This window comes from Pseudomonas cichorii (genome assembly GCF_019719005.1).
Taxonomy (GTDB): Bacteria; Pseudomonadota; Gammaproteobacteria; order Pseudomonadales; family Pseudomonadaceae; genus Aquipseudomonas; species Aquipseudomonas cichorii_E.
In genome coordinates, this window is record NZ_JAIGPJ010000020.1 from 1 (window position 1) to 57,671 (window position 57,671).

47 protein-coding genes (1 of these 47 running past the window's edge) are annotated in these 57,671 nt (G+C 57.0%); 23 read left to right on the forward strand and 24 right to left on the reverse strand.

Translation table 11 applies throughout. The annotated features are described in order from the left end of the window. Nucleotides 1-94: 94 nt before the first annotated feature. From K5D32_RS15400 to K5D32_RS15435, 8 genes are all read right to left on the reverse strand, one after another. The gene (locus tag K5D32_RS15400) at nucleotides 95-1,291 is read right to left on the reverse strand and encodes an osmoprotectant NAGGN system M42 family peptidase (RefSeq protein ID WP_221526884.1); all 1,197 of its coding nucleotides are present in this window, start codon (nucleotides 1,289-1,291) and stop codon (nucleotides 95-97) included. A gap of 92 nt (nucleotides 1,292-1,383) precedes the next feature. After that, complete coding sequence (ngg, locus tag K5D32_RS15405; RefSeq protein ID WP_221575572.1) at nucleotides 1,384-3,132, reverse strand: N-acetylglutaminylglutamine synthetase; 1,749 nt, start codon at nucleotides 3,130-3,132, stop codon at nucleotides 1,384-1,386. Between the two features lie 3 nt (nucleotides 3,133-3,135). Next, nucleotides 3,136-4,908, reverse strand: a complete 1,773-nt coding sequence (locus tag K5D32_RS15410; protein WP_221594120.1) for an N-acetylglutaminylglutamine amidotransferase — start codon at nucleotides 4,906-4,908, stop codon at nucleotides 3,136-3,138. A gap of 127 nt (nucleotides 4,909-5,035) precedes the next feature. After that, nucleotides 5,036-6,112, reverse strand: a complete 1,077-nt coding sequence (locus K5D32_RS15415; RefSeq protein WP_221600888.1) for a lipocalin-like domain-containing protein — start codon at nucleotides 6,110-6,112, stop codon at nucleotides 5,036-5,038. After that, nucleotides 6,102-8,582: an ABC transporter permease gene (locus K5D32_RS15420; RefSeq protein WP_221600891.1), complete on the reverse strand. Its 2,481-nt coding sequence runs from the start codon at nucleotides 8,580-8,582 to the stop codon at nucleotides 6,102-6,104. The genes K5D32_RS15415 and K5D32_RS15420 overlap by 11 nt, the downstream gene beginning before the upstream one ends. Nucleotide 8,583: 1 nt before the next feature. Beyond that, nucleotides 8,584-9,252, reverse strand: coding sequence for an ABC transporter ATP-binding protein (locus K5D32_RS15425; protein WP_221600893.1), 669 nt, complete (start codon nucleotides 9,250-9,252; stop codon nucleotides 8,584-8,586). Between the two features lie 178 nt (nucleotides 9,253-9,430). Further along, entirely contained in the window at nucleotides 9,431-11,413 is a 1,983-nt protein-coding gene (gene mnmC / locus K5D32_RS15430; RefSeq protein WP_221600895.1) for a bifunctional tRNA (5-methylaminomethyl-2-thiouridine)(34)-methyltransferase MnmD/FAD-dependent 5-carboxymethylaminomethyl-2-thiouridine(34) oxidoreductase MnmC, read from the reverse strand. 107 nt (nucleotides 11,414-11,520) lie between these two features. Further along, nucleotides 11,521-12,972, reverse strand: coding sequence for an NCS1 family nucleobase:cation symporter-1 (locus tag K5D32_RS15435; RefSeq protein WP_221600897.1), 1,452 nt, complete (start codon nucleotides 12,970-12,972; stop codon nucleotides 11,521-11,523). A 374-nt stretch (nucleotides 12,973-13,346) separates the two neighbouring features. On the opposite strand from K5D32_RS15435, the gene K5D32_RS15440 reads away from it, so the two are divergent. Further along, entirely contained in the window at nucleotides 13,347-14,078 is a 732-nt protein-coding gene (locus tag K5D32_RS15440; RefSeq protein ID WP_221600899.1) for an aspartate/glutamate racemase family protein, read from the forward strand. A 7-nt stretch (nucleotides 14,079-14,085) separates the two neighbouring features. Here the strand turns inward: K5D32_RS15440 and K5D32_RS15445 are convergent, their stop codons facing one another. Both K5D32_RS15445 and K5D32_RS15450 read right to left on the reverse strand, forming a co-directional pair. After that, nucleotides 14,086-15,024 (reverse strand): DUF3829 domain-containing protein, encoded by a 939-nt coding sequence (locus K5D32_RS15445; protein ID WP_221600901.1) that lies wholly within the window; start codon nucleotides 15,022-15,024, stop codon nucleotides 14,086-14,088. Beyond that, on the reverse strand, nucleotides 15,021-16,679 hold the full coding sequence (locus tag K5D32_RS15450; protein WP_260407405.1) for a J domain-containing protein: 1,659 nt from the start codon (nucleotides 16,677-16,679) through the stop codon (nucleotides 15,021-15,023). The genes K5D32_RS15445 and K5D32_RS15450 overlap by 4 nt, the downstream gene beginning before the upstream one ends. Nucleotides 16,680-16,917: 238 nt before the next feature. On the opposite strand from K5D32_RS15450, the gene K5D32_RS15455 reads away from it, so the two are divergent. Then, nucleotides 16,918-17,124 carry a hypothetical protein gene (locus K5D32_RS15455; protein ID WP_221600903.1) on the forward strand — a complete coding sequence of 69 codons (207 nt, stop codon included), beginning with the start codon at nucleotides 16,918-16,920 and terminating at the stop codon, nucleotides 17,122-17,124. A 23-nt stretch (nucleotides 17,125-17,147) separates the two neighbouring features. Here K5D32_RS15455 and K5D32_RS15460 read toward each other — a convergent pair whose 3' ends face one another. Together K5D32_RS15460 and K5D32_RS15465 are read right to left on the reverse strand one after the other, a co-directional pair. Then, nucleotides 17,148-17,372: a PLDc N-terminal domain-containing protein gene (locus K5D32_RS15460; protein WP_221600905.1), complete on the reverse strand. Its 225-nt coding sequence runs from the start codon at nucleotides 17,370-17,372 to the stop codon at nucleotides 17,148-17,150. Nucleotides 17,373-17,390: 18 nt separating this feature from the next. Further along, nucleotides 17,391-18,614, reverse strand: coding sequence for a zinc-dependent alcohol dehydrogenase (locus K5D32_RS15465; protein ID WP_221600907.1), 1,224 nt, complete (start codon nucleotides 18,612-18,614; stop codon nucleotides 17,391-17,393). Between the two features lie 259 nt (nucleotides 18,615-18,873). Here K5D32_RS15465 and K5D32_RS15470 point away from each other — a divergent pair, with 259 nt between their 5' ends. The 5 genes from K5D32_RS15470 (at nucleotide 18,874) to K5D32_RS15490 (ending at nucleotide 23,890) form a co-directional block, all read left to right on the forward strand. After that, nucleotides 18,874-19,464: a ferritin-like domain-containing protein gene (locus tag K5D32_RS15470; RefSeq protein ID WP_221575582.1), complete on the forward strand. Its 591-nt coding sequence runs from the start codon at nucleotides 18,874-18,876 to the stop codon at nucleotides 19,462-19,464. 139 nt (nucleotides 19,465-19,603) lie between these two features. After that, nucleotides 19,604-21,100 (forward strand): polyphosphate:AMP phosphotransferase, encoded by a 1,497-nt coding sequence (gene pap / locus K5D32_RS15475; RefSeq protein ID WP_221600909.1) that lies wholly within the window; start codon nucleotides 19,604-19,606, stop codon nucleotides 21,098-21,100. Between the two features lie 237 nt (nucleotides 21,101-21,337). Then, nucleotides 21,338-22,408, forward strand: a complete 1,071-nt coding sequence (locus tag K5D32_RS15480; protein ID WP_221600911.1) for a DUF262 domain-containing protein — start codon at nucleotides 21,338-21,340, stop codon at nucleotides 22,406-22,408. 49 nt (nucleotides 22,409-22,457) lie between these two features. Further along, on the forward strand, nucleotides 22,458-23,006 hold the full coding sequence (locus K5D32_RS15485) for a hypothetical protein (protein WP_221600913.1): 549 nt from the start codon (nucleotides 22,458-22,460) through the stop codon (nucleotides 23,004-23,006). A gap of 179 nt (nucleotides 23,007-23,185) precedes the next feature. Beyond that, the gene (locus tag K5D32_RS15490) at nucleotides 23,186-23,890 is read left to right on the forward strand and encodes a DUF6602 domain-containing protein (RefSeq protein WP_221600916.1); all 705 of its coding nucleotides are present in this window, start codon (nucleotides 23,186-23,188) and stop codon (nucleotides 23,888-23,890) included. Between the two features lie 310 nt (nucleotides 23,891-24,200). Here K5D32_RS15490 and K5D32_RS15495 read toward each other — a convergent pair whose 3' ends face one another. Both K5D32_RS15495 and K5D32_RS26295 read right to left on the reverse strand, forming a co-directional pair. Next, nucleotides 24,201-24,857 (reverse strand): hypothetical protein, encoded by a 657-nt coding sequence (locus K5D32_RS15495; protein WP_221600918.1) that lies wholly within the window; start codon nucleotides 24,855-24,857, stop codon nucleotides 24,201-24,203. Between the two features lie 386 nt (nucleotides 24,858-25,243). Further along, on the reverse strand, nucleotides 25,244-25,495 hold the full coding sequence (locus K5D32_RS26295; protein WP_221604720.1) for a helix-turn-helix domain-containing protein: 252 nt from the start codon (nucleotides 25,493-25,495) through the stop codon (nucleotides 25,244-25,246). Between the two features lie 148 nt (nucleotides 25,496-25,643). Between K5D32_RS26295 and K5D32_RS25985 the strand changes: the two genes are divergently transcribed. Next, nucleotides 25,644-25,982: a hypothetical protein gene (locus K5D32_RS25985; protein WP_260407406.1), complete on the forward strand. Its 339-nt coding sequence runs from the start codon at nucleotides 25,644-25,646 to the stop codon at nucleotides 25,980-25,982. A 127-nt stretch (nucleotides 25,983-26,109) separates the two neighbouring features. Here the strand turns inward: K5D32_RS25985 and K5D32_RS15505 are convergent, their stop codons facing one another. Beyond that, on the reverse strand, nucleotides 26,110-27,315 hold the full coding sequence (locus K5D32_RS15505) for an MFS transporter (protein ID WP_221600920.1): 1,206 nt from the start codon (nucleotides 27,313-27,315) through the stop codon (nucleotides 26,110-26,112). 111 nt (nucleotides 27,316-27,426) lie between these two features. Here K5D32_RS15505 and K5D32_RS15510 point away from each other — a divergent pair, with 111 nt between their 5' ends. Beyond that, nucleotides 27,427-28,053 (forward strand): TetR/AcrR family transcriptional regulator, encoded by a 627-nt coding sequence (locus K5D32_RS15510; RefSeq protein ID WP_221594107.1) that lies wholly within the window; start codon nucleotides 27,427-27,429, stop codon nucleotides 28,051-28,053. 161 nt (nucleotides 28,054-28,214) lie between these two features. Next, on the forward strand, nucleotides 28,215-28,850 hold the full coding sequence (locus K5D32_RS15515) for a hypothetical protein (RefSeq protein ID WP_221575589.1): 636 nt from the start codon (nucleotides 28,215-28,217) through the stop codon (nucleotides 28,848-28,850). 48 nt (nucleotides 28,851-28,898) lie between these two features. On the opposite strand, the gene K5D32_RS15520 is transcribed toward K5D32_RS15515, so the two are convergent. Next, on the reverse strand, nucleotides 28,899-29,600 hold the full coding sequence (locus tag K5D32_RS15520; RefSeq protein WP_221600922.1) for an RES family NAD+ phosphorylase: 702 nt from the start codon (nucleotides 29,598-29,600) through the stop codon (nucleotides 28,899-28,901). A 427-nt stretch (nucleotides 29,601-30,027) separates the two neighbouring features. Between K5D32_RS15520 and K5D32_RS15525 the strand changes: the two genes are divergently transcribed. The 4 genes from K5D32_RS15525 (at nucleotide 30,028) to K5D32_RS15540 (ending at nucleotide 32,735) form a co-directional block, all read left to right on the forward strand. Then, nucleotides 30,028-30,573, forward strand: a complete 546-nt coding sequence (locus K5D32_RS15525; RefSeq protein ID WP_221600924.1) for a PAAR domain-containing protein — start codon at nucleotides 30,028-30,030, stop codon at nucleotides 30,571-30,573. A 10-nt stretch (nucleotides 30,574-30,583) separates the two neighbouring features. Further along, nucleotides 30,584-31,366: a hypothetical protein gene (locus tag K5D32_RS15530; protein ID WP_117185261.1), complete on the forward strand. Its 783-nt coding sequence runs from the start codon at nucleotides 30,584-30,586 to the stop codon at nucleotides 31,364-31,366. Continuing rightward, entirely contained in the window at nucleotides 31,351-31,707 is a 357-nt protein-coding gene (locus K5D32_RS15535) for a hypothetical protein (protein ID WP_221600926.1), read from the forward strand. The genes K5D32_RS15530 and K5D32_RS15535 overlap by 16 nt, the downstream gene beginning before the upstream one ends. A gap of 644 nt (nucleotides 31,708-32,351) precedes the next feature. Continuing rightward, the gene (locus K5D32_RS15540) at nucleotides 32,352-32,735 is read left to right on the forward strand and encodes a hypothetical protein (protein ID WP_221600928.1); all 384 of its coding nucleotides are present in this window, start codon (nucleotides 32,352-32,354) and stop codon (nucleotides 32,733-32,735) included. Between the two features lie 82 nt (nucleotides 32,736-32,817). On the opposite strand, the gene K5D32_RS15545 is transcribed toward K5D32_RS15540, so the two are convergent. The 4 genes from K5D32_RS15545 to K5D32_RS15560 form a co-directional block, all read right to left on the reverse strand. Further along, a complete protein-coding gene (locus K5D32_RS15545; protein WP_260407407.1) occupies nucleotides 32,818-34,893 on the reverse strand; it encodes a hypothetical protein in 2,076 nt (691 codons plus the stop codon). A gap of 75 nt (nucleotides 34,894-34,968) precedes the next feature. Further along, nucleotides 34,969-36,309 carry an HlyD family type I secretion periplasmic adaptor subunit gene (locus K5D32_RS15550; RefSeq protein ID WP_221600930.1) on the reverse strand — a complete coding sequence of 447 codons (1,341 nt, stop codon included), beginning with the start codon at nucleotides 36,307-36,309 and terminating at the stop codon, nucleotides 34,969-34,971. Between the two features lie 11 nt (nucleotides 36,310-36,320). Then, nucleotides 36,321-38,459 carry a type I secretion system permease/ATPase gene (locus K5D32_RS15555; protein WP_221600965.1) on the reverse strand — a complete coding sequence of 713 codons (2,139 nt, stop codon included), beginning with the start codon at nucleotides 38,457-38,459 and terminating at the stop codon, nucleotides 36,321-36,323. 58 nt (nucleotides 38,460-38,517) lie between these two features. Further along, nucleotides 38,518-39,873, reverse strand: a complete 1,356-nt coding sequence (locus tag K5D32_RS15560; RefSeq protein WP_221600932.1) for a TolC family outer membrane protein — start codon at nucleotides 39,871-39,873, stop codon at nucleotides 38,518-38,520. Between the two features lie 419 nt (nucleotides 39,874-40,292). Between K5D32_RS15560 and K5D32_RS26130 the strand changes: the two genes are divergently transcribed. Further along, the gene (locus tag K5D32_RS26130; protein WP_221600934.1) at nucleotides 40,293-42,887 is read left to right on the forward strand and encodes a retention module-containing protein; all 2,595 of its coding nucleotides are present in this window, start codon (nucleotides 40,293-40,295) and stop codon (nucleotides 42,885-42,887) included. Nucleotides 42,888-42,890: 3 nt separating this feature from the next. Here the strand turns inward: K5D32_RS26130 and K5D32_RS15570 are convergent, their stop codons facing one another. Further along, nucleotides 42,891-43,292, reverse strand: a complete 402-nt coding sequence (locus K5D32_RS15570) for a YbaN family protein (protein ID WP_221575597.1) — start codon at nucleotides 43,290-43,292, stop codon at nucleotides 42,891-42,893. Nucleotides 43,293-43,302: 10 nt separating this feature from the next. Next, complete coding sequence (locus K5D32_RS15575; RefSeq protein ID WP_025261033.1) at nucleotides 43,303-43,890, reverse strand: YecA family protein; 588 nt, start codon at nucleotides 43,888-43,890, stop codon at nucleotides 43,303-43,305. Between the two features lie 177 nt (nucleotides 43,891-44,067). Between K5D32_RS15575 and recQ the strand changes: the two genes are divergently transcribed. From recQ to K5D32_RS15590, 3 genes are all read left to right on the forward strand, one after another. Continuing rightward, the gene (gene recQ, locus K5D32_RS15580; protein WP_221594103.1) at nucleotides 44,068-46,197 is read left to right on the forward strand and encodes a DNA helicase RecQ; all 2,130 of its coding nucleotides are present in this window, start codon (nucleotides 44,068-44,070) and stop codon (nucleotides 46,195-46,197) included. A 91-nt stretch (nucleotides 46,198-46,288) separates the two neighbouring features. Next, complete coding sequence (locus K5D32_RS15585) at nucleotides 46,289-46,723, forward strand: MarR family transcriptional regulator (protein ID WP_221536340.1); 435 nt, start codon at nucleotides 46,289-46,291, stop codon at nucleotides 46,721-46,723. 84 nt (nucleotides 46,724-46,807) lie between these two features. After that, nucleotides 46,808-48,982, forward strand: coding sequence for a FimV/HubP family polar landmark protein (locus tag K5D32_RS15590; RefSeq protein ID WP_221600936.1), 2,175 nt, complete (start codon nucleotides 46,808-46,810; stop codon nucleotides 48,980-48,982). Between the two features lie 209 nt (nucleotides 48,983-49,191). On the opposite strand, the gene K5D32_RS15595 is transcribed toward K5D32_RS15590, so the two are convergent. Both K5D32_RS15595 and K5D32_RS15600 read right to left on the reverse strand, forming a co-directional pair. After that, a complete protein-coding gene (locus tag K5D32_RS15595; protein ID WP_025261029.1) occupies nucleotides 49,192-49,602 on the reverse strand; it encodes a PA2817 family protein in 411 nt (136 codons plus the stop codon). A gap of 75 nt (nucleotides 49,603-49,677) precedes the next feature. Continuing rightward, on the reverse strand, nucleotides 49,678-52,125 hold the full coding sequence (locus tag K5D32_RS15600; RefSeq protein WP_221575600.1) for an acyl-CoA dehydrogenase: 2,448 nt from the start codon (nucleotides 52,123-52,125) through the stop codon (nucleotides 49,678-49,680). 159 nt (nucleotides 52,126-52,284) lie between these two features. Between K5D32_RS15600 and K5D32_RS15605 the strand changes: the two genes are divergently transcribed. From K5D32_RS15605 to K5D32_RS15625, 5 genes are all read left to right on the forward strand, one after another. Then, nucleotides 52,285-52,908: a glutathione S-transferase family protein gene (locus tag K5D32_RS15605; protein ID WP_221575601.1), complete on the forward strand. Its 624-nt coding sequence runs from the start codon at nucleotides 52,285-52,287 to the stop codon at nucleotides 52,906-52,908. Between the two features lie 161 nt (nucleotides 52,909-53,069). Then, the gene (locus K5D32_RS15610) at nucleotides 53,070-54,002 is read left to right on the forward strand and encodes an ABC transporter ATP-binding protein (RefSeq protein WP_221575602.1); all 933 of its coding nucleotides are present in this window, start codon (nucleotides 53,070-53,072) and stop codon (nucleotides 54,000-54,002) included. Then, the gene (locus K5D32_RS15615; protein ID WP_221600938.1) at nucleotides 53,999-54,787 is read left to right on the forward strand and encodes an ABC transporter permease; all 789 of its coding nucleotides are present in this window, start codon (nucleotides 53,999-54,001) and stop codon (nucleotides 54,785-54,787) included. Before K5D32_RS15610 ends, K5D32_RS15615 begins: the two co-directional genes overlap by 4 nt. 197 nt (nucleotides 54,788-54,984) lie before the next feature. Further along, the gene (locus tag K5D32_RS15620; protein WP_221600939.1) at nucleotides 54,985-57,201 is read left to right on the forward strand and encodes a DNA internalization-related competence protein ComEC/Rec2; all 2,217 of its coding nucleotides are present in this window, start codon (nucleotides 54,985-54,987) and stop codon (nucleotides 57,199-57,201) included. Between the two features lie 81 nt (nucleotides 57,202-57,282). Beyond that, nucleotides 57,283-57,671: the 5' portion of a MotA/TolQ/ExbB proton channel family protein gene (locus tag K5D32_RS15625; protein ID WP_025261023.1), read on the forward strand. 286 nt of this gene lie beyond the right edge of the window; only the first 389 of its 675 coding nucleotides appear in the window; its start codon is at nucleotides 57,283-57,285; the stop codon falls past the right edge of the window.

A 57,671-nucleotide genomic window follows, 5' to 3' on the forward strand; every position in this document is an offset into this window, starting at 1 on the left:
GCAACCGGGTAGCGGTGTTCAAAAGCAAAGCGGGTTGACAGTGGGGGCGAGTCCATACATAGGAGCGAATTCATTCGCGAAAGGCACTGACACATCAAACCTCTTCGCGATTCTGCCCCAGCAGGCTATCCACGGACGGCACGCGGGTCTCGGACTCCATCTGGGTGTCATGTTCAATCTGATGACTGAACCGCTCCAGTGAAGTCTGGGCCGGTTTGGCGTCGCTGGCGAATACCGGTGGGCTGAGCATGTAGGCGCCCAGCAGTTTGCTCAGGGCCGCAAGGCTATCGATATGCGTGCGTTCATAACCATGGGTGGCATCGCAACCAAAGGCCAGCAGCGCAGTGCGGATATCATTGCCCGACGTCACCGCCGAATGGGCATCGCTGTAGTAATAGCGAAAGATATCCCGACGCACGGGCAATTCGTTTTCGACACCCAGGCGCAGCAGATGCCGGGACAAGTGATAGTCGTAAGGTCCGCCCGAATCCTGCATCGCCACGCTCACCGCATGTTCGCTGGAGTGCTGGCCGACTGCGACCGGAGCGATGTCGATGCCGACGAACTCGCTCACGTCCCAGGGCAATACGCCTGCTGCACCGGTGCCGGTTTCCTCGGTGATGGTGAACAGCGGGTGACAATCGATCAGAGGTTCGGCACCACTCTCGACAATCGACTTGAGCGCCGCCAGCAAGGCTGCTACACCGGCCTTGTCATCCAGGTGGCGGGCGCTGATATGGCCGCTTTCAGTGAACTCCGGCAGCGGGTCAAAAGCCACGAAGTCACCGATATTGATGCCCAGGGATTCGCAGTCGGCGCGGGTGGTGCAATAGGCATCCAGGCGCAGTTCGACATGCTCCCAACTGATGGGCATTTCATCCACGGCGGTATTGAACGCATGACCGGAGGCCATTAGCGGCAACACGCTGCCACGGATCACGCCGGTATCGGTGAACACACTGACCCGGCTGCCTTCGGCAAAACGGCTGGACCAGCAGCCCACAGCCGACAGTGCCAGGCGCCCGTTATCCTTGACCTCGCGAACACTGGCGCCAATGGTGTCCAGATGCGCCGAGACGGCCCGGTCTGGGCTGCTCTGCTTGCCTTTGAGCGTGGCGCGAATGGTGCCGCGTCGAGTGAGCTCAAACGGAATGCCCAATTCTTCCAGGCGTTCGGCGACATAGCGCACGATAGTGTCGGTAAAACCCGTAGGGCTCGGTATGGCCAGCATTTCCAGCAGGACTTTCTGCAGGTAGTTCAGATCCGGATCGGGAATTTTTTCAACAGGCATCAAGGGCTCCTTGAGGTAGTTACAAGCCTCAAGCTGTAAGCGGCAAGATCAGGCCGGCTTGTAGCTTGAGGCTTAAAGCTTGCAGCTACGGTTCACCCATGCACAGGCAAGCTGTGCGGAAACAATAGATCGACAAAGCGTTCGGCAGTGGGTTGAGGTTCGTGGTTGGCGAGGCCGACACGTTCGTTGGCCTCGATGAACACGTATTCCGGCTGGTCGGCGGCAGGCACCATCAGGTCCAGGCCAACCACCGGAATGTCCAGCGCCCGGGCGGCACGCACGGCGGCGTCGGTGAGGACCGGGTGCAGCGTTGCGGTGACGTCTTCAAGGCAGCCGCCAGTGTGCAGGTTGGCGGTGCGGCGCACGGCCAGGCGCTGGTCCATTGGCAGGATGCTGGAATAGTCATAGCCCGCGTCGCGGACCGTACGTTCGGTTTCTTCATCCATCGGGATCTTGCTTTCACCATCGGTGGCAGCAGAGCGACGACGGCTTTGAGCTTCGATCAACTGGCGGATGGTATGGCGACCGTTGCCAATGATTTCGGCAGGGTGGCGAATCGCAGCCGCCACCACTTCAAAACCGATGACCACGATGCGCAGGTCCAGGCCTTCGTGGAAGCTTTCCAGAATGACCCGGCTGTCGAACTGACGGGCACACTCGATAGCGCTCTGCACTTCATCGAAGGTGCGCAGATCCACGGCCACACCGTTGCCTTGCTCGCCATCCAGCGGCTTGACCACGATCCGCCCGTGTTTTTCGAGAAACGCCAGGTTGTCGTCGGCATTGCCCACACGTTGCTGGGCAGGCACATGCAGGCCAGCGGCCTTGAGGGCCTTGTGGGTCAGGCTCTTGTCCTGGCACAGGGTCATGCTGACCGCGCTGGTCAGGTCGCTGAGCGATTCGCGGCAGCGAATGCGGCGTCCGCCGTAACTCAGAGTGAACAGGCCCGCATCGGCATCATCGACCTGCACATCAATGCCGCGACGATGGGCCTCTTCGACGATGATCCGCGCATAAGGGTTGAAGTCCGCCTGAGGCCCAGGCCCCAGAAACAGCGATTCATTGATGCCGTTCTTGCGCTTGATGGCGAAGGTCGGCAGGTTGCGAAACCCCAGCTTGGCATACAGCGCCTTGGCCTGTTCGTTGTCATGCAGCACCGACAGGTCGAGATAGCTCAAGCCACGGCTCATGAAGTGCTCGATCAGGTGACGCACCAGCACTTCACCCACACCGGGGCGCGTGCATTGCGGATCAACCGCCAGGCACCACAGGCTGCTGCCGTTTTCCGGGTCATTGAACGCCTTCTGGTGATTCAGGCCCATGACGCTGCCGATCACCGCATTGCTGCGTTCATCCTCTGCCAGCCAGTAGACCGGCCCGCCTTGATGACGTGGTGTCAGCAAGGCCGGATCGATGGGCAGCATGCCCCGCGCCAGATAAAGGTTGTTGATGGCCTGCCAGTCGGCTTCGTTCTGGGCACGACGGATGCGAAAGCCCCGGAAGACCCGCTGCGCCGGACGATAATCGCTGAACCACAGGCGCAGCGTATCGGACGGATCGAGGAACAACTGCTGCGGCGACTGCGCCAGCACCTGCTGGGGCGCAGCCACGTACAGCGCGATGTCGCGTTCACCGGTTTTTTCGTTGAGCAACTCCTGGGCCAGTGCAGCGGCGTCGGGGTAGGTATGACCGATCAGCAAGCGGCCCCAGCCGCAGTGCAGAGCCAGTGGCTCGTTGTCCGGCTGGCTGCCGTCTTCGGCAAAGCGCGCTTGCAGACGTTCATAGGAGGGCGACTGTGTGCGCAACAATCGTTGGCTGTAAGCCGTCGCATTGTGTTTCATCGATCAGAGTCCTTGTTCGCTGAGCCACAGATTCAGCGCTGCCAACTGCCACAGCTTGGAGCCGCGTAACGGCGTGAGTTGGCCTTGAGGGTTGGTCAACAGGGTGTCGATCATCGACGGGTTGAACAGGCCTCGATCCTGACTGGGGTCCAGCAGCAAGTCGCGCACCCAGTTGAGGGTATCGCCCTGCAAATGCTTGAGGCCCGGCACCGGGAAGTAGCCTTTCTTGCGGTCGATCACCTCGGAAGGGATGACCAGTCGCGCTGCTTCCTTGAGGACATGTTTGCCGCCATCCGGCAGTTTGAACTGACCGGGAATGCGTGCAGACAACTCGACCAGGCGATAGTCGAGAAACGGTGTACGAGCTTCCAGGCCCCAGGCCATGGTCATGTTGTCCACCCGCTTGACCGGGTCTTCAACCAGCATCACGGTGCTGTCCAGGCGCAAGGCCTTGTCGACGGCAGCAGTAGCGCCGGGTTGGGCAAAGTGGTCGCGTACGAAATCACCGGCCGCGTCAGTAGCGGTCAGCCACTGCGATTGCACGGTTGCGGTGTATTCGTCGTAGCTGCGGTCCACGAACGCCGCACGATAGGCCGCCACGGGATCGCTGGCGCCATCGACTTGCGGGTACCAGTGATAACCGGCAAACAGCTCGTCCGCGCCCTGGCCGCTCTGCACCACCTTGCAATGCTTGGCCACTTCCCGTGACAACAGATAGAACGCGATGCAGTCATGGCTGACCATCGGCTCGCTCATGGCCCGGAAGGCCGCAGGCAATTGCTCGATGATCTCGCTTTCCTGAATGCGCAACTGATGGTGACGGGTGCCGTAATGCTTTGCGATCAGGTCCGAATACTGGAACTCGTCGCCACGTTCGCCACCGGCATCCTGGAAGCCGATGGAAAAGGTCGACAGGTCTTCGACGCCGACTTCACGCAACAGGCCCACCAGCATGCTCGAATCGACACCACCGGAAAGCAGCACGCCGACATCCACAGCCGCACGCTGACGAATAGCAACCGCTTCACGGGTGCTGTCCAGCACGCGGTCGCGCCAGTCTTCCAGCGTCAGGTGTTTCTCGTCGTCATGAGGACCATAAGGCAGGGTCCACCAAGTCTGCTGCTCGATCGTGCCGTTGGCGTAGACACGCATCCAGGTGGCGGGCGGCAGTTTCTCTACGCCGGCCAGCAACGTACGCGGTGCAGGCACCACGGCATGGAAGTTCAGGTAGTGATTGAGGGCAATCGGGTCGAGCATCGGGCTGATATCGCCACCCTTGAGCAGGGCTGGCAGCGTCGATGCAAAGCGCAGGCGCTTGTCGGTGTGCGACAGATACAGCGGCTTCACGCCCAGACGGTCACGGGCAATGAACAGCTGCTGAGTGTCGCGCTCCCAGATGGCAAACGCGAACATGCCATTGAGCTTGGGCAGCATATCCGCGCCCCAGGCATGGTAGCCCTTGAGCAACACCTCGGTGTCGCCCCCGGAATGGAACTGGTAACCCAGACCTTCCAGCTCGGCCCGCAATTCGGGGAAGTTATAGATAGCACCATTGAAGGCCATGGACAGGCCCAGGTGGCTATCGATCATGGGCTGCGCCGAACCGTCGGACAGGTCCATGATTTTCAGTCGTCGATGGCCCAGGGCAATCGGCCCCTGACTGTGAAAGCCCCATGCATCCGGGCCACGAGGCGCCAGATTGTGGGTTATGCGTTCAACAGCGGCCAGATCCGCTGGTTGTTGGTCGAAACGTAATTCACCTGCTAATCCGCACATAATTCCTTACCGGGTTTCCGTTGGGGAGGTGACTGAAAAAGTGCAGTCACCCAGAAACTGACCCGGAGGAGTTATGGGAGTTTTAGATCAATCGGTTATAAGCAAGCCGGTGGCGAAAATAAAACGCCTAATACCCTGTCATCTCCAGATACCCGACCCCGCTCTGACTCCCGCTGACCTTCACCGGCCCTTCCCAGTAGGGAATACTCACGCCCATCCATGCCTTGGGGTTCAGGGCGTCGGTGGTGATGTCCAGATTCTTGCCCGGAATCTTGATCGACCAGCGAGTAGGCAAGCGTCGCTCGGCGACTTCGGTTTCGTTCAGGGGCTTCATGTCGATGTCTTGGGCATGCAGGCTTTGGGTCTTGCCGTCGGCGTTGATCCAGGTGCCGCTCAGGTAAGGCTCGCCGCTTTTGTGGCGCATGCGATACAGCATCACTTGTTCGCCATCTGCCAGATGCAGGGATAGCCAGTCCCAGCCGGACTGGTTGGCGGTCAAGGGCTGGCTGCTCCATTCCCGGTCCAGCCAGGCGCGACCGCTGACCTGATGGGTCTTGCCATCCATTTCCAGGCTGCCACTGGCCTCGAAAAAGGGCTGGCTGTAGTAATAGGAGCCCTGGCCCAGATCGGATTTCTGGCTGTAACCCTGTTCACCTTGCAGCACCAGAGGCTTGCTGGATGTGAGTTGCAGGCGGTAGCGGAAGTCCTTGCCACTGGCCTGTAACTGCATGCTGGCCAGCGGGTTCTGGTTTTGCGAGTCGCTGCTCAGCGACCAGTCATCGATCCAGGCCGAGAAGGGCGCGAGCCTGACGCCAGCCTGCTCGACGCCGCCGCGAGCGTAGCGCTCGGCGGCATGATGTCGGGTCGCGGACGTTGCGGCGGCATGGGCCATCCAGATCGTGCTGTCGCCCCAGCCCGTTGCTTGTGCGCCGGGCCGCAGTGCGTTACGGAAAAGAGTCCATTGCACGCCGAAATCCTGACCCTGTTCATCCTTGAGAGTGGCGGTGATGTACCACCATTCGATACGAAAGCCGGGATGCGGGCCGTGATCCTCAGGGAACGAAAACACCCGACCGGGCGTGACCTGAGCAAACTCGTCGGCCTGATTGCCCATTCCCGCAAAGCCTTTTTCAGGAGGCGATTGCTGGTCGCAGGCCGTGAGCAACAGCGTGAAGGCGACCAGTCGCAGCCAGTCAGTTTTCATTGGCGAATGTCCTGAGCAAGTCGGCTGGCCGGGTCCTTTGCAGCTTCAGCAAGGGCCAGGCCGATGCCAGCAAGGTGGCCAGTAACGCCAGCCCCATCAATTGCAGGAGTTGCAGAGGGAATACCTGCAAAGGCAAGCGCCAGCCGAATGCCTGGACATTGATCACGGTATTCAGGCACCAGGTCAGCATCAGCCCGAGGGGCAGGGCGAGCAGCAATGTCAGCGTCGCCAGCAACCAGGTCTGGCCCAGATTGAGCAGCATCAACTGGCGGCGCGTAACCCCCAACGCCCAGAGCGGGGCCAACTGCCCGAGTCGACTCTGGCTCTGGGTCAGCAGGCCAATGAACAACGCCACGCCCGCGACGCCCAGCGTCAGGCTGTTGAGGGCGGCGGTGGCGGCGAAAGTGCGCTCGAACACCTGATTCGACCACTGCTTGAGCTGGCTTTGATCGATGACGCGATTGTCGTCGAGGGCAAACCGGCTTTGCAGTTCGCTTACCAGTGGCGGTATGGCTGCGTGATCGATTCGCAGGTTGAAACGAATGGGTGTCAGATTCGGCCAGTGCTCAAGCAGGTGGTTGGCATTGACCAGCAGATGACCCTTGGGATTGCCGTAGTCGGCATAGATACCGACGATGCGTGGCGACCATTTACCGACCGGGACGGGAATGCTCAGTGTGTCGCCCAGTCCGAGCTTGAGACGTCTGGCCAGTTGCTCGCTGAGCATCAGGGTGTCTTCGTGGGCGAGCTGATTCCAGGGATCTTCAGTTGTCGATTCCAGCAATATCCAGTGCTGGCGATACGTCTCATGCTCGATGATCCCGAACAGGTCCGCAGGCCAGCCTTGCAACTGGATCGGCACCTGCCAGTTGGGCAGCACGGCCGTGATAACCGGTTGCTTGCCCAGCCAGGTCTGCATCTCGCGGGCCTGATCCTGGGTGTGTGGCGTGACGTACAGTTCTGCGCTCAGGCGTTGCTCCAGCCAGTGACTGAAAGTCTGGCGAAAGCCCGACGTCATGCTGCCTGCGCCGATATTGGCTGCCATGGCCAGCAGCAGGGCCATCAACGCCAGGCTCAAGGCAGGCAATTGCTGTTTGCAGTCAGCCAGAAACCATTGGCCCAACACCGAACGGCTGCGTTTCAGCAAACCGCTCAGCAACTTATCGAGCACGACCGGTAAACCCAGCGCCGCGCTCAGCAACAAGGCAGAAATCAGCACAAAACCCCAGGTCAGGCTGTTGCCGAAAATCCAGGCTCCCAAGGCCGCGACCGCACTGCCTGCGGCAATCCAGGCCTGACGCCGCAACCAGTTGGCATGTGCCTGGTGCCAGGCTTGTGCATTGGCCAGAGCCAGCAATGGCAGACGTGCAGCCCGCAACAGACTGTTGGCCCCGGCCAGAAACGCACCGGTCAGGCTCAAGGCAATGCCGCTGATCCACCAGCCGATATTCAGGTTCAATTGCCCGCCCACCTCGGCCCCGTAAAGCCCCCGCAGGCTGGCCGCGATATCCGGTAATAGCAGACTGGCCAGCAGATAGCCGCTGACCACGCCCAGCAGCCCGCCGAGCAAAGCCATTGCTCCAAGCTCCAGAGCCAGAGCAGTGATCAGCAAGCGAGCACTGACCCCTGATGCACGCAAGTTACGCAGCAGACCTCGACGTTGCTCCAGTGCCAGGCCAATGGCGGCATGCACGATAAACAGCCCGACCACGAAGGACAGCACACCCAGCGCATTCAGGTTCAGATGAAAGCTTTCAGTCAGACGTTGCAGATTGTTTTCTTCACCGCTCTTTTTGATCACCAGTTGTTCGCCGAGAGCTGGAGGCAGAACCGGATTGTCAGCAGCAAAATCCTTGGGCAGCAGCAAACGGGTCACTTGATCGGGCAAGTGCAGCAGCGGTTGGGCAAAGCCGATATCAGTCAGCAAGACGCCTGGGGCCATATCTGCCTTGATGTGCAAAGGCGGCAGTGCCAGACCGTCATGGGTTTCCGGGCGCTGGCCTTCTTGCAGGCCCAGTGCTTGAAGCGTCTGAGGGGCAATCCAGGTCGCGCCCGGCGGGGCTAAAAAGTCGATGACTTGTTGGGTATCCAGCGTTTGCCCGGCCACTGCGGAACCACCGGGCAGCGTCACCGGTTCGATCCCGATCAGTTGCAGGCGTTGATCCTCCAGCCCTTTGAGCGTGATGCGGCCCTGCACCATGGGCGATACCGGCCAGCCAGCTCGTCGCAGCTCGATGAATAGACTCTGGGGGAAGGCTGCGCCGTTGGGCGCTGTCAGGCTGGCTTGCGGCTCGCCACCGATCATCTGACTGGCCCGCTGATAGCTTTCCCGTGCCTGGCTGTTCAAGGCCTGAACGCCGGTCAGCAGGCTGGTGGCCAGCCAGAGCCCGGTGATGAGGCTGAAAAACTGCACCGGATGGCGACGCCAATGGCTGAGCAGGGCGCGTAATGTCCAATAAAACACTCGCATATCAGTCTTCGCCTTTAACGACCAGGCGCCCCCTGTGCAAGGTGACCTTGTGTGCCAATCGCTCAGCGACACGAGAACTGTGAGTGACCATCAACAGGCTGGTGCTGCTGTCACTCAACAGATCCAGCAGCAATTGCAGCACTTCATCGCTGGTGGCTTCGTCGAGGTTGCCGGTGGGTTCATCGGCCAACAGCAGAGCAGGGCGCGAAGCAAGGGCGCGACCGATGGCCACACGTTGCTGCTGACCGCCGGACAACTGCTCGGGATAACGATTGAGCAAGTCACCCAAACCGAGGCGTTCAACCAGTTGCGCCTGCCAGATCGGGTCATGACGCCCGGCCAGACGTGCCTGAAACGCCAGGTTATCTTCGATCTTGAGGCTTTCGATCAGGTTGAATTGCTGGAACACCAGCCCGATTTCGGTTCGTCGCCAGTTGGCCAGCCGGGCTTCGCTCATGTTGTTCAACTGCTGCCCGGCGACAGTGATGGTGCCGCTGTCGATCTGATCCAGCCCGGCGACCAGATGCAGCAACGTGCTTTTGCCACTGCCCGACTCACCCATCAGCGCCAGACTGCTGCCACGCTCCAGATGCAAATCGACACCCCGTAACACTTCTACCGGGCCTTGAGCCGAGGCGTAGCTCTTGAATACGTTTTGCACATGCAACATCGGTATGCCCGGTTGGAAGAGGTCATGCCTTGAGGATAACGGCTATCGCCTGTTGATGTGGGAACGAATTCATTCGTGACGACGGCGTTTCATACGACATTTCTCTATCAGGTCTTCGCGAATGAATTCGCTCCCACAGAAAAATTGTAGGAGCGAACTTATTCGCGAAGAACACAGATCATTTCCCCTGCCTGCGAATCAACCCCCGCAACGCAAAACGGTTTGGGTGGCAGGCTTCTGCCACGCTGCGGGGCAATGGCAGCGGTTCGTTATCCAGCCAGGCGGCGATCAGTTCGGCGGACAAGGGCGCGGTAATCAGGCCCCGTGAACCATGACCGCTGTTGACGTACAGCCCGTCCAGCCACGGGCAGGCGGTGTCCGGCACTTGCCGCGCATCTTTGCCCAGCGCCGCATACGCCTGAATGAACTCTTCCCTGTCCGCCAACGGCCCGACAATCGGCAGGTAATCCGGGCTGGTGCAGCGGAAGGCCGCACGGCCTTGCAGTTCTTCTGGTGACAGGTGAGCTGCACCCAGACGGGCGGTCAGGTCGTCAGATATCTCCTGCAACAATTGCAGGTTGCTCAGGTGATCGGCGGTATTGGTATTCAGGTCGTCACTGTTGAAATCGAAGCTGGCACCCAAAGTGTGCTCACCCATCCTTGGCGGAGCGACATAACCCTCAGCGCAGACCACCGTGCGCAACACCTGACTGGTTTCAGTCTTTGGCAGACGAGTGATCTGCCCGCGAATACGCTTGAGTGGCAGGTCGGCGCTTTGCGCAAACTGCTTGATATCCGCAGCACCTGCCAGCACCACGACCGGCGCGCTGTCGATCAGTCGCTCCTGATCCCAGGCCTGCCATTGGCAATCGACGCGACGCAACTCCAGTGCTTCGTGATGCGCAATCAGTTTGATACTCGGGTGCGCTATCTGCGAATGACACAGCGCTGGCGGATGAACCCAGCCGCCTTCAGGGAAAAACAGCCCGCCCCAACGCAGGGTTACACCGCTGCGTGCCTCGGCAGAAGGCTGGTCCAGCCGATGCAGCAGCTCTTCGGGGAAAGCCTCGGCCAGTTGCTGCTGGCGCTGGGCTTCCTTGTCGTCGAAAGCCAGTTGCAGCACGCCGCAATTGTCCCAGTCGACACCCCGTTGCAGACGCTCAAGCAGCCGTCGCGTGTGGCCGAAACCACTGAGGATCAACTGCGACAAGGCCGTGCCGTGTGCCGAAAGCTTCAAATAGAGCACGCCCTGCGGATTGCCCGAGGCCTCTTGCGCCGGTTGGGCGTGACGCTCCAGCAGGCTTACTTGCCAGCCGCGTCTGGCAAGGCTCTCTGCTGTGGCACAACCGGCCAGCCCGGCACCGATCACCAGCGCCTTGCGTTCACCCTCAAATGCCGCGGGCCGGGCGAACCATGGCTTGATGGGCGAGGGCAGTGGAGCCTCTTCAGGCCAAGCAATGAACTTGCCGCGCAGCACTTCCCATTTATGGCCGATGCCCGGCACACGCTTCATCTTGAAACCTGCCGCGTTCAAGGCGCGGCGAACCCAGCCGGTACTGGTGAAAGTGCCAATGCTGGCGTCCGGCGCAGACAAACGGGCAAGCTCGCTGAACAGTTCCGGCGTCCACATTTCGGGATTCTTGGCTGGCGCAAAACCGTCGAGGAACCAGGCATCGATCTGCCCGTCCAGTTGCGGCAGCATCTCCAGAGCATCGCCGATCAATAGCGTCAGTGTGACACGCCCTTCGTCGAAGACCAGCCGCTGAAAGCCTTCATGCACGGCGACGTATTGAGCGAGCAACGGCTCGGCAAAAGCTGCCAGCTCCGGCCATAAGGCCAGGGCGCGTTGCAGGTCGGCGTGGTTGAGAGGGAATTTCTCGACACTGACGAAATGCAGCCGCGCCTCGGGGTGAGCGCATTCCTCAAACAACTGCCAGGCGCAGAGAAAATTCAGTCCGGTGCCGAAACCTGTTTCACCGATGACCAGTCGCTCGCCCGCAGGCAAAGCCGTGAAACGCGCGTGCAGGTCGTTCTGCACCAGAAACACATGGCGCGTCTCTGCAAGACCGGACTCGGTGGAGAAATACACATCGGAGAAGGCGCGGGAATGCGGGTTGCCTTGTTCGTCCCAGTCGATCTGGGCGTGGCGGGTAATGGTCATGTTCGGCTCGGCGGTGGCAGAGGCGGCATTTTACCCGTGTATGCAGACAAAAGCGGTGCAGATTAATAGCCGGACAAGCCCTGTAGGAGACCTGTCCGGCAGGTTTTTCAGTTCTGGACGACCGGGCTGCCCGCATTCTCAGGCTGCTTGCGTGGCCACAGGGTCAGGCCGTAATACAAGACGCCACCCAGGAAGCAACCGGTAAACCAGGCAAAGTTGGCAATCGGCTTGAACCACGGGATGAAGGTAAAGCACAGGCCCACCAGCGCGCTCAGGAGCAGAGCGGTCACGGCCACACGGTTCACGCCATTGGTGTACCAGTAACGACCGCTCGGGGTGTCGTTGAACAGGGCATCGACATCAATCTGTTGTTTCTTCACCAGGTAGTAGTCCACCAGCAGAATCCCGAACAGCGGGCCGATACAGGCCGCCAGGATATCCAGGGTGTAGTGAATCACTTCCGGGTTATTGAACAGGTTCCATGGGGTGATGAAGATGGACGCGACTGCCGCGATCATCCCGCCTGCACGCCAGCTGATACGGCTGGGTGCCACGTTGGCGAAGTCGAAGGCCGGCGAAACGAAGTTGGCGACAATGTTGATGCCGATGGTGGCTGTAACAAAGGTGAACGCGCCGAGCAGCACGGCAGTGGTGTTGTCGATACGGGCCACAGTGGCGATAGGGTCGTGGATCATCTCGCCGAAGATCGGCAAGGTGCCGGAAACGATCACCACCGTTACCAGCGAGAACGCCAGGAAGTTAACGGGCAGGCCCCAGAAGTTGCCGCGACGCACGTCTTCCATGCTCCGGCAGTAGCGGCTGAAGTCGCCGAAATTCAGGGTAGGGCCGGAGAAGTACGACACCACCAGCGCAATGGCCATGATCACCTGACCAAAGGCCGCCCAGCCGGACAACTCTTTTTCCGCCAGGGTGAAACTGATGTTGTCCCAGCCCGCACGCCAGACGATCCAGCCTGCCAACACGAACATCACCGCATAGACCGCAGGGCCAGCCCAGTCGATGAAGCGACGGATCGACTCCATGCCCGACCAGAACACAATCGCCTGCACCACCCAGAGCGTCAGGAAGCCGAACCAGCCCAGATAGGAAAGCCCCAGGAAACTCACGTCTTGATAAGCGGCCAGTTCCGGGAAGAAGCGCAGTACCACAATCACCAGGGCGCTGGACGCCAGATAAGTCTGAATGCCATACCAGGCCACCGCGATCAGGCCGCGGATGATGGCCGGGATATTGGCCCCGAAGACGCCGAAGGCGAGGCGACAGATGACCGGGTAGGGCACCGCAGCCTGCTGGCTGGGCTTGGCCACCAAATTGGCGATCACCTGAATGATGCAGATGCCCACCAGCAGCGCGATCAGCACCTGCCAGCTTGCCAGCCCGAGGGCGAACAGACTGGCGGCGAACACATAACCGCCGACGCTGTGCACGTCGCTCATCCAGAAGGCAAAGATGTTGTACCAGGTCCACTTCTGGGGGATCGGCCCCAGATCCTCATTGTGCAGGCGCGGGCTATAACCGGCTGGGCGTTGGTCTGTCATTGCATTCCCTCCCTCGTTTGGGCCATCGCTGTAGCTGGGTACGCGTAATGGCGTTTTTGTATACGATCCTGTACGCAAGACGTATGCCATGGCCTGAATTGTTCGGGAAAAAGCCCGCAGAGTGTTGCCGGGCATGAGTTCAAGGAGGGGACGTGAGTGTGGCGGATCAATACCCGGTGGCGTTTGCAGTGCACGATAAAAGGGCGATTTTGCTCGATTGGAGTGCATTCAGGGCATGAGCAAAGGGCATATTCAGGCAGACGGGATTGGAATCGGGCTATCTGATCGGTAATCCAACATGGCACTATTTCTGTATACAATCCTGAGTGCCGATAATATTCATGGCATTTTCAAACGGCGCTGAAGGAGGCCCTGTGCGTATTCAAGTGATCAATCCCAATACCAGCGATGCCATGACCCACAAGATCGGGCTGGCCGCACAAGCCATCGCAAGGCCGGGCACGCAAATCATCGCTTGCAGCCCCGACGATGGTCCTGTGTCCATCGAAGGGCATTTTGACGAAGCGATTGCCACGCTGGGCGTGCTGGAGGAAGTGCGCAAGGGAAGGGAGCAACAGGTCGACGCCCACATCATCGCCTGCTTCGGCGACCCCGGCCTGCTGGCCGCCCGGGAATACGCCACGGCACCGGTCATCGGCATTGCCGAAGCTGCCTTTCACATGGCGGGCCTGATTGCCACCCGCTTTGCCGTCGTCACCACCCTGAGCCGCACGCGGATCATTGCCGAGCACTTGCTACAACGTTATGGCTTCAGCGAACTCTGTACCTCGGTGCGCTGCATCGACCTGCCGGTCCTGGCCCTGGAAGAAAGCGGCCCGGAGCTGATCGAACGCATGATCGAACAAGCCCGCCGCGCCCGTGACGAAGAAGGTGCCGGTGCCATCGTGCTGGGCTGCGGCGGCATGGCCGACCTGCCTCGCCAGCTCAGCGAAGCCATCGGCCTGCCCGTGGTGGAAGGCGTCAGCGCCGCCGTGAAACTCGCCGAATCACTGGTGGACCTGGGCCTGACCACCAGTAAGCATGGCGACCTGGCCGACCCGATCGGCAAGCCGTTCAAGGGGCGTTTTTCGTATTTGAGTCGGTGAAAGGCGCTCAATACTTGCCAAAGGCCGCCAGGTTATACAGCGTCCACATCCGGTCATAGCCGTTGTCTACGACGATGAAATCGTTACTCAATTGCTCGGGTTCTGCCCGGGCGGTCCAGTGTTGTTGCAGGGTAGCCAAGGCGTCGATCCAGGTCTTGGCCGGCTCGCTGATCTCGCGCCATACAGGTTTGCCGCCCCCGACTGCGGTCAGGCGTGGCAAGGTCTTGAAGTAGTCTTCAGCATCGGTCCAGGCTGCCAGTAATGAGCTGTGCAAGGCCTGAACCTGCTCGGGAGTCAGACGCTGACTGCCGGCCTGCTCATCCAGTTGATTGATGGCCTGACGCGCCACCAGCATGAAATTGAGCGTGTGCCAGTGCTGATCGCGCCCGAGGCGTTGTTCGATGGTTTCGAGTTGGTTGCTGCGTAATTGCAGCATGGGTTGTTCGAGCGCCTGATTGAAGGCAGGCGCACGTTCGTACAGCTCGTCCATTCTTTGGGTGATCAACTCATTGAGCTGGCGTGCGATCGGTATTTCGGGGTAGCGCTCAACGTACAACTGTTCGACCTTACGGGCTTCAGGGCGCAGATTGTCATAGGCCTGGACGTAATCATGGGTTGCTATGTCCAGAGGGCTGGACCCTTCGTAAAGGCTGCTCACATAAAAGGAGCAGGGACTTGCAGAGTATTTTTCGCCAGTACCCATGCCGAAGCCGCTGAAGGTCCGGCTTGGAGAGGGATTGCGAGCGATCACGTCGTCGTAACGGGTCTGGTAAAAGTGATAACGAATGCGCAGCAACGTATCGCTGTAAGCCAGGCATTTGTTCATGTTCAGCAATCGGCTTGATTCATACTCGGGTTTTGCGCGAGAAGGCACGAGTGTCTGGTGCAGCCAGGCAATCCCCAGAAACACGCATACGGCCACAACAAAGGCGCGAGTACTGATCATGGTCGGCCTCCTTGCGTGGAAGGTGCGTACCATTGCTGACGTGTCACCTGTATCTGACAGGGCGGCGAAGTGTCATCCAGAGTTGCGCACAGGCGCAGTGGCCAGGGTTGCATGCCCTGATCTTCGCCGAGCGGGCGGTAGTTGATGATGGCGAGGCCTACCCAGAGCGAAGAGGCCAACAGTCCGAAGACTATGCCGACTCTTATTTCCCGTAGCCATGACCCGGGCGGTGATTCTGTAAACACCTGCCTGCAACGGTCTGGCCAGGACGTGCGGCTCAGCAAGGCCAGGCCCAACTGGACTGCCGTGTAGACCAGCAGTGCGCCAATGCCACCTGCCAGAAAGGCCGGTATCGCAAGCAACCACCCCGGCAGACTTTCACGTAGCGGCAATGGCGTGGGACGTCGTAGGCTCAGCCAGTGGCCGCAACGCTCTCTCAGAGCCTTGTCCGTGCGCCAGGCATTCAGGGCAACAGCTCGACACACTCGGTTCACGCACCAGGCCAACAAACCGAACAGTGCGGCCATCTCCAGCATCGTGCTCAGTGTTTCAAGCAGGCTGCTGCCCAGACGAAAGTAATCGTTGAAGGCTATTTCCCCGGTTGAACCGAGTATTGCAAGGGGCAGCGCCCATACCGCCGGGCTGCGTTGCAGCGGACGCCAGAAGTAAGGGTCCATGCCCGGCATTTCGTTTGCCAGTTGTGGATAGCGGTGCTCAACGATATGGGCCAGTTGTTCGCACATCTGCCAGTCAGCCTTGTTGAATGCAGCCGTGAGCTGCACTCGGGCATCCTCTTGCATGGGCTGAAACAACAGGCGGGCGGCTCTGGAGTCCGGACTTTCGCTTTTCTGGGTGGCGAGACGCCGTTGCTCCTCCAGAAAATCGGTGTTGCGACTGCGTAGCAGCAGTTCGCTCCAATAGGGCTCCGGGCAGGGCGTAAGGTTGCCTGTCTGTTTCCAGCCTTGCCGGGCACACACTGCGTCGAACAACGGATTGGACCAGAACGTGGCATTGAGCAGCAGCCGGGCCAGACACTCATTGAGCCACTGGCGACGGTCGAGAGTCTGTAGCCAGGCTTTTTGTTCAAGGTTACGGCACAGGTCCAGCAAGCGCTGGATGTTTCCTGTGTCCAATGCGCCATGCAACTGGCGTTCGGCATGGCTCAGCAGATAGTTCAATACGGGTTCGGTGGCAGCGTAGTGAATATCCTGACGTTGCCATGGCGTCAGCCAGTAAAAGTGCTCTACGCCAGGCTCTGCCAGTTCCTTCATGACTTCCGGGTTCGACAGGCAGAGGTGCAGCAAACGCTCTTCAAACTCCGCTTCGCAATAACTCGTGCGAGCCTGTTCCATGCGCTCGACCAGGTTATCTGCCGTGATGCCCTCAAGCAGTTGCTCGGACAGTTTCCAGCCTGGGGTCGAACCGTCGTTCAGCGGCAGGACATCAAGCGGGGTAAATGTCGGGGCCGGATCGAAGGCCTGCACTTCTTGCCATTCGGCAGACCAGTTCAGCGCCGCCTCATAGGCATCGCGCAGACGTTGAAACCCCTCAGGATCTTCGTCTGGCCGGTGTTGTTTGAGCAGGGTTGCGTACTGACGCTTGATGCTGCGGGTATCGGCATCGGGTTCCAGTCCCAGCACAGACCAGCAATTCATTCCTGCACATCCAGCGCAAACAACGGGCTGAATCCTGGCAGGCTGAGGGTTATGCCGACAGTCATGGTGCGTGGAACTCCTTGGACACAGTACGAATCGTGAAGATGACTCGCTGTATCGGCAGGTATTCCACAAACTTGCGTGTACTCAGGTGGTGCACATCAACGCATTCCGTAGGAGATCACCCGCCGCCTTGGCACCGCGCTGTCGCACAGCAAACAGAGGACGGTGTAGGACCGTGCTTGCCCTGGGCGGCATTCCGACGATCGAGTGCGAAGCGCTCGCAAATTTACGACTGCTACGCAGCCGGTCGCGGGCAAGCGCGCTCCTACAGAAAAGCGTTTTAATTCATGATGTTGCGTTTATTTTTGATGAGAGCGAATTCATTCGCGAAGGTATTTCAAACGACCTATCTCTGTCGGATGTACTGACCTCTCGCGAATGAATTCGCTCCTACTGCCTGCGTTTTTACCCCTTGCTATGCTCCGACGAAGTCGGCCCTTCAACCACGCCCCGTGGGCCGGCGATGCCCCAGATACCGGCACCGATCACCGGCAGCACCACGACCAGCGCACTCCAGCCTGCCTTGGTCGCCCGGCTTTTGCGTGAGCGCCAGACGCTGTTGATGACCCAGGCGTCGAGCAGCGCGACCATGACCGCCACGGCGATCCAGAACACGGTAGACATTTCCATTCGGCACCTCCGTACCAGTCATGTCGCAGGGAGTACGATCGTGGAGTCAGGTTCCGGCACGTCGATGGCATTGTTGCCCGGCGTCAGAATCACCTTGCGACAGTCCTCCTGCCCCTTGTCAAAAATCTTGTAACCCGCGGCGGCCTCTTCCAGGGACATGCGGTGAGTAATGATGGCTTCAGGAGACAGCCGGCCGGTTTCGATATGCTCCAGCAGTTCCGGCATGAAACGCTGGGCATGGGTCTGGCCCATCTTGAACGTCAGGCCCTTATCGAACGCATCGCCAAACATGAAACCGTGGATGAACCCCGAATAAACCCCCGGCACACTCACCACGCCGCCGCGTCGCACAGCAGCGATGCACTGGCGCAAGGCTTTGCCGCTGCTGCCTTCCAGCTTGAGGGTCGCGAGCACGGTTTCCGTGGTGCTTCCCTTGGCCTCGAAACCCACCGCATCCACCACGCCATCCACGCCACGCATGCCGGGTGTCTGACGAATGATGGTGTCGGCCGGATCATCGTCGTCATCGAAATTGATCGGGATGGCACCGTAAGTCTGCTGCGCGTACGCCAGTCGGTAAGGGTAATGATCGACGATGAAAATCCGTTCGGCACCCAGCATTTTGGCGCAGGCAGCACACAGCAGCCCGACCGGGCCTGCGCCATAAATTGCAATGCTGGAACCCTTGCCAATGCCGGTATTGAGCACCGCCTGCCAGGCCGTTGGCAGAATGTCGGAGAGAAACAGCACCTTCTCGTCCGCCAGCGTGCCCGGTACCTTGAACGGCCCGACGTTGGCTTTCGGCACCCGCACATACTCGGCCTGCCCGCCGGGAATGCCGCCATACAAATGGCTGTAGCCGAACAGCGCGGCACCCGGCGGGATGGATTTCTTGTTGAGGATCGCGCCTCGGCCGGTATTGGTCGTTTCGCAGGCAGAAAACAGATCCAGCTGACAGAAAAAACATTCCCCGCAGGCAATCACGAAAGGAATGACCACCCTGTCGCCACGCTGCACGGCGGTCACCGCCGGGCCTGTTTCTTCGACGATCCCCATGAACTCGTGGCCCAGGATATCGCCATGCTCCGTTGCCGGAATCTTGCCGTGATAGAGGTGCAGGTCGGACCCGCAGATGGCCGTGGCCGTGACTCGCAGAATGATGTCGTCGGCTTCCTGTAGTTCCGGGTCTGGCACGGTATCGACTTTTACATTGTGCGCCCCGTGGTAGGTCAGTGCTCTCATGGTTAGCCCTCGGCTGTGCCAGAAGAAGTCTGGACTTGCTTCAGATGAACAGGGGCTTGCGGGTTTGGTTCAGAACAATGGATTAACGGTTACAGGCCATGGGCAAAGGTGGGTAATAGCCACTGTTACTGTTCGTCGGCTTCTCTTTCATCGCCCTGAACGGCTCTTGTTACGGCCCGGTCGACCCCAGTGACGGGTAAGCAGTCGACGCCCTTCAAGGTACTCAACCTGAAGCAAGACTCACTCCACGAGGTTCCCGATGAACAAAGCATCAAGCAAGAGCAGAACGACGATAGAAGATCTGTTCATTCACGAGCTTTCCGATATCTACAGTGCTGAAAAACAGATCACCAAAGCCTTGCCAAAACTGGCTCGGGCTTCGACCAATCCCAAACTGGCCGAAGCGTTCAATGCGCACCTGGAAGAAACCCAGGGCCAGATCCAGCGTATCGATCAACTGGTCGAACAGGCCGAGATCAAACTCAAGCGCGTCAAGTGCATTGCCATGGAAGGGCTGATCGAAGAAAGCAGGGAGCTTCTGGACGAAATCGAGAAAGGCCCGGTGCTCGATGCCGGCCTCATCGCCGCGTGCCAGAAGGTCGAGCACTATGAAATTGCCGGCTACGGCACGCTGATCGCCATGGCCAAACACCTGGGCCTGGACGACGCAGCGAGCTTGCTGGGCGAAACCCTGGCAGAGGAAAAATCCGCCGATGAAAAACTCACAGCGATTGCCGAGGAAGGCGGTACTCAGGCCGCCACGCTGGATCTGGAGGGGCAAGAGTTAGAGGGTGATCAAGAGGAAGAGCAGGAAGAGGAAAAACAACCCCGCAAGAAAAGACAGGCCTGAGTTTTGAGGCGTGAGAAAGCCGGTATTCGTGACTGACTTCAGCGCACAGGGTTTTCTCTGCCTTTTTATTGATCCACGAGGATAGCCAGATGGCATGAGTGGTCTACATTAGCCGCAGATCATTTGAAGGATGCCGCTAATGTTTGAGTCCGCTGAAATAGGTCATGCCATCTCCGATGAAACCTACGAGGCTGAAGTCCCTGCGCTGCGCGAAGCCTTGCTGGAAGCCCAGTACGACTTACACGAGCAGGCCGGACGTCAGATCATCGTATTGATCAACGGTATTGAAGGGGCGGGCAAAGGCGAAACCGTCAAACTGCTCAACGAGTGGATGGACCCGCGCCTGATCGAAGTACGCACCTTCGACCGACAGACCGACGAAGAACTCGCCCACCCAACAGCCTGGCGCTATTGGCGACAACTGCCTGCCAAGGGCCGCATGGGCATCTTCTTCGGTAACTGGTACAGCCAGATGCTCCAAGGCCGTGTGCATGGCCTGTTCAAGGATGCGGTACTCGACCAAGCCATCAGCGGTGCCGAACGCCTGGAAAAAATGCTCTGCGACGAAGGCGCACTCATCTTCAAATTCTGGTTTCACCTGTCCCGCAAACAGATGAAATTACGCCTCAAGACCCTCAAGGACGACCCGCTGCACAGCTGGCGCATCAGCCCGCTGGACTGGCAGCAATCGAAAACCTACGGCAAGTTCGTGCGCTTCGGCGAGCGCGTACTGCGCCGTACCAGCCGCGAATACGCACCCTGGCACGTCATCGAAGGCGTGGATGCCAACTACCGCAGCCTCACCGTGGGCCGCCTGCTGCTGGAAGGCATGCAGGCCGCGCTGAACACACCCAAGGCCGAGCCCAAACCCTTGACCTTCGGCCCCTTGCCCGCCAACCACGGCGAACTGACCCTGCTGGACAGCCTCGACCTGAGCCGCAGCCTGAGCAAGGACGAATACCAGGAAGCACTGATTGCCGAACAGGCGCGCCTGTCCGTCAACCTGCGCGACAAACGCATGAAAAAACACGCCCTGGTGGCCGTCTTCGAGGGCAACGATGCCGCAGGCAAAGGCGGCGCCATCCGCCGAGTCGCCGCCGCACTCGACCCACGCCAATACAGCATCGTCCCCATCGCCGCCCCCACCCAGGACGAACGCGCCCAACCCTACCTCTGGCGCTTCTGGCGACAAATTCCCGCACGCGGCAAATTCACCATCTTCGACCGCTCCTGGTATGGCCGCGTGCTGGTCGAACGGGTCGAAGGCTTCTGCAGCGACTCCGACTGGGCCAGAGCCTACGGTGAAATCAACGACTTCGAAGAACAACTCACCGACGCCGGCATCGTCGTCGTCAAATTCTGGCTCGCCATCGACGAACAGACCCAACTGGAACGCTTCCAGGAACGCGAAAAAATCCCCTTCAAACGCTACAAAATCACCGAAGACGACTGGCGCAACCGCGAAAAATGGCCGCAGTATCGCCAGGCTGTGGGGGATATGGTGGATCGCACGAGTACCGAGATTGCGCCGTGGACGTTGGTTGAGGCGAATGATAAGCGGTGGGCGCGGGTTAAGGTTTTGCGGGTGATTAATGAGGCGTTGGAGGGGGTGTTTGGGCGGGGGAGGAAGGGGTAAGTTTATAGGGGGCTTGATGACGCCGGGGGCGTTTTGCGAGGTTAGGTTGTTTGGTTGTGCTGTTGTGGCTGGCAGAAATCGGCACAAAGCAGGCTACCGGAGTGCCGACTTTCGCCCATAGTGATCAATCGGGGGCAAGAAATTAAAGAGTATTCACTATGTGGCGACGAGGTGAGATTTAATACATAATGCTTTTACTAAAATCACCTGTATGCATTAATACTACGGACGAATGATATGTCTAGCACTCCACAGACCTATACAGTGTCTGACTTCATCGAATGGAACGCCAAAAAGCAGTTGAATTTATCACCAGACTTTCAACGTGGTTCTGTCTGGACTCCTAGTGCGAAAGTTTTCTTGATTGACACGATCTTGAATGATCTCCCTATGCCTCAAGTGTTTTTTAGAACAAAAATTGATGCTGCAACTCAAACGATGACTCGAGAGGTTGTTGACGGCCAACAGAGGCTAAGGACTATACTTGAGTTTGCTGCTGGTAAGCTCAAGCTTTCTTCTAAGTCTCCTCGATTCAAAGGTAAAGTATATGTAGATTTAGACGTCGCTGATCAAGAGAGTTTTTTGTCCTATAAAATACCATGCGTGCAACTTATTAACTCCGACAACTCCATGGTGCTGGAAATTTTTGCCAGACTCAACTCCTATAGTGTTAAAGTTACTCCAGCAGAACTTCGGCACGCAGAATATATTGAGCCTATAAAGTGGGCAATTTATGATGCATCTCGAGATTGGAAATATCTTTGGAATGAGCTAGGAGTGGTGTCTGTTAGAGATAGCGTTAGGATGAAAAATGTCTCCCTTATGGCGGAGTTTTTCATGACCTTTGACATGGGGTTCGGGGATGGTGGTGAACCCACAATAACTAAATTTTATAAAAATAAAAAAAACGAGTCGGAAGAGTATTTTATACCCATTAGAAAGAAAGTTGATGCTGTACTGGACGAAATTATTGATAATTTTGAGGGTGATTTTTCGGAGACAACTTTCTTTGATGCTCCCAATTTTCTTGTCCTGTTTGCAGTAGTGGCATATCTCAAGTACGGGCTTCCAGATACCCGGATCACGGAAGGTGTAGAGGAGCATAAAGCGGTTGGTATCAATTGGGATAGTGCCGTAGAAACATTAGCAGAGATATCCTTAGAGTTTGAAGCAGAACACAATGATGAAAGTGCAGATGGCCGGCATGCTGAATTTATCGGCGCTAGCAGAAGTACTACGCACCGAATATCTTCAAGAAAACCAAGATTTCAGTTGTTAGTGAAAGCGTTTAGCAATGATGCTGCTTAATCGACACTGCACTCGACTGGAACAAAGAGTTTCTCTAATTGAGAGAGAAATGGACGAACTCTCTGCTAAAGGAGTACTAGCAAAAAACGAGATGTTGGCACTCGAAAAGTATCTAATACAACTTCAGATTGAATGGGAACATTTTGTCAGAAGGTTGATTTTAGATAGCGCCACAGGGCAGCATCAGGGCAGCAGCGGGCCAGTATTTTCTACATTGCCCAACCCACCCAAGACTAGGGAACAAGCTCTTTATGTGCTCCTCTCCACTTTCAGAGGTGGCAATGGTGGTCGCGAACCTGAATGGAGTCACTCAAGTAAAGCTATCGATGCAGCTACACGATTACAGCTATCAAATCTTACTACTATCTCAAGCTATCTTGGCGTCACTCCATGGCCACTGGACGAGATGCGTTTTTTGAGAAATTACATTGCTCATCAGTCCAAAAACTCAGCTGTAACATTAAGGCGTCAATCAATGACAAGCTCGTCAGGTAAGATTTCGGTGGCCGAGATAGCTTTTGATTACACTCCACTAGGAGTTCAGAGATACAAGTCTTGGCCTGCGTTTATGAGAACTATCGCTCAGCAGATCGTCTGATCCCGTTAGCGTCCTAGACTATTTTGGATCGAGGGCAGCCTGTGATCTTATGAGCAAAATCAGATTTTTGAAAGGTGCGTGAAGGCGCTATACGTAGAGTGCTGCAACTATCGGCCAATTGCAGCCGCTCACGAGTTTTTAGAGAAACGCGATTCTTTTTATCCAAGAAGAGTATCTGAATGAAACCGCTGATTGAATACTGTCATGGTGCTGTTAAAACATTAAATGCTCAATACGAAATGACTAATGTACTTGGACATAATGCCACGGCTGGAACTGTTCGAGAGTGTCTCGTCATAGATTTTCTTACAGCGCATCTTCCCGAAATGACTAGCGTCGTGAGCGGAATTATTGTCGATTCGAGCGGCCGACGCTCAAAACAACAGGACATTGTGCTTATGTTGAAATCTATGCCTCGACTGCCGTTCGCTAGTGGCCACGATCTAATTTTTCAAGAGGGAGCAGTAGCAACCATAGAAGTCAAGACCGAAATAACACCAGTTGTTCTTGACGCTATCGCTCTAAATATTGAAAGCGTAAAAGCCCTCGTGCCTAGTACGCTGGAGAGCGTCGAACTGGGAGACCTAACTTGGCCTCATGCTAGAATATTAAGCATTGTTCTCACATACGGAGGATCTGCCCTAGATAGTATTGAGCAGAAACTAATAGATCTTCCTGACGAATGTCGACCAGATGTTTATTTGGATTTGACAAAAGGAATACTTATCAAGAATGAAGGCTTCTTGCTTAGTAAGGATGGCTTTAGCTCGTACCTTCGATTCAATGACCCTGCGATAGGTCTTGCACGTCTGCTTGCGCTATTATCCAAAGTAACTGGGCGTTTAGTTATGCGGGGTCTACAGTGGGATGCTTATATTTCATGATAGCCATCAACCGACTGCTAACGCTATCTGTGATAGCTGGAGCTGCCTGTCACAATCCAGCTAGCAGAGAGGAAATAGGATCTGGCTCATCTTAACTTGGCTATTGATAGAAAGTTGTGTGCCTGTGACTTAACAAACTATTAGTACTAGATAGTACTCATGATGCATACATAATGAGAGATATAATTGTAATGTAGTAGAGATCATCATTAGATGCTGGCTCCGAAAAAAAACGGAACACAGCATCGCACTTTTAATGAACAGCCATGAATGAACGGTTACGGTATAAAGTCATATATGGCTTCCTGAACTAGCTAGTGGTGTTGCGGCGTTTTTGAACACAACTTGGTGAAGTTTGGTTGTCTGGCAGTGAGATTGAACCAAGTCCTTTTCCTCCATCTATAAAGTTGATTTTTTGAAAATTATTTTCTATCTCAACACTAGATATAGCCTTTCCGGGAGCCCTGTGAAATACCTTTCCTGCTATTAATTCAAATCGTTTGCTTCCGCCGTTAGGCATCAGTACGGTATGAGAAATTTGTAGCTGACTCTCTATGCCTCCCTCCATATTTGAATTTTCCTTAAACCCGTAGTAGGGCAGGCGAACGGTGTAAAATTTATGAACAGTATCTCCAGGCTTAACAATTATGGGAACAAAGCAGTCCTCCATGAAGTCAGCCCAAGCCATATTTGAATCAGTATTTTCCTGAAGAGACGCCGAGGCATCTGTAATCGTCTCGGTGTAGTCACCAGTGTTATTATAAATAACTCCAAAGGTTATTTTTTCACCGCCAGGATCAATGGATGATAAAATAATGTTTAAATCATGTTCTTTTCCCAGGGTTTGTAAGTAAAGGCTAGTTAACGCAATTACTAAGCCAACCCACCCTACAATATTTTGTGTTCCTTTCCAAGTCCATTTGATGTAATTTAAAATGCGTATACGTGCTCTTGTAGATAGGATCATTATAATTTCCATTTATTTTTTGTGAATGAGTCTAGATTCTTTTTTGATAGGGTGTGTTTAGTGATCATGATGCTGTCTCCATCGATATTGTCGCGGTTTCGCAGGAAGATAATATTTGATAGCTGGTTTTTCGTAGCTTTCAGTTGTTTGGTGAAATAGTATTGGTTTGTGATTGTAGTGTTGGATAAATTTTGTGGGCTAAGGTTTTTAGTTTGTTAAATGAGTGGTTCGTTTCTAGGTTGTGCGGGAGTGTAGTCAAAGTTGGTTTCGGTTATTTCAGTGTCGAAGAAGAGCTTTGGTTGCGCTTGCCATATATTCAAAGCTTTTCGTAGACGGTATTCATATAATTCCCTAAAGCGAGAGCGATAATAAACTAAATAAGGATTTCACTCGTTAGACATCAACGCCTCTTCATACTCACTTATAAATCGCGGCAGCTCATACCCCAGCACCGCACACAAATCCCGCAACTGTACGATATCCAAGCGTCGCGAGCCCTTTTCTACATCGCTCATAAATGACTGTGGGCGACCCAGCGCCATGGAACATTCTGTTTGAGTGAGGCTGGCATTCTCTCGGATCGTTCTCAATAGCTTGATGAGGACCTGATGTTCTCGTCGGTAGGTTGCTCTTGCCATAACGCCACCCTCGTTGAACCGCCTCACACGATATAACTGATTTTCAGATATTTGATATGCATAGATATTCTTGCCCGGAACCCGAGCAGAGCCACGGCCTTGCTCGGCCCCAAGAAACCCGGAAGCCCTATCTGAAAGGACACAACAGATGAAAACGCGAACCCACCCCCGCAACCCCAGGCAATCATCCCGCAATACCCGACCGCGCTTCCCCAGCCGCGCAGGATCTACCCTGAAGCCCCCGTCGACTCAACTGCAAATCGTCAGCTCCATGTACGCCTACCTGATGACGAGCTGGGAGGAGTTGCCCGAGGAGAACAAGCGGGCCTTGGGTTTCGATTTTGTGGCGGGCAGTGAAGGGGAGGAGAAGGCGCTCAACCATCTGGCGCGGCTTTTTCTGGACTATGCCGATTTGTCATTTCGTCGGGCGTTGGTCGCTCGTCGCAGGCGGCTTGGGATTGATGAGACGAGCAGGGCTGTTGAGTGAGTGATGCCGCGCAGGCTCAAGTGCATGGCTGAAGTCGAGGCGCGTTTGTGGCCGGAGCTGCCCCGGGCGAGGGCAGCCATCGGCCTGTTGTGTTGAAACGTCATGTCATGCAGCGCAATGCCGCCTATCAATGACCGGCGACGATTTGGCCGGACTGCCTCTCACCGCTTGCAAAACCATGGGCTCGCGCGCTCGATGCAATGGCCAGACTGAGCAGTAACAACATCAGCAAGACCCAGGGAAATGCACTCACGCCCCATTGGCCGAGCAACACGCCACCCAGTAGCCCGCCGCCTGCGATGGCGCTGTTCCAGACAACGACGTTCATGGACAGCGCAACGTCTGCGCCTTTACCTGCGGAGTCGGCGAGGGCGGTTTGCAATAGCGTGGCAGCGCCGCCAAAGGTCAGGCCCCAGATGGAAACCCCGACGTAAATGGCCAGAGCAGAGCCTGAAAACAAGCCCAAGAACACCGAAACCGCTGCGAAGGTGGCGAGGCTGGCCAGCACGGTCTTGCGCAGATGGCGATCAACCAGCCGGCCCGTGACCCAGATACCCGCCAGCGCGGCGACCCCGAATGCCAGCAACACCAGATCAACGTCACTCGCCAACCCGGCCTCGGCAACGAAGGGCGCGACGTAGGTATAAAGAATGTTGTGAGCCAGCATCCAGGTGAAGACGACGCCCAGCACCGAGCGCACGCCAGGCGTAAAAAAGACCTGACGCAACGCCATGCGCTGTGAGGAGGATTGGCCAGGGTAGTCCGGCACCTTCATCAGCACCCAGACGATCAACAGCAGGGTCAGCCCGGACATCAAGCCAAATGCCATGCGCCAGCCCATGAGCCCACCCAGCCACGTTCCCAAAGGCACCCCCAGCGACAATGCGATGGGCGTTCCGACCATCGCGACTGCCAGTGCGCGCCCCTGCAATTGCGGGACAACCATGCGTCGCGCATAACCCGCGATAAGGCTCCAGGCCAAGCCCGCAGAGACGCCCGCGAAAAACCTCGCGATCAAGGTCAGCCAGTAATTGGAAGAGAGCGCCGTGATGGAGTTGAAAATCAGAAAGCCGACAATCGTCAGCAACAAGACGGTTCTGCGACGCCAGCTTTGCGTGGCGATGGTCAGCGGAATGGCTGCCAGCAGCGACCCCAGCGCGTAAACCGTCACCATCTGCCCTGCAAACGATGCCGAAACGCCCAGACCGCTGCCGATCTCGGGCAGCAAACCCGCAGGCAGCGTCTCGGTCACGATGCAAATGAACCCCGTCATCGCCAGTGCCAGCAATGCCCCGAACGGAAGCTTGTCGCTCTGTTTCTCATCTGTAGCCATTGGATTTCCCCTACTAATATACTGATCGGTATAAATATAGGGTGTGAGCAGCCGACTGGTCAATGACTTATGTATCGATTAGTATTTAAGTGACTCTGGAGGAGAACCGACATGGCACAAATGGGACGCCCGCGCACCTTTGACCGCGACGTAGCAATCACTCAGGCACTGCATCTGTTTTGGGAGCATGGATACGATGCGACATCCCTCAGCCAGCTCAAGGCGAACATAGGCGGCGGCATCACCGCGCCCAGCTTTTACGCTGCTTTTGGCTCAAAACAGGCGCTGTTCAATGAAGTCATGGAACGCTATCTGAATACCCATGGCAGAGTCACCGACAGCCTGTTTGATACGACCCTGCCGCCCAGAGAAGCGATTGAACTCACCCTTCGCCGCTCAGCGAAAATGCAATGCGAGCCCGATCATCCCAAAGGGTGCCTGGTGGCGTTAGGCCTGATGAGCGCCTGCTCGGAAGAGAGCAAAGCCATCTCCGAGCCTCTTGCACGGGCGAGGAACCTGAACCGTGCAGGTATGGCTGCTTGTATCGAACGTGCCATTGATGCAGGTGAATTACCTGCGACGGTGGTGCCGGAGACACTTGCGGCTGTGTTCGACAGTTTTCTCCTGGGCTTGTCGACACTGGCTCGGGATGGTGTGGCGCATGAGACGCTGGATGCAGCGGTGGGTCAGGTGATGGGGGTTTGGGATGGGTTGTGTGTTGCTGCTGAGGGGCAATGAGTTGGCAGCTTAAGGCGTAGGATTTTTCATGAGGCGTTGTGCTGGCATGAGCGTTTTCCGATGAGCCATCACGCTATCTGTCGTCAAGGTAAACAACCTGTTTGACGATTTCATGTATTTGACGATAATGTAAATCGTCAATCATGAGGCGGAGGTGCTTTATGGAATCGCAAAGATCAATCCAGGATGTCATCGATACCCTGGCGGCTACCATCGAGAAGGCTCAGGAAACCCCGGTGCGTGTGCTGAAACTCTTGACCAGTGTGTTCCAGCAGTGGTCTGAAGAGAAAAAGAGTGAGAATCTCGGGTCCCTGACGGATGCAGAGCTTCTCCAAAAGCTTGCGGCCAGTGGGTCTGTTGTCGGAGCCCTGAGTACTCGAGAGACTCGAAAGCAAGCTCGCCGCGTTGCCGCAAAGATCGAGTTCTTTGAACAACTCAAAGAATTTGGTGGCGTATTAAAAAGTCAGAATGTAGCCAGCATCTTGAGTATGACCAGGCAGACTGTTAACAACCATGTCAAGAAAGGTACTTTGATAGCCATACAGGAAGGTAACGATCACTTATATCCAGCATTCCAGTTTGTCGGGGACGAGAAGCTGCCTTATCTCGAAGAAATTCTGGTGCTGCTAAAAAATGTCAGTGCTGAGGCTCAATGCACTTTCTTCCTGAACCCAATTGCCTTTGACGATGGGAAGGCTGAGTTGCCGTACGTTATTTTGAGAGACGGAGCTACTGAGAAGCAGTTGAATGTGATCAAGCGCGAAGCTGCACTGTTCATGAATTCGACGCCTGCCTGAAAAGCAGCGCACCCAAGGGTGGGGCGCTGTGTGGGTGGTTAGCGGAGCTCAGGAGCCAAGCACTTTGTAGCCTAGGATTTCTGTCATGATCTCCTCTGCATCGATGCTGTCACCCTCAAAGCCTTCCGGAAGTTCTTTGTTGTACTCAAACTCCGAAAGCTTCGTCATCTCAATGGTCTTGACCGTGGTTATCTCTCCCGGCGCAGTCCACAACGCATAACAGCTATGGTTGTCTGGATGATGGCGTGACTCGTAAGCGATACCGTCGAAAGGGATACCAGGCAACCTTGCCACCGCCGCGACAATTTCTTGTGTGAGCGTGTAGTCAGGGCCGGTCACTTCGTCCACTGTCCTTGCCAGCCTGGACAGGCATGGCTTCAGATCCAGCAGGTTCAATTCGCGAGTCGTTTCAACTACGCACATATCCCTGGAGTCGAGATCTGCTGTGTTGATTACGATGCCGATCCCTTTCGCTTCCTTGGGCCGAAGCCTTCCGAAAGTCTCGGCCAGCGCTCCACTGGGGTGTTCAGCCCCATACCAGATCCCGATTTCTTCTTTGGGATCATTATACCTCCCAAGTTCTTTAGGATTTGTCGGACATCCATAGTACTCGGCACTTACATGCCCGGTGTCCTGAACTCTGTAGGCAGTCGAACCGTGTGGTAGCAATTTTTTGTTTAACTTACCTTGAGCGTGCAGCTTCTGAACCCGTTGTGCGGTGTGCTCAATGTCGTTGTTGTTTGTACTCACTATCAATTGCTCTATAAAAGATAAGTCTTTTCATAAGTTCACCAAAGAAAACGCTGAAAAACCAGCGGCACCGACACCCGTCGAGCGCGCAGGGATTTTAGCAGAGGCTACGTCAGTGCCAGGCGTTGCATGAAACGCCTTGAAACATCAATTCCAGTAAAGTTCGCCGCCATTAATGGCAGGAGGCCGTGATGGCAAAACGGTAAAAACTCCTAAACGCTGCTTGGGATCGGGTCGCAGATATTTTCACTGAAGCGCATTTCTGAAGTCGATGTTCGTTTACGGCCGGAGCTGCCCCCTGCGGGGCTAGGTATCGGCCTGTTGTGTTGAAACGTCATGTCATGCGCCCAATCACCACGAGATTTCTAATGGGCGATCTGTTCTGATAAGTTACGACGCGCACAAGGATTGTTGACAGGAGGTCATCATGGCTAAGCCAGCAGCGCGGAAAAGTGATCCATACAGCTGCCCCCTGCCGGGGCACGGTACCAACCCTATAGCATCAGGATCTCCTGACGTATTCTTCGACGGCCTTCCCGCAGCGCGTCAGGGTGACACCTGCACTTGCGGTAGTGCGCTTTCTTCAGGGTTGTCTGCGACCGTGTTCATTAACGGCAAGAATGCGGCGACCATCGATACCAGCGGCACCCACGGCGGTATCGTGATTGGTGGTTCGGGTACGGTCATAATTGGCGATATCCATACACCCTGCGAGTTTGTTCCTCCTACGCCGTTAACGGGTTTCGCGAGCTGGATCGGTTTCAGAATTCCTGCTGACGAAAGCTATGAGGGCTTATCGTGCACTGCTCATTTTGAGGATGGGTCATCACTGCCAGGTGTATTCAATGAAGACAATGCCGTTAAGTTTTCAAATCCGTCTGGTAAGACCTGCGTGATGCTCAAGTTTGAAGAACAAGTATCCGCAGAGGAACCCTCTCTCACTGAGAGCCTATTGAACACAATTTTAGGATGAGGACCATCCTATGACAGAGCCGTACATTGTCACCGGCAGCTATGTCGTTCAGCGTGAGCACGCCTTGCAAGATTCTCCGCTCGACAGGGCGTTGGAACTGATGGAAGGTTCTGCGCTGAGATTTTCACTGGATGCGATCTCTGATGAAAAGGTCAGATCGAGCTATACCAAGAACATCAAACGCATGTCTCAGCAAGTCCGAGATGACGTGAAAGCGGGAAAGATTACGGCGCAAGAAGGGGTGAAGTTCAGCCATGAGATGCGAAACAAAATCATGATGGAGCATCGCAAATTTACTTCAGCGCAGGGGTTGGCAATCGTTCAGAAGAAGAAAAAAGACGGGAAGGGACTCAAAACACTTTTGGATATGTATTCGGAAAACCTGTTTCAAAAGGGTTATGACAGCCTTTCAGAAGTAGAAAAGAACAAGGTTCACTACGCCATCCTGGAGTCTTCGGGTCGTGATAATGCGAAATTCACGACCGGCACCAAAAAAATGCTGATCATGGGCAAGCTTGGTGTTCTCGTGACAGCGGCCCTGGCAACCTATCAAATATTGAATGCTGACAACAAACCCAAAGAAGTCGCTCGCCAAGGCATCATCGTCGGTGCTGGTGCGGTCGGCGGTATTCTTGCGGGGATGGGCGTTAGCGCATTGTGTGGCCCAGGTGCCCCCATTTGTGCAATAGCCGTTGTCTTGGCAGGGACAATCGCCGGTGGTGTCGCAGGTGAAGCGGTGGCGAGTTCACTTGACGAAGAGTTAGAGGAGCTCACACATTGGGACATCTTCTGACTGAACCACAACTGACGAAAGTCAGAGCCGCTCTTTCCGAGCCATTCAATGATTTTCCCGTCGAATATGACTATTTGGCGAATAAGGTGAGAGGCGTCGATCCTGAGGTACTTTACACAATCCTCTATTCAGAGGTCGCGCCGGTGTGCTTTACCAATCTCGTGGCAGCTGTACCTCCAGTATGGACGGGGTTCGACCCCGACATACTCAGAGAGTCGATAGAAGAAAGGTTGGCAGCTAGAGAGCGTAACTGGTTTCGTAGGCAGTTCGATAAAGTGCTGGTTCGCTGGCTGCAATACAACTACGCCTACATCTGGAAGGAAATCGCCAGTAGGCTTTGAGCCCGAATCCACAATCGAGTAGCGACTCGCTGAACAGTATAAGAAAGCTCTGACCATTTCTGGCTGTTTTTTGCTCATATTCATTGGCAGTGTTTGGCGACTCTTGCCAGTCAGGCACACTTGGTGTGCTGGTCAAGTCCGATGCAGCATGTGGTCATGTTGAGTTCAATTACCCAGCCTGCCTGATGACGAGCCAAGAAGTATTGCCCGAGGAGGACAAGCGTGCCTTGGGGGGGCGATGTTGCTGCGGCGGGCAGTGAATTCGAGGTTGGCGGGGCTGCCGTTGGTTTAGAGACAGGGCCAGGTGCTTTTGTAAGTGGTGCAGTCGGCGGAATCATATTGGGCATTGCAGGTTACCTGGAAGCTACTTGGCTGACTGACTACCTTTAGGAGTAATAGTGTTATGAGTTTTTTAGTCGCGTAAAAAGTCTTTTTAAAAGTGCTTCTGATGAGCAAATCCTGGGGTATTCCGTTTCAGAGCTAAAGTCTGTTTTTGGAAAAATATTGTCTGAGGATACGAGGGAGATTTCTGGTTATCCCTCTCGTACGTTGCTGGTTTCAGTAGGGATACAAGCATATTGCTCCGGTTTTATTATGGATAAGGCAGATGTTGGCGAGCTGCAAGAGCTCATTGATGAACGTTTTTGAAGGTTGATGAAATAACTTTCAATGAGTTGGTTGTAACACGCTATCAGCATCAGGTCACGAGGGATGAGCTCATCTTTTCTGTTTCGTACAAAGAGTTCAATGTGGCAACGATTCGGCTCGCTACGAACAGTGTGGAATTATTACGACTGATAAAGGAAAAGAGATTTGCTGTTCCTCCGTCGTGGATTGCCTTTGAAGGTTATGAAGCGTCTTGGTGGGGCGGTGATATGCAGGGAGCTCAAGGTTTTTATAATAATTATTATTTCTTTCCGTTTTTTTTTTTTTCAATCCTGAATGCAGTAGATAAAAGCGATTATTATGTAAGGTATTCGGCAGGTGATGAATGGGTTGAAGCTTTAGAGTTGACGTTGGGGCTTTGATGTGACTCACATAAAAGACCCAGCAATCAAGCAGGCTCGCTCTTGTGCTTGCTCTTCCATTCGATCTGCTAGAGTGTAGTCTCTATGGATTCGATTTTTCCATATCAATTAACTTTCCGACACTGAGATGGTTCAGGATTGCAAGCGTCTGTTCTTCACTTTCGGGTTCAATAACATCATATGTATACCACTGCATTGGGATCTCGCCCTCTGCAATCTGGTGAGTACTCTGAGTTTCTTTCAGCGATGCGGAGTGAACCTCAATAATTGTAGGAAGCATTGCATAGCTTATGAACGCTTGCTCTGCTTCTTCTAGAGTTTCGTATAAGGTAACTGCGTATCGGTAGTCGGAAGGGCTCGTTGCAAGAAATTTGACTCTACCATCTTGAAGGAAGTGTTTCAGTAAATGTTCGTCTAGCACTGGAACATTGTCACAGGGGAATCCTGCATGAAACTGGTCGTTGATGATTACAAGTGGGTGCACTGTCACATCGTCCAAGCAGTCGTTTAAATGAGGATAGTGCTCTGTGCAAAAACGTGACAAGTAATTCTTAATGTAGTGCGTCTTTCTTTTGGCTTGATCTGCTTTTTTGTAGATGCCACCCTCCTTTTCATGCAGAGCATTGTGATAGTCCAGTGGAGTAATCGGAATTCTTCGGCTACGCAGTTCTACCACAACTATGGTTTTACCGAAGCTGAACGTAAGATCAACTTCTTCTCCTTTTCCACCATACTTCAGATCGATCGATCCGGTCCACTTCAAATGCTTGCATACAGGGCCGCTTCCAGCTTTACACTCCTCCATCACCCTGACCATGTATTTCTCAAAATGGCGACCACGGAGATTCGCCTTAGGGTCTACCAGAGGGAGCCACATGTCCACATTCCTACGGAGGTTAGCGGAGAGCAGTGCACTGAGGGATAATGCTACCTCTCCTTCAATGGCGAGCAGGGGTTTCAGCCAAAGATCATCTTGAAGACTTGCGGCTTCGTAAGTGAGGAAGCTCAGTATTGAGTTGATCAAAGACTCATCAAACGACGTGACTTCAGCCAATGTCCTAGTCAACTCTACATGTTTGAGCCAAACGCAGTGTTCCAAGAGTCCTATCAAGTCAGTGGCAGAGGGATCTTCCTTTTGATCCATCATTTGATGGGCAATTAATGTCAGGTGGAACCATACAAGTAAGATATCTCGCACTGAGTAGCTTTGTCCATGTGCATTTTCAGGGCACTTTACTTTCATAATGCTGAGTAGGTGTTCCTCAACTCCTAAAAATTGCTCAACCCATCTGCTGCTTATGTAATGGTTAAAATAATCATTGAAGTGGTCAGCTCTATGAGTGCTTAACTTTTTATGGTTGCTAAGCTTTATGAATTTCTTCGGTGCGGCAGAACCCAGTGAGAAGTTTGGGTTGTAAATTAAATTATTGGATTGAAGTGTTTTGGTGCCATTTTGATGGTCTCTGCGATAGTCGCAAATTGCTTTTAACTTTCCTAAATCATTTAGTTTGGAGACTAAAATTATTTTTTTATTGGGGATGAATGTGAAGTATGCGTCACCAAAGAGTACTTCCTGCCAGAAAACTGACCCGTTATGATAAAGTTGAGAGCAGTTAAGTTCACTCAGTATGAAGCTGGGTTTGTCAACTCCTGGTGAGGTTTCTTTAGAGGTTTTGTACGCCATTGTTAAGTTTTCTTTATTTTTTAAAGCATCGTAAATTGCCGGGCAGATGCTATCTAGTCTCATCATTACAAGTTGATTGACGTTTACTTTTACACCATCTTGAGTTAGATCTGTCTTGTAGCTAATCATTTGTTCAATGGATAGTATTTTTTCTGGGTTTAATTCGCTCATTTGTTGTGCTGAGATTTTCGCAAATCCAAAGTTTGCGGCTGCAAGGTGAGCATGAAGGATATCTTTCAAATCTAGGCTTTCATACTCTCTCAGCTTATGACGCTCACGAGTTAAGGATATTCGCTTGAAATGAAATCCCAACCAGCTGGCGGCTTCTATTGTTGAGCGATCAATTGGGTTGTTGTCCGTCAGGCCTTCAAAGATTTTCTGCCACTGTGTTATATCAAAACCAGTTTCGGATGTTGGATGGGAAAGCTGGCGCTTTCGGGCCATACTCAGCATTGTACTTTGGTGCAGTCTCATGTATGCCTCATGCATAAAAAATGAATACTGATGCATAATAAGAGATACAAGCCGCAGCCGCAGCCGCATTAGCTTTTACCTCTCCCTCAACGCCTCACTCCCCCCCTTCAACACCGGCTTCAACAAATAATCCATCACACTCTTCTCCCCGGTAATAATATCCACCGTCGCCACCATCCCCGGAATAATCAGCAGTGGCCGATCATCCCCACCCAGATGATTCCTGTCGGTCCGTACCTGTATCAAATAAAAACTATTTCCCTTGTCATCCGTAACCGTATCCGCCCCGATCACCTCCAATCTGGCAGGCAGCCCGCCATAAATCGTGTAGTCATAGGCGCTGAATTTGACCATCGCCTTTTGTCCCGGATGCAGGAAGGCAACATCTTGCGGACGCACTCTGGCTTCGATGAGCAGGTTGTCTTCCAGTGGCACGATTTCCAGCAGGTCGCTGCCGGGTTGGACGACGCCGCCGATGGTGTTGATCTTGAGGGTTTTGATGATGCCGCGTACCGGGGAGGTGACGGTGGTGCGGGTCATGCGGTCGTCGATGGCGATGCGGTTGGCGCTGATTTTTGCGAGGTCGGAGCGTTTTTCGTTGAGTTCCCGGGAGGCTTCGCTGCGGAAGGTGAGTTCCGATTCCTGGGCTCTGCTTTTGATTTCGTTGATGGCGGCTTCGGCGCGTGGGATGGCCAGGGTATTGGCGTTCATCGAGCCGCGCATCTCCACGGCGTTGCGTTTGAGGCGCAGGATTTCCACGGGCGAGACGGCACCTGAGCCCACCAGCGGTATCGACATGTCCAGCTCCTGCTGCACCAGCGCGAGGCTGTTGCGGAATTGTTCCTGGCGGGAGCGAAACTCGGCCAGTTCCTGGGTTTTTTGCCTGAGTTGTTCGTTGAGGGTGCGTTGTTCTCCGTTCAGTCGCCGTTGTCGGGATTCGTAAAATGCACGTTCATCGGCGGCCACTTGCGGGGCTTTTTCGATCACTTCTTGTGGCAGGAGCAAGGGCCGTCCTTCGGCTTCGGCGGCCAGGCGTTCGACCTGGGCTGTGAGGGTCAGGCGGTCGACTTCACTTTCGCCCCGGTTGGACAGAAAGCGCGTGTCGTCCAGGCGCAGCAGGGTATCGCCCTTGTTCACCACCTGGCCTTCGCGCACGAATATCTCGGTGACGATGCCGCCCTCCAGGTTCTGGATCACCTGGACCTTGCTGGACGGGATGGCCTTGCCTTCGCCAGTGGTGACCTCTTGCAGCACGGCATAGTGTGCCCAGATCAGCGCGGTCAGGATCAGCGCCGTGGCCACCCAGACCGTGAGGCGATGCGAGTCTGGCGAGTCTTGTTGGAAGGCGCTGTTGCGTTCGTTCATGAACCCGGCCTCGGGGCTTAAGCGGCGGCGCAATCCGTAGGTGACTGACATGATAATGCTCCTCAAATAGGGGCCGGGCCCTTGCGCAGCGCTTCGATCACGGCCGCTTTCGGGCCGTCGGCCACCAGCTTGCCGTTGTCCAGCACCAGCAGGCGATCCACCAGGCTCAGCATCGACATGCGATGGGTGACCAGCAGCAGGGTCTTGCCGGGCATCAGTGCGTGAAGGTGCTGGCGCAAAATGTCTTCGCTGGCGTTGTCCATGTGGCTGGTGGGTTCGTCCAGCAGCATGATCGGCGGATCACGCAGCAGCGCCCGCGCCAGCAACACGGCCTGGCGCTGACCGCCGGACAGTAACTGGCCGCGCTCGCCCACGGGCCGGTCGAAGCCTTGGGGATGTTTGAGGGCCAGTTCGTCGACGCCGGTAAGGCGTGCTACTTCCAGCATGCGGGCATCGCTGGTGTGGCGTGCGCCGAGGGTCAGGTTGTCGCGCAGGCTGCCCGCCAGCAGCGGCAGGTCGTGGGCGACATAGCCGATCTGTTGTCGCAGGGCGGTGATTTCCAGTTGTCGCAGGTCGAGACTGTCCAGCAGCAACTGGCCTTCGTCGGGTGTATAGAAGCCCATCAACAGCCGCGCCAAGGTACTTTTGCCTGAGCCGCTGCGACCAATGATGCCGATCCGTTCGCCCGGTTCGACGCTGAAGCTGATGCCGTTCAGTGCGGGTGCGCTTTGCTGGCCATAGGCAAAGCTGACATGGCTGGCGGTCAGCGCGCCCTTGAGGGGCGGGCATTGCAGCGGACGCTGGCGGGTGTCTCGCTCTTGAGGCAAGGCCATCAGGGTGTCGGTGCTTTTCATGGTCAGTTGCGCTTGTTGATAGCGGGTGATCAGCCCGGCGATCTGGCCCAAGGGTGCCAGCACGCGACTGCCCAGCATGTAAGTGGCTACCAGCGCGCCGACGCTCAGGCTGCCCGCGATGATGCTGTAGACCCCGGCGACGATGGTCGCCATGCCGCAGAACTGCTGGATGAACAGCGTGCTGTTGCTGGCCAGTGCGGCCAGATGCCGGGCGTGGTTGTCCAGACGGGTGAGGGCACCGTGGGTGCTTTCCCATTGGTGTTGGCGCTCGCCTTCGGCATTGCAGGCCTTGAGGGTTTCCAGGCCGCCGAGGGTTTCCACCAGCAAGGCTTGTCGTGCTGCGCCCAGGCTCAGGCTTTTTTGCACGGTGTCGCGCAACAGCACCTGAATCGTCCAGGCAAAAGCCACAGTCAGGGGGAAGGCGATAATCGGGATCAGCACCAGCCAGCCACCCAGCAAACCGATAACGCCGAGCATCAGCAAGGCGAATGGCAGGTCGATCAGGCTGGTGAGGGTGACGGCAGTCAGAAACTCCCGAAGCCCCTGAAAGTCATGAATGCTCTGGGCAAAGCCACCTACTGTGGCCGGGCGGTTTTGCAGGTGCATGCCGATGATGCGTTCAAACAGGGTCGCGGACAGGATCAGGTCGGTCTTGCTGCCGGCCTGATCCAGCAAGCGGGCGCGAATCAGCCTTAATCCCAGCTCGAACAGGGTGCCGACCAGCAGCCCGATAGCCAGCACCCATAAGGTCGCGGTTGCCTGATTGGGCACGACGCGGTCGTAGGTCTGCATGACAAACAAAGGCACCATAAGGCCCAGCAGGTTGATCAACAGGCTGGCGAGGATCGCATCGCTGTAGAGCCCGCGAGACAGTTTCAGGGTGTCGCGAAACCAGGTCTTGACCCTCGGCAGCAATGGCGCGCGCAGTTGTTCCAGCTCATGCAGCGGACGGGCGAACAAGGCCTGGCCGGTGTAGCGGCGGGCCAGTTCTTCCCGGCTGACCCATTGCTCGCCGCCCTCGTTTTCACTGGGCAGGATCAGTGCTTGTCCGTCGTCACCCCAGCGGCTCAGGACGGCGCAGCGCTGGTGGTCGAGCAACAGCAGGACTGGCAGGTTCAAGCTGTCGATGGCGTTCAGTTCGCGTCGCAGCCAGCGGGCCTGCAATCCGGCACTGGCGGCGGCCCGAGGCAATTGCGCACTGCTCAAACGCTGCTTGGCCAGTGGCAGACCGGCACTCAGGCTGGCACGGCTGGTGTTGCAGCCATGCAGGTTGCAGAGGATCAGCAGGCCATCGAGCAAGGGATCGTCGTCGTTCGGCACAGGGTCGAGGGCGGCGGACAGTTCCATTTGATTCACAGGCAGGTTTCCTGGGTGGTTGCGGGGTATCGTCATCGCGAATGAATTCTTACTTCAGCGAGGGCAAACGCGCCTGGTTTTCCACTTCGTTCAGCGCCACCGCTTCGGCTGGCAGCACCACGCGCTGTTTGCGCAGCAGTTCTCCTTCGCTGGCCAGTACGCGGTACATGGCCAGTTCTTCGGTGTAACGCACTTCGGTGTAGCGGCGGCTGGCGTTGTACAGCTCGTTTTCGCTATCCAGCAGGTCGAGCAGGGTGCGTTGGCCCAGGCCGAACTGGTCCTGATAGGCTGCGCGCACGCGGGTGGTGGAGGTCACGTAGTCTCGGGCAATCGGGGTTTGCAGGCGGGCGTTGTCCATGGCGTTCCAGGCCAGCGACATGTTTTCGTTGAGCATACGCAAGGCGTTGTTGCGGATGTCCAGGGCCTGGCCGGTCTTGTAGGCGTTGGAGCGCAGGCGCGACTTGTCCCGGTTGCCGTTGAACAGGTTGTAATTCATGACTACGGCGGCTCGCCATTCGTTGTCATGGCCTTCCTCACCTTGCAGGTTGTCATTGGCACCCACGGCCAGTTCTGCATCGAAGCGCGGGTAGAAGGGCGACTTCGCGATTTCGTACTGCTTCTCGGCAGCCTGCACATCGGCCTGGGCCGATTTCAGATAAGGATTGTTGAGCAGCATGCTCTGCTGGGCATCCGACAGGCTCAGCGGCACCTCGCCCTTGATGGACGGCGGCGTTTCCAGTTCGTCAGGCAAGCGGCCCACGGCACTGGCAAAGCTGGCTTCGGCGTCCGCCAGTTCCACCTGGGCGGTATGGAAATTGTTCTGCGCCAGTGCCCGACGAGCCAGGGACTGGTCGCGATCTGCCTTGCTGCCGACACCACGTTCGCTGCGCAGGGTGATCTGGTCATTGATGCGCAAATGCGCCTGCAGATTGTTGCGGGCCAGGGTCAGCAGTTCACGGCACTTGAGCACGTCGAGATAAACCTCGATGGCGCGCAGGGCCAGGCTCTGGGACGTGCCTTGCACGTAATAGGCGCGGGAGTTGACCACGGCCTGGGTTCGGCCCACTTCGTTGGGGGTATTGAAGCCGTCGAACAACAACTGGCGCAGGCGCAGTTCGGACTGGGTGTAATTCAGAATCCGCGAGTCATGACCATAAAGGGCGCGGGTGCTGGGGCTGTCGGTCTTCTGCCGACCGTAGGTGGCCACCACATCCACGCTTGGCAGATAGCCGCCTTTGGCGACGTTCAGTTCTTCACCGGCAGACAGCCTTTCGTTCTTGCTGGCCTGGATTTCCGGGTGATGATCAAGGGTGTTCTGGATCGCTTCGGTCAATGTGATGGCTTGCGCTTGCGCACAGGCCACCGCAAGCACGACGGCGCTGTAAAGCGGAGTCAAATCGCGCATGAATACGTCTCCCTTCGTAAAAGTGTTCTGCTGGTCAATAAAATGACTTTTTCGTGCAGTCAGCCGTGTCAGGCTTGTAACAACACAGCTAAGAACAACTTTTGAGAAAGCTCAGACGTTTATTTCATATGCCTTATGCCGAAAAAAACTTATGCCATTTCTGGAATACAGACGATGGTTGTTTTTGTCAGGCCCTTTTATTCAGCCACTTAAGTGCGATTTTTTAGCTTTTTTGGCTTTTGACGGAATTATGTCGGCATGTGAAGCGTATGAAATTGCATGTGAAAACCACAGATTGATCAGTCGACAATTTTTTGTCGTTAAAAGGTTGTCGGGGTTTTACCTGTTGCATGGGCGAGCCAATTCAAGAGCAGATCCGAGGATTCTCGGGCTCGATCATTATGAAAAAGGGAGGGAATATGGCCAGGGTGATCGGTACGGTACGACAAGCGGTGGGCGATGTTGTAGCAGTGTCGAGCAGTGGTACTCAGCGGGTGTTGAGTGAAGGTGATCGTGTGTTTGCAGGTGAGCAGCTACAGACCGGTACAACAGGCGCGATTGTCGTGCAGCTTGAGGGTGGCGGTGAGCTGACGCTTGGGCGAGAAAGCCGTCTTTCGCTTGAGCCGTCGCTGCTCGACGGCCAGCCCGCCCATGTGGAAACCCTTGACCCGCTGACCCCGAAACTCGGGCTGCTGGCGGCTGTCGAGCAGGCCACAGGGCTGGAGGCAGAGCCTGTGCAGAGCGGCGATGAAGTGGTTGGCGCAGAGGGCGGTGGGCATAGCGCCGTGATCCTCAGTGAAACGGGCGCAGAAGTGACGCCCGTTACAGGCTTTGTGACTGAAGGGCTGATCATGGTCCCGCTGTTTCCCGAGGGGCAGGCCGAATTCCTGCGTGGCGTGGCAAGCGATCCGCCCGGCGCGGTGGTGATACCGCCGATTGTGGAACCCACTATTCCCGAGCCGCCTGTTGTGGCGCCGCCTGTCGAGCCTCCTGTAGAACCACCGGTCGAGCCTCCAATCGATCCGCCAGTGGAGCCTCCCGTCGATCATTGCGTCAAGGTTTCGTGCAGCGCGCTGACACTTAATGAGGCCAACCTGTGTGGCGGTTCGCAACCCGATGCCGGGAAGCTGACTCAGCAAGGTACGTTCACGGTCAGCGCGCCTGACGGGCTGCAATCCCTGACGGTCGGCGGTATCGAGGTGGTGGTTGCCGGTGTCGTGATGGGTTTTCCCCTGTCTGCCCTTACCGCTCTGGGCAACAGCCTCAGCATTACGGGTTACGATCCGCAGAGCGGGGTGGTCAGTTATAGCTACACCTTGCTCGACTCGCTGGAACACCTTGAAGGCGAGGGGGCCAATAGTATCGGTGAGCAGATCGAGGTGATCGCCACGGACCGGGACGGTGATTCAGGTTCGGCCCATCTGGATATTTCCATCATTGATGATGTGCCGATGGCTGCCGATATCGAACTGTCGGTGCCGTGCCCGCTGCCTGGCTGCGAGGTCGCGCCGGGCCGGGTGGTCAGTGGCAGCCTGTTGACTGGCGGGACGTTTGGCGCTGATGGTGGGGTCGTCAAATCCATCACGCTGGAGGGCGTGACCTACATTCATGATCGCAGCGGCATCAGTGTCGTGGACGAAACGGGTTGTGGCGGCTCCACGCTGATCTGTTTCGATCCGGTCACCCACGAACTCACCCTGCTCAGCAGCACGGGCGGGACGTTGCTGGTGAACATGGACAGCGGCGCTTTCAGTTACACGCCGGGCGCTGTCGGAAGCTCCATGACCGAGCAGATCGGTTTTGTGCTCAGCGACAATGATGGCGATCTGTCCGGCGCTGATCTGTCGATCCATGTTCCGGCGTGGCAGGGGCCGCATGCGGTGGCGGACAACATCATCACCAACATTCTGGCCCCTTGCATCGAGGTGCCTGGCGCAGTCTTGCTGGCCAATGATCGCTCGCCTCAGGGCGACCCGCTGACCGCGACGCCGACGGTTTTCCATACCGGCTGGCGTGCGCCCGGTGCGGATTTCACGGCCTGCCTGCCCGGCACCATCGAGTTCAAGGGCTCTCGGGACAAGGTCGAGAATCAGGTTCGGGACCTGAGCCGCAGCGACTTTTACGTCAACAGCGCCGTGACCGCGACCGTGCTGCTCAATGGTTATCTGGGGGCCTGGCAGATCGATACCTATAACCACCAGGACATCCTCAATATCGAACTCAAGGCCGGTGAAACCCTGACGGTCGATACCCGCTATCTGTCCGATCAGGTGGGGCTGGCCTGGAAGATGGACAACGGCGAGTATCAACCGCTGGACGCGAGCGGCACCATCACCGCCACCGAGGACAATGTCTATCGGCTGATTCTGATCCATCAGCCTGATCCGGGTGTGATCAATAAAGGGCTTACTTATCAGGTCGGCCTGACCATCGACTACAGCGCCGTGGACACCACGCCGGCTTACCACGGCACTTACACCGCCAGCGACGCCCATGGCAGCAGCGATGTGGCACCGGTCAGCATCAGTTATCAGCAAGGACATTCACTGATCGGCACTGAGGGCGATGACGTGTTGCTGGCAGGGAGCGGAAATGACTGGCTGCATGGCGGCGCTGGCAACGATCTGCTGATTGGCGGTGCTGGCAATGACACGTTGATCGGTGGCACCGGTCAGGACACGTTCATGTGGCTGGCCGGTGATACCGGGCATGACCGTGTTGTGGATTTCACGTTCGGTGCCGACAAGCTCGACCTGTCGCAGTTATTGCAGGGCGTAGGCGATTCGCTGGATGACTACCTGCACTTCAAGGTGTCGGGCAGTGGTGCAAATCTGGTGTCGAGCATCGAGATTGGCACCAGCGGCAGCCAGACCATCGATTTGGCGGGCATCGACCTGGCCGGGCATTACGGGGTGAGCACCGGTGCGGGCGGCTGGGTGGCCAGTGGCGCGGATACGGCTTCGATCATCAACGGCATGCTGGGGGATCATTCCCTGAAGGTCGATACGGTCTGACGCTCAAGGCTTGTGCAGGGTTTTCTGACGAAGGATATAGATCGTTACCAGCACTGCGCAGGTCAGCATGAAGCCGCGAGCCCAGGGCAAGGGCACCAGATAGCAGGACAGGCTGATGCTGGCCCACATCAGGCCGATGGCGTAGACCTTGCCCTTGAGGGGAATGCCATTACCCGCCAGATAATCACGAATCCACGGCCCGAGCCGTTTGTGATTGACCAGCCAGTTGTAGAAACGTGGCGAGCTGCGTGCAAAGCAGGCAGCGGCCAGCAGCAGGAAAGGCGTGGTGGGCAGCACCGGCAGGAAAATCCCGATGACGCCCAGACTTACGCTGGCCCAGCCGACGGCCACCAGAAGATAGCGCACCAACCGGTGACGGCTGGTGCGCGGCAGGTCGTGCGCCATAGGCGCCGACTCAGTGGTGACGAGGCTTGAGGATCGCCGGTTTTTCGTCCGGAGCCTGGCACAGCAGGTACAGCGCGGTGAGGGCTTCGGGGATCTGAACGATCATGTCGTCCATCAGGTTGGCGTCCGAGGCGATGTCGGAAAACTCCGGTTGTTCGTCGAACAGGCCCGAGCCGACCATGATTGGCAACAGCATTTCGCTGACTTCTTCCTCGGCGCTCTCGAACCAGGCATTTTCACGCAGGAACACGCCTTCCATGAAGCCGATGCACCAGCCGCGCAGGTCGGAATCGTCCGGCTCATCGCCCAGATCCAGGTCGCATGGCAGCTCGAATTCTTCGTCGGAAGCCAGTTGGCGGGCGATGTGCGCCTGCAACAGGCTCAAGGTGGTTTCGATTTCGACGCGCTGGGCTTCGCTGGCGTAATGCGGCGGTTCTGAGAACAGCGCATCGATCCACTCGCGCTCCGGAACCTGCTCGGAACAGATGGAAATGGCGGTCAGATAGCCATGAGCGGCCACGTAGTCCAGTGCTTCTTCATGCAGTTCATCTGCATCGAGGAAGACTTGCAGGCGGGTGAGTTGCTCAGCGAAGGACATGGACGGACTACCTTGGAAAGAAAACAATGCTGAATTCTAGGCCCTGCGCGTCCGGGGCGCCAGCGTAGAGGTCGATCACAGTTAATTTTGACCACTCATGTCCCGGTCATCCTTTGCCGTTGATCGCTCGGGTATACTGCCGGGCTTTGCAGTGCAGCAGGACAATCTGGGGTTTTTATGCTCGAACAGGCACAACGCGTACTTAAAGACATCTTCGGCTACGACAGTTTTCGTGGCCGTCAGGGTGCCATTATTGAGCGCGTGGCCAGCGGTGGCGATGCATTGGTTCTGATGCCGACCGGTGGTGGCAAGTCCTTGTGTTTTCAGGTTCCGGGCCTGTTGCGTGATGGTTTGTGCGTGGTGGTTTCACCACTGATTGCCCTGATGGAAGATCAGGTCTCGACCCTGGATGAGCTGGGGGTTTCGGCTGCTTCGTTGAACTCGACCCTGAGCCCCGAACAGCAGCGCGATCTGGCCAACCGGATCCGCCTGGGCGAGGTCAAGATGCTCTATCTCGCGCCTGAGCGTCTGGTTCAGCCGCGCATGCTGGCGTTTCTGCAGAATCTGCAGATTGCCCTGTTCGCCATCGACGAGGCCCACTGCGTTTCCCAATGGGGCCATGACTTCCGGCCTGAATACCTGCAACTGGGGCAACTGGCCGAGCTGTTTCCCAATGTGCCGCGCATCGCCCTGACGGCAACCGCCGACAAGCGCACCCGTGAAGAAATCGTCACGCGCCTGCACCTGCAGAACGCCGAGCGTTTCCTGTCCAGCTTCGACCGGCCCAACATTTTCTACCGCATCGTGCCCAAGGAGCAGCCCCGCAAACAGTTGCTGGCGTTTCTGTCCGAGCGGCGCAGCGATGCCGGTATTGTCTACTGCCTGTCGCGTAAGAAAGTCGACGAAGTGGCGGTTTTTCTCAGTGACAACGGCTACCCGGCGCTGCCTTACCATGCCGGTCTGCCTGCCGAGACTCGTGCCCATAATCAGAGGCGCTTCCTTAATGAGGAAGGCCTGATCATGGTTGCCACCATTGCCTTCGGCATGGGGATCGACAAACCCAACGTGCGCTTTGTTGCTCACATGGATTTGCCCAAGTCCCTTGAGGCGTATTACCAGGAAACCGGTCGCGCCGGCCGTGACGGCCTGCCCGCCGATGCCTGGATGGCCTACGGGCTGCAAGACGTGCTGATGCTCAAACAGATGTTGCAGAACTCCGAAGGCGACGAGCGCCACAAGCGTCTGGAGCATCACAAGCTCGATGCCATGCTGGCGCTGTGCGAAGAAACCCGTTGCCGCCGCCAGACGCTGCTGGCCTATTTCGATGAAGACATGCCCAATCCTTGCGGCCATTGCGACAACTGTGTCGACGGCGTGCAGACCTGGGATGCCACCGAGCCTGCGCGTCAGGCCCTGTCGGCGATCTATCGCACTGGCCAGCGTTACGGTGTGGGCCATCTGGTGGACGTGCTGCTGGGCAAGTCCAACGACAAGGTGGAAAGTTTCGGTCATCAGCATCTTTCGGTATTCGGTGTCGGCAAGGCGCGTTCCGAAGGCGAATGGCGTTCCCTGTTCCGGCAACTGGTGGCCCGCGGGCTGGCGGACATCGATCTTGAGGGCTACGGCGGCCTGCGCCTGAGCGACACGTGCCGCCCACTGCTGCGAGGCGAGGTCACGCTTGAACTGCGTCGCGACCTGAAACCGCAAACCACTTCCAAAGGCAGTTCCGGCAGCCCGGCCAGTCAACTGGTGCGTGGCGAAGAGCGCGAACAGTGGGAAGCCTTGCGTGCCTTGCGCCGCAAGCTGGCCGAAGAACATGGCGTGCCGCCTTATGTCATCTTCCCCGATTCGACCCTGCTGGAAATGCTGCGCAGCAAGCCTGAAACCATGTCCCAGATGGCTCGGGTCAGCGGTGTCGGTGCCCGCAAGCTGGAGCGTTATGGCGAAGCCTTTCTTGAAGTGCTGGGCGGGGCGGCAGAAGCGCCTCGCGTGGTGGCTGATGTGCGCCACGAACTCATCAGTCTGGCGCGCGCCGGCATGACTCCCGCGCAAATCGCCGGGCAATTGCAGTGCTCGGAAAAGAATGTCTACACCATGCTCGCCGAAGCCATCGGCAAGCAGCAGTTGTCACTGGAACAGGCTCTGGACCTGCCCGAAGACCTGCTGGGCGAAGTTCAGGATGCCTTCCTCGATGGCGAAGGCGAACTGCCTGCCGTTGCGGAAATCGCCGGGATGTTCACCGGGCGAGTCCCCGAAGGTGTCCTGTATTGCGTAAGGGCAGCCTTGCAGTCCGAATTCGAGATGTAACGCTCACGATGAAACATCACAGTGTCATGCTTGCCTGAATATCTGGAGCATGATTAGCTCGCTAATAATTAGTTTTAGATATGAGTTTTTTATGCCGCTGACTGATGAACATCGTTTCGGGATGCAACTGGCGCATCTCACCCGAGGCTGGCGCGCCGAACTGGACCGCCGCCTCGCCGACCTGGGGCTGTCCCAGGCGCGCTGGCTGGTCCTGCTGCATCTGGCGCGCTACGAAGAGCCGCCGACCCAGCGCGAACTGGCCCAGAGCATCGGCGTCGAAGGCCCGACCCTGGCGCGTCTGCTCGACAGCCTGGAAGCTCAGCAACTGGTGCAGCGTCAGGCTGTTCTCGAAGACCGCCGCGCCAAGAAAATCGTCCTCAGTGATGCGGCACGTCCCCTGATCGAGAAGATCGAAACCATCGCCAATGCGTTGCGTATCGAGCTGTTCGAAGGGGTGAGCGAAGAAGAGCTGCGAGTGTGCATGAGCGTACACGCACGGATTCTGGCCAATCTGGAAAGATCCTGAGGCGAGGCCACGGGTTCTCGCTCATACTGCTGACGGACAGTGAAGTCCATTACCGATTACGCCAAGCTTTCCATAAGGGTTCGCATGCTGAAGAGTTCTCAGGCTGCTTTCGAGAGTGCCGGTGGCACGCCGCGCAAGGTTGCAACCAGTGTTCACAAGAGCCTGCTGGCTGCCTCTCTGGTCGTGTCGTCGCTGTGTTATTCGACACTCGCTTCGGCTCTGGGGCTGGGCGATATCACTCTGCATTCGGCCTTGAACCAGCCACTCGATGCCGAGATCGCTCTGCTGGAGACCGGCGGCCTGGGCCCTGAAGATGTCGTTGCCAAGCTGGCTTCGGCCGAAGCCTTCGCCAAGGCCGATGTCGAACGCTCGTTCTTCCTCAATGACCTGCGCTTTACCCCGGTCATTCGTGGTAATCGCGGTGTGATTCGCGTGGTATCGAGCAAGCCTGTCACCGAACCCTACCTGAACTTCATGGTGCAACTGGCCAGACCCAACGGCGACCAGTTGCGCACCTATACCTTGTTGCTTGACCCGGCCACGACGCCTGAAGGGCAGGCCGCGATCCGCAGCCGGAAACAGGAACGCGCCGCCCAGCCAGCGCCCGAGACGCGCATGCCGGTTGCTCCACCTGCTGCCCGGGAAGGCAAGCGTTACACCGTGGCCGAAGGCGATACGCTCAACGCCATCGCCCGGCAGGTTCAAGAGCCTCAGGGCAAGGTGTCTGCCAGCCAGTTGGCCGAGGGGATCCGCGCACTCAATCCGCAGACCTTTGCCGGTGGTGCGAACTCTGCCCTGAAAGTGGGGCAGGTGTTGCTGCTGCCGGATGCTGCGGCATTGCCGACTGCCGCCGCAGCCGCGCCGGCGGCAAAGCCCTCATCGACCGACGCCCAGGCCGTCGAGGCCCAGCGGACTGCCGATCAACTGGCCGCGGCTGCCATTGAGAGTCAGCAGTTGAACAGGGCCGTGGAAGACCTCAAGGTCACGACCCAGGAACTGCAAGCACAGCTGGCAGGCAAGGACAAACAGATCACGGCCCTGCGCACCGAGTTGGCACAGGTCCAGACCAGACCAGCGGCCAATCCGGTTGTTGCTCCGGCTGCGCCCGTACCTGTGGCAGCGCAACCCGTGCAGAGCGATTCTTTCATCAGTTGGCCCCTGTTGCTGGGGACGGTCGTTATCGTCCTGCTCCTGCTGGCATTTGCCTATTCCAAACGCCGTCATCAGGCCAGGAAAGACCTGGAGCCCATCGTGGCGCCGGAAGAGCCGCTGATCAAACCCGCCCAGTCGACCATCCTCCCGGTGTTCGAGGTGCCGACCATTGCCGAGCCGCAACCGGTGGCGGCTCCTGCGCCGGCGATCAAGGCATCTGTTACGCCACGTCTTGCGGGCGCCGCCCCGGATGCGCTGGATGGCGTCAGCATCTATATCGCCTATGGACGGTTCAGCGAGGCATTGGGCATCCTGCGTGATGCTCTGGTCAAGCAGCCGGAGCGTGAAGATATCCGCATCAGAATGCTTGAGCTGCTGGCCGAGCAGGGCGATGTTGCCGGCTTCGCCAAGGAAGAAGAGGCAGCCCTGCGACAGGGTGTCGATGCCGAGAAAATCCAGGAAATTCATGCGCGTTATCCGCAGATGAAAGTCAGCGAGCCACCTGCTGTTACGGCAGCGGTCATCGCCGCCGTCGCTGCGCCGCTGATTCTTGAAAAGTCGTCACAGCCCGAAGCGCCAGCGGCCCAGCTCGACGAAACAGCCGCCGCTGCGCTCAATCCCGAGCAGATCGACGAGTTCCAGTTGAACCTGGATGACCTGTCGATGGATGCCAACTGGGATCTGGTCGATCCTTTCGATGCTCCACCGACCCGTAGCAAAACGACCGCGCCAGCAGAACCTGCCGCCCCGGAAGTTGACCCGGCCTTCGCTTCGAACCTCACCCAGTTACCTGAAGTGTTCGAGCTGCCTGAAGACCAGTTCCTCAGCGATTACGCCGAGCCTGAAGTCATCGAGCCGATTGAAGTCATCGAACCGGCCGACAGCGACGCCCTGAGCGACGAGTTTCTCGACAGCTTCATGGACGACGATTCGGAGTTCGACCTGCTGGATCTGGACGAAGCCCCCTTGACCCGCATCAACGAGGCCCAGGTGCTGATCGATGAGGGCGATACGCAAGCGGCGCGTGAAATATTGCTGCAAGTCATCGAAGAGTCCGACGAGCAGCACAAACAGATGGCGCGGGAGTTGTTGGCGGGGATTAGCTGATCATTATTCGCGAATGAATTCGCTCCTGCACAGACTGTGTGAAAACTACTGCGCTTGATCATGCTGCGTTGAAAACAGGCTCGGAATGCTCATTTACAACACGTAAACTCCGCTTCCTCGCCTGTTTTCGCCTTGCCTGATCTTCGCTCGCTACGTTTTCACACGGTCTGTACGGGCGGTGTAGGAGCGAATTTATTCGCGAAAAGCACTCAATGCTTGCTGCTTTGCTCCGACATGGCCAGCAGCTGTTTTTCCTGGTTCCAGTCGAAAGGCTCGTCATTCTGTTCGGCTTCGTAACGGCGCTCTTCGAGTGCCTGATACATGTCGATTTCGTCGTCCGGCATGAAATGCAGGCAATCACCGGCAAAGAACCAGAGCAGGTCGCGGGGCACCAGATGGGCAATCTGCGGGTAGCGCTGGATGACCTGACAGATGATGTCCTGGCCCAGGTACTGGCTTTCGATAGGGTCTTGGGGCAGAAGCGTGATCAACTCGTCGAAGCGTTCCAGGAACAGCGCATGGCTTTCCTCGGGAACCTGGTCGGCCTCGCCCAGCGCGACCAGAATACTGCGCAGGTGCGTCAGCAGGCTGAGATGGTGGTCGAGAGTGGCGTCGGCCATGATGTGATCCTCAAAGACAAAAACGAGCGCGAGAGTATAAGGCTCTGCGCGCTCGCTGTGGGAATGGACTGACGCTTATCGAGTCTTGCCCGGCGCCAGCGTCAATTGCTCCTTGTCGAAATCATCCACGTCTATCACCTTGCGACGTGCGGCTTCTGCAGTCTTCAGGCTTTGTGTTTCGCTGGGCATCAGGACGCCAAGGCGCAGGGCGGCATCGATGATGTTTTCGCCCGGCTCAGGCTTGACCTGTCCACTCTTGACCGCCTTTTGCAGCTTCTTGTGCAGCGGTTGGGCTTCGCTCAGCAGATCGCAGGCCTGTTGCAGCGCTGCAACCGGATCACCTTCCGCCTGTGGGCGATAGCAACCGGCCAGAAGCTCTTCCAGCGTAGCGTCACCCTTGGCGCGGCCCAGCACTTGCGCGACTTCGGCACCCAGCTTGTCCGACGGCCCTTTGTGGCGACGGCCGAACGGGAAGACCACCACTCGCAGCAGGCCGCCCAGCAGGCGGTTGGGGAAGTTGCTCAGCAACTCGTCCAGTGCCCGCTCGGATTGCCCCAGACTTTCTTCCATGGCCCAGCGCAGCAGGGGACGCAGATGCTCGGGCGAATGCTGATCGTAATAGCGCTTGAGTGCGGCCGAACCCAGGTACAGGTGGCTCAGCACATCACCCAATCGCGCCGAGAGGCGTTCACGGCGTTTCAGCTCGCCGCCCAGCAGCATCATGCTCAAGTCCGCCAGCAGGGCGAAGGCAGCAGCCTGACGGTTGAGTGCGCGGAAATAACCCTGGCTCAGGCTGTCGCCCGGTGCCCGCTCGAAATGGCCCAGCCCAAGATTGAGCACCAGGGTGCTGGCCGCGTTGCTCACCGCAAAACCGATGTGCTTGAGCAGCAGGGTGTCGAACTCGGCAACGGCGTTGTCCTTGTCTTCACGACCGGCCAGGGCCATTTCCTTGAGGACGAACGGATGGCAGCGAATCGCGCCCTGGCCGAAGATCATCAGGTTACGGGACAGGATGTTGGCGCCTTCCACGGTGATGAAGATCGGCGCACCTTGCCAGTTGCGGCCCAGGTAGTTGTTCGGCCCCATGATAATGCCTTTGCCGCCATGGACATCCATGGAGTGGCTGATGCATTCGCGGCCGCGTTCGGTCAGGTGGTATTTGAGGATCGCTGACAGGACCGAGGGTTTTTCTCCCAGGTCCACCGCATTGGCGGTCAGGATCCGGGCGCTGTCCATCAGCCAGGCATTGCCGCCGATACGTGCCAGCGCTTCCTGAATACCCTCGAAGGCCGACAGCGGAACATTGAACTGCTCGCGCACCTGCGCGTATTGCCCGGTCACCAGACTGGTGTATTTGGCGGCACCGGTGCCCACGGCCGGCAGCGAGATCGAACGGCCCACCGACAGGCAGTTCATCAGCATCATCCAGCCTTTGCCGAGCATTTCCTGGCCGCCGATCAGATAGCTCAGGGGGATGAACACGTCCTTGCCGGAGTTGGGGCCGTTCATGAAGGCCGCGCCCAACGGCAGGTGGCGGCGGCCGATTTCCACGCCCGGTGTGTCGGTGGGAATCAGGGCCAGGCTGATGCCCAGGTCTTCTTCGTCGCCCAGCAGATGTTCCGGGTCATGGGCCTTGAAAGCCAGACCCAGCAAGGTCGCTACCGGGCCGAGGGTGATGTAGCGTTTTTCCCAGTTCAGGCGCAGGCCTGTCACTTCTTCACCCTGCCACTGGCCTTTGCAGATGATGCCGGTGTCGGGCATCGCGCCAGCATCGGAGCCGGCCAGCGGGCCGGTCAGGGCGAAGCAGGGGATATCCTCGCCACGGGCCAGACGCGGGAGGTAATAATTGCGTTGTTCGTCGGTGCCGTAATGCAGCAGCAATTCAGCCGGGCCGAGGGAGTTGGGGACCATGACCGTGGACGCCAGGTCACCGCTGCGGGTGGCCAGTTTCATGGCGACTTGCGAGTGGGCATAGGCCGAGAAGCCCTTGCCGCCGTATTCCTTGGGGATAATCAGCGCAAAGAAGCCATGTTCCTTGATATGTGCCCAGGCTTCTGGCGGCAGGTCCATGGCTTGACCGATTTCCCAGTCGCTGACCATGGCGCAGAGTTCTTCGGTCGGGCCGTCGATAAAGGCTTGTTCTTCTTCGGTCAGGCGAGCCTTCGGGTAAGCCAGCAGTTTGTCCCAGTCCGGGCGCCCGCTGAACAGTTCGCCGTCCCACCAGACGGTCCCGGCGTCGATGGCATCGCGCTCGGTCTCCGACATGGGGGGCAACACTTTCTGGAACCAGGCAAACATCGGCGCTGTGAAATACTTGCGGCGCAGATCCGGCAGTGCCAGCGGCAGCATGACTGCCAGCCAGAGCACCCAGAAAACGGTCAGCAACCAGCCCGGTGCATGGCTGAAAATACCCATCGCCAGCAGGTAGACCGCAACGATGCCTAATGCAGGCAGCGGTTCGGTACGTCGATGGGCCAGCCAGGCAATGCCGACCACCAGAACAACAATCCACAGCAACAGCATAAGTATTCCTCCGTGATGACATTGGCTTCTGGCAAAGGCTGTTCGCCTGGCCGATCTGCGCCGACATCGTTAGTGACCTTTCATGGTCAAGGAAGTTGCGGTGTTCTCAGGTTAGACTGGCGTGCGAACATTTTTCAGAACAATTGCCGAGGGAATGCAATGCTCAAGATCTGGGGCCGCAAGAATTCCAGCAACGTGCGCAAGGCACTGTGGATTGCCGAAGAAGTGGGTGTGCCTTACGAAACCCAGGATGCCGGTGGTGCATTCGGGCTGGTGGACGGGGCCGAATACCGGGCCAGGAATCCCAATGGCCGTATTCCCATGATCGAAGACGGCGATTTCGTGCTTTGGGAGTCCAATGCCATCGTGCGTTATCTGGCCGCTCTGCATGCGTGCGGCACGCCTTTGTATCCTGCCGACCCGAAAGTGCGTGCCCAGGCCGATAAATGGATGGACTGGACCACGTCGACCATTGCCGCTCCTTTCAGCCCGGTGTTCTGGGGCGTGGTTCGCACACCCGCCGAAAAACAGGACTGGGGCAAGATCAAGGAAGGTATCCAGACCCTGCACAGCCTGTTGAAAGTCGCTGACGACGCCCTGTCCCGACAGCCTTACCTGTCTGGCGAAGTGTTCGGCATGGGCGATATCCCCCTGGGCTGCTTTGCCTACGGCTGGTTTGAAATGCCGATTGAACGTCCCGAGTTGCCTCACCTCAAAGCCTGGTATGAGCGTCTGAAGACGCGACCGGCTTATCAAAAGGCGGTCATGACACCGTTGACGTAAGTGCAGGGCACAGTATTGCCCCGCTGTTAATAGTGACTATCAATGGATGTATCTGTACTTGTGCGACGCAGCCAAGCAACATGGCCGGGCTGCGTTAACGTGTAAGCAGTTATTTCAAACTACAATCATTTCTTTTTTCCCAGATTGGTGTGTTTTTCGATATGAGTTCTGCTCTGTCCATCCGGCAGCTAACCAAAACCTACGGCAACGGTTTCCAGGCCCTGAGTGGTATTGATCTGGACGTCGCCGAAGGTGATTTCTTCGCCTTGCTCGGCCCCAACGGTGCTGGCAAATCCACAACCATCGGCATTATCTCGACCCTGGTCAACAAGACCAGTGGCACCGTGAATATCTTCGGTCACGATCTGGATCGCGAGCCTGCCGCACTCAAGCGCTCCATCGGCGTGGTGCCCCAGGAGTTCAACTTCAACCAGTTTGAAAAGACCTTCGATATCGTCGTGACCCAGGCCGGCTATTACGGCATCCCGATGAAAGTCGCCAAGGAGCGTGCCGAGCAGTACCTGACTCAGTTGGGGCTGTGGGACAAGCGTGACGTGCCTTCGCGTTCGTTGTCCGGTGGCATGAAGCGTCGCCTGATGATTGCCCGTGCGCTGATTCACGAGCCGCGTCTGTTGATCCTCGATGAGCCAACGGCGGGTGTGGATATCGAACTGCGTCGTTCGATGTGGACCTTTCTCACCGAACTGAACCAGAAAGGCATCACCATCATCCTCACCACTCACTATCTGGAAGAGGCTGAACAGCTGTGCCGCAACATCGGCATCATCGACCACGGCGTGATCGTGCAGAACATGGGCATGAAGCAATTGCTCAACACGTTGAGCGTCGAGACCTTCGTGCTGGACTTGAAGAATGCCTACCAGACTGCGCCGCAACTGATCGGTTATCCCTGCAAGTTGCTGGACAGCCACACTCTGGAAGTGCAGGTGGACAAGAGCGTTGGCATCACTGCCTTGTTCAGCCAACTGGCCCTGCAGAACATTGAAGTGCTGAGCCTGCGTAACAAATCCAACCGACTTGAGGAACTGTTTGTGTCTCTGGTGGAAAAAAATCTGGCGAAGGTGGCTCTATGACCGGCCAGAGCGGTGAATTCCGTCCCAACATGGTTGCCCTGAACACCATCGTCTATCGCGAAGTCCGACGCTTCATGCGGATCTGGCCACAGACATTGCTGCCGCCAGCGATCACCATGGTTCTGTACTTCGTGATCTTCGGTAATCTGATCGGTCGGCAGATCGGCGATATGGGCGGCTTCACGTACATGCAGTACATCGTGCCCGGCCTGATCATGATGTCGGTGATCACCAACTCCTATGGCAACGTGGTATCGAGCTTCTTTGGTGCCAAGTTCCAGCACTCCATCGAAGAGCTGATGGTTTCGCCGGTTTCCCCGCATACCATTCTGGTGGGCTACACCCTGGGTGGCGTATTGCGCGGCCTGATGGTCGGCCTGATCGTGACACTGCTGTCGATGTTCTTCACCGACCTGCAGGTGCATCACCTGGGCGTGACGGTGGTTGTGGTGGTATTGACGGCGACCATTTTCTCGCTGCTGGGCTTCATCAACGCAGTCTTTGCACGTAACTTCGACGATATCTCGATTATCCCGACCTTCGTGCTGACGCCGTTGACCTACCTGGGCGGCGTGTTCTACTCCATCAGTCTGCTGCCGCCGTTCTGGCAGACCGTCTCGCTGGCTAACCCGGTCCTGCATATGGTCAATGCCTTCCGCTACGGCATCCTGGGTGTCTCCGATATCCGGATCAGCATTGCCCTGGCCTTTATGATCGTGGCGACCTTCGTGCTGTATATCGGTTGTGTACGCCTGCTGGTAAGCGGGCGCGGGATGCGGCAGTAACCTTTTCTCACATGTGTACTCCCTCCGTAGGAGCGGATTCATCCGCGAAATTGCCTTCGCGAATAAATTCGCTCCCACACAAATGAGCCTCCTACGCAGGTGTGGTGCCGCTAAAGAACAAAACCGGTAACACTCCATCCCGCCCATTTTTCTCTGTAGCGCCCATCCTTGAGGCCTCACCGCTTTGAGGGATGTCCATGCGCACAGGGATGATCGCGCTTGCTCTGGGTCTGTTGGCCCTGCGTTTCCTGCCAATTCTGCCGCCTGTCTGGCTATTGCTGCTGATGCCGGTGGTGGCGCTGATGCTGCTGCCGTTTCGCACTTATCCACTGGCACTTTTTCTGTTCGGGCTCACCTGGGCCTGTGTGTCGGCGCAGTCGGCGCTGGATGATCGTCTGTTGCCGCGTCTCGACGGGCAGACGCTGTGGCTGCAAGGCAAGGTGGTCGGCTTGCCGGGTTCCGCAGAAGGCGTGGTGCGTTTCGAGCTGGAGGATGCAACATCACGGCGGGCCAGGTTGCCGCAACTGATTCGTGTGGCCTGGTATGGCGGCCCCGAGGTGCGCAGTGGCGAGCGCTGGAAACTGGCGGTCAAGCTCAAGCGTCCGGCCGGGCTGGTCAACCCCGATGCTTTCGATTATCAGGCCTGGTTGCTGGCCCAGCGCATTGGTGCCACCGGCACGGTGGTGGACGGGGAGTTACTGACGCCAGCCCGCGCCGCCTGGCGCGACGGGATTCGCCAGCGGTTGCTGGCTGTCGAGGCTTTTGGACGTGAAGGCGGGCTGGCGGCGCTGGTGCTGGGCGATGGCTCCGGTTTATCGACGTCCGACTGGCAAGTGTTGCAAGACACCGGCACCGTGCATCTACTGGTGATTTCCGGCCAGCACATCGGCCTGTTGGCGGGCGTGGTTTATCTGCTGGTCGCGGGGCTGGCTCGATGGGGATTATGGCCACGTTTCCTGCCCTGGCTGCCGTGGGCTTGCGGTCTGGCATTCGGGGCCGCGCTGGGCTATGGCTTGCTGGCCGGGTTCGATGTGCCGGTGCGTCGCGCCTGTGTGATGGTCGGCATGATTCTGCTCTGGCGTTTGCGCTTTCGGCATCTTGGCCTGCTCTGGCCGTTGCTTGTGTCCCTCAATCTGGTCCTGATCTTCGAGCCTCTGGTGAGTTTGCAGCCGGGCTTCTGGCTGTCGTTCTCGGCGGTGGCGATTCTGATCCTGATCTTTGGCGGGCGTCTCGGGGCCTGGGGCTGGTGGCAGAGCTGGACGCGGGCTCAGTGGTTGATCGCCATTGGTCTTCTGCCGATGCTGCTGGCCTTGAACCTGCCGGTCAGCATCAGCGGCCCGCTGGCCAATCTGCTGGCGGTGCCTTGGGTCAGCCTGATCGTATTACCTCCTGCATTGCTCGGGACGCTCCTGTTGCCTATCCCCGTGGTTGGCGAAGGTCTGCTCTGGCTGGCCGGTGCAGGGCTGGAAGGCTTGTTCGTTGTTCTGGGCTGGATTGCCGATATCCGGCCTGCCTGGCTGCCAGGCACAGTGCCAGTCTGGGCCTGGGTCATGAGCCTGCTGGGTGCTCTGCTTCTATTGATGCCCCATGGCATGCCCATGCGTCTGCTGGGTTGGCCGCTGTTATTGCTGTGCGTTTTCCCGCCGCTCAAACCGGTGCCTCACGGGCAGGTCGACGTGCTGCAACTGGATGTCGGGCAGGGGCTGGCGATTCTCTTGCGCACCCGTCATCACACGTTGCTGTATGACGCCGGGCCGCGTTTCGGGGAGTTCGATATCGGCCAGCGGGTGGTGCTGCCTGCCATTCGCAAGGCTGGCGTGCGCACCCTGGACCTCATGGTGCTCAGCCATGCCGATGCCGATCATGCGGGCGGCGCGCTGGCGATCCATCGGGCGATGCCGGTTCTGCGGGTCTTGGGTGGCGAGCTGGCAAGGCTCGATCCTCGACTCGATGCCCGGCTTTGTCGCAACGATGAAACCTGGGAGTGGGATGGTGTGCGTTTTGCGACCTGGCGCTGGGAGCAGGCCGAAGAGGGCAATCAGTCGTCCTGCATGTTGAGTGTCGAGGCCAATGGTGAGCGACTGCTGCTGACCGGAGATATCGATGTGCAGGCCGAGCAGGCTGCGCTGAACAGCGATTTCGATCTGCGCGCCCACTGGTTGCAGGCGCCCCATCATGGCAGCCGGACCTCTTCCTCCAAGCTGTTTCTGCGCGCCGTGGCGCCGGTGGGCGTGCTGATTTCCCGTGGACGCAACAATGCCTTCGGCCATCCTCATCCACTGGTGATGGCGCGTTACCGATGGCACGGGATCAAGAGCTACGACAGCGCCGAACTGGGGGCTGTCGGGCTGCAATTGGGGACTTTCGGCCACCCCCGGGCAGAGCGGGGCGAGCAGCGCTTCTGGCGTGACTGAATGCGCGGATGTTCATCTCGGGCTTCGGACAGCCGCCGAGCCTATGTTAGAGTGGCGCCAATTTTTCAGGGAGTGGTCATTGTGTGGGAACTGGTCAAATCTGGCGGCTGGATGATGTTGCCGATCATTTTGAGTTCCATCGCCGCTGCCGGCATCATCATTGAGCGTCTATGGACGTTGCGTGCCAGCCGCATAACGCCGCCGCACCTACTGGGGCAGGTCTGGCAGTGGATCCAGGAAAAGAAACTGGACAACGAAAAGCTCAAGTTGCTGCGTGCCGATTCGCCGCTGGGTGAAATCCTCGCTGCGGGGCTGGCCAACTCCAAGCATGGTCGCGAGATCATGAAAGAGTGCATCGAAGAAGCCGCCGCACGGGTCATCCATGATCTGGAACGCTACCTCAGTGCCCTGGGTTCCATCGCCGCCATGGCTCCCCTGTTGGGTCTGCTGGGTACGGTGTTGGGCATGAT

What these genes read in the sequence shown, in the direction of transcription:
- ngg (WP_221575572.1), bottom strand. Translation starts at nt 3,132, where the DNA reads ATGAAACACAATGCGACGGCTTACAGCCAACGATTGTTGCGCACACAG.
- K5D32_RS15400 (WP_221526884.1), bottom strand. Translation starts at nt 1,291, where the DNA reads ATGCCTGTTGAAAAAATTCCCGATCCGGATCTGAACTACCTGCAGAAA.
- recQ (WP_221594103.1), top strand. Translation starts at nt 44,068, where the DNA reads ATGCTCGAACAGGCACAACGCGTACTTAAAGACATCTTCGGCTACGAC.
- K5D32_RS15600 (WP_221575600.1), bottom strand. Translation starts at nt 52,125, where the DNA reads ATGCTGTTGCTGTGGATTGTTGTTCTGGTGGTCGGCATTGCCTGGCTG.
- K5D32_RS15420 (WP_221600891.1), bottom strand. Translation starts at nt 8,582, where the DNA reads ATGCGAGTGTTTTATTGGACATTACGCGCCCTGCTCAGCCATTGGCGT.
- K5D32_RS15595 (WP_025261029.1), bottom strand. Translation starts at nt 49,602, where the DNA reads ATGGCCGACGCCACTCTCGACCACCATCTCAGCCTGCTGACGCACCTG.
- K5D32_RS15620 (WP_221600939.1), top strand. Translation starts at nt 54,985, where the DNA reads ATGCGCACAGGGATGATCGCGCTTGCTCTGGGTCTGTTGGCCCTGCGT.
- K5D32_RS15575 (WP_025261033.1), bottom strand. Translation starts at nt 43,890, where the DNA reads ATGTCCTTCGCTGAGCAACTCACCCGCCTGCAAGTCTTCCTCGATGCA.
- K5D32_RS15490 (WP_221600916.1), top strand. Translation starts at nt 23,186, where the DNA reads ATGAAACCGCTGATTGAATACTGTCATGGTGCTGTTAAAACATTAAAT.
- K5D32_RS26295 (WP_221604720.1), bottom strand. Translation starts at nt 25,495, where the DNA reads ATGGCAAGAGCAACCTACCGACGAGAACATCAGGTCCTCATCAAGCTA.
- K5D32_RS15615 (WP_221600938.1), top strand. Translation starts at nt 53,999, where the DNA reads ATGACCGGCCAGAGCGGTGAATTCCGTCCCAACATGGTTGCCCTGAAC.
- K5D32_RS15555 (WP_221600965.1), bottom strand. Translation starts at nt 38,459, where the DNA reads ATGGAACTGTCCGCCGCCCTCGACCCTGTGCCGAACGACGACGATCCC.
- K5D32_RS15530 (WP_117185261.1), top strand. Translation starts at nt 30,584, where the DNA reads ATGACAGAGCCGTACATTGTCACCGGCAGCTATGTCGTTCAGCGTGAG.
- K5D32_RS25985 (WP_260407406.1), top strand. Translation starts at nt 25,644, where the DNA reads ATGAAAACGCGAACCCACCCCCGCAACCCCAGGCAATCATCCCGCAAT.
- K5D32_RS15465 (WP_221600907.1), bottom strand. Translation starts at nt 18,614, where the DNA reads ATGAGAGCACTGACCTACCACGGGGCGCACAATGTAAAAGTCGATACC.
- K5D32_RS15560 (WP_221600932.1), bottom strand. Translation starts at nt 39,873, where the DNA reads ATGCGCGATTTGACTCCGCTTTACAGCGCCGTCGTGCTTGCGGTGGCC.
- K5D32_RS15525 (WP_221600924.1), top strand. Translation starts at nt 30,028, where the DNA reads ATGGCTAAGCCAGCAGCGCGGAAAAGTGATCCATACAGCTGCCCCCTG.
- K5D32_RS15590 (WP_221600936.1), top strand. Translation starts at nt 46,808, where the DNA reads ATGCTGAAGAGTTCTCAGGCTGCTTTCGAGAGTGCCGGTGGCACGCCG.
- K5D32_RS15495 (WP_221600918.1), bottom strand. Translation starts at nt 24,857, where the DNA reads ATGATCCTATCTACAAGAGCACGTATACGCATTTTAAATTACATCAAA.
- pap (WP_221600909.1), top strand. Translation starts at nt 19,604, where the DNA reads ATGTTTGAGTCCGCTGAAATAGGTCATGCCATCTCCGATGAAACCTAC.
- K5D32_RS15480 (WP_221600911.1), top strand. Translation starts at nt 21,338, where the DNA reads ATGTCTAGCACTCCACAGACCTATACAGTGTCTGACTTCATCGAATGG.
- mnmC (WP_221600895.1), bottom strand. Translation starts at nt 11,413, where the DNA reads ATGACCATTACCCGCCACGCCCAGATCGACTGGGACGAACAAGGCAAC.
- K5D32_RS15550 (WP_221600930.1), bottom strand. Translation starts at nt 36,309, where the DNA reads ATGTCAGTCACCTACGGATTGCGCCGCCGCTTAAGCCCCGAGGCCGGG.
- K5D32_RS15510 (WP_221594107.1), top strand. Translation starts at nt 27,427, where the DNA reads ATGGCACAAATGGGACGCCCGCGCACCTTTGACCGCGACGTAGCAATC.
- K5D32_RS15610 (WP_221575602.1), top strand. Translation starts at nt 53,070, where the DNA reads ATGAGTTCTGCTCTGTCCATCCGGCAGCTAACCAAAACCTACGGCAAC.
- K5D32_RS15505 (WP_221600920.1), bottom strand. Translation starts at nt 27,315, where the DNA reads ATGGCTACAGATGAGAAACAGAGCGACAAGCTTCCGTTCGGGGCATTG.
- K5D32_RS15450 (WP_260407405.1), bottom strand. Translation starts at nt 16,679, where the DNA reads ATGAATTGCTGGTCTGTGCTGGGACTGGAACCCGATGCCGATACCCGC.
- K5D32_RS15470 (WP_221575582.1), top strand. Translation starts at nt 18,874, where the DNA reads ATGAACAAAGCATCAAGCAAGAGCAGAACGACGATAGAAGATCTGTTC.
- K5D32_RS15460 (WP_221600905.1), bottom strand. Translation starts at nt 17,372, where the DNA reads ATGGAAATGTCTACCGTGTTCTGGATCGCCGTGGCGGTCATGGTCGCG.
- K5D32_RS15445 (WP_221600901.1), bottom strand. Translation starts at nt 15,024, where the DNA reads ATGATCAGTACTCGCGCCTTTGTTGTGGCCGTATGCGTGTTTCTGGGG.
- K5D32_RS15570 (WP_221575597.1), bottom strand. Translation starts at nt 43,292, where the DNA reads ATGGCGCACGACCTGCCGCGCACCAGCCGTCACCGGTTGGTGCGCTAT.
- K5D32_RS15515 (WP_221575589.1), top strand. Translation starts at nt 28,215, where the DNA reads ATGGAATCGCAAAGATCAATCCAGGATGTCATCGATACCCTGGCGGCT.
- K5D32_RS15545 (WP_260407407.1), bottom strand. Translation starts at nt 34,893, where the DNA reads ATGAGACTGCACCAAAGTACAATGCTGAGTATGGCCCGAAAGCGCCAG.
- K5D32_RS15425 (WP_221600893.1), bottom strand. Translation starts at nt 9,252, where the DNA reads ATGTTGCATGTGCAAAACGTATTCAAGAGCTACGCCTCGGCTCAAGGC.
- K5D32_RS15585 (WP_221536340.1), top strand. Translation starts at nt 46,289, where the DNA reads ATGCCGCTGACTGATGAACATCGTTTCGGGATGCAACTGGCGCATCTC.
- K5D32_RS26130 (WP_221600934.1), top strand. Translation starts at nt 40,293, where the DNA reads ATGGCCAGGGTGATCGGTACGGTACGACAAGCGGTGGGCGATGTTGTA.
- K5D32_RS15435 (WP_221600897.1), bottom strand. Translation starts at nt 12,972, where the DNA reads ATGACAGACCAACGCCCAGCCGGTTATAGCCCGCGCCTGCACAATGAG.
- K5D32_RS15415 (WP_221600888.1), bottom strand. Translation starts at nt 6,112, where the DNA reads ATGAAAACTGACTGGCTGCGACTGGTCGCCTTCACGCTGTTGCTCACG.
- K5D32_RS15410 (WP_221594120.1), bottom strand. Translation starts at nt 4,908, where the DNA reads ATGTGCGGATTAGCAGGTGAATTACGTTTCGACCAACAACCAGCGGAT.
- K5D32_RS15485 (WP_221600913.1), top strand. Translation starts at nt 22,458, where the DNA reads ATGGACGAACTCTCTGCTAAAGGAGTACTAGCAAAAAACGAGATGTTG.
- K5D32_RS15605 (WP_221575601.1), top strand. Translation starts at nt 52,285, where the DNA reads ATGCTCAAGATCTGGGGCCGCAAGAATTCCAGCAACGTGCGCAAGGCA.